We start from the raw sequence: 57,671 nt of genomic DNA on the forward strand, positions 1-57,671 counted from the left end.
TGTGCGCGACTGAGCCTAGCCCCAGTCGCGCACAGGGTGCGCTCCCACAGGGGGAAGCCTCGGAAATCTGAAAAACCGAGGCAACAAAAAAGGGCCGCTTTCGCGGCCCTTCTTCTTAAGACTCATCGCAGCTAGCAATTAGCGCTGACGAGCCTTGAAACGCGGGTTGCTCTTGCAGATCACGAACACTTTGCCGCGACGACGCACAACCTTGCAGTCACGGTGCCGCGCCTTGGCGGACTTCAAAGAGGAAAGCACCTTCACGGCCAGCTCCTGAAACTATTAAAAGAAAAATACAAGACGGCAAGTGTAAACAGTTTCCAGGAGTCGCACAAGTCTTTGGATCGACTGCCAATTGACTGTTCATGACGAATCGGCGGTCGCGGCGGTCAATCTGCCTCGGTCATGGCGCTCAGGAAGCGCCGGACCACCGGCGAGGGCTCGTCGATCCGGCTGGCGAGGGCCAGCAGCATATAGGCATCGGGGTCCTCCAGCCGCAGGTATTTCACGCCGGGCAGGCTGACCGAGCGCATCGAGGCGGGCACCAGGGCCAGTCCCATGCCGGCGGCCACCAGCACCAGCAGACCATTGATCTGCTGCGCTTGCTGGCTGATCAGCGGGTGGAAGTTGGCCTTGGCGGCGATCTGCGCCAAGCGGTCGTACAGCGTGGCGGCCAGTTCGCGAGGCTGGACCACGAAGGCCTCCATGGCCACTTCTCGCAGCCAGATGCTTTCGCGGTCCGCCAGCGGGTGATTGGCGGGCAGGGCGAGCAGCAGAGGTTCGCGGTCGATCACGTCCAGCCGCAGAAGCTTGGCCATGCCGGGGTGCTCGGGTTCGTCGCGCACGAAGCCCACGTCCACCTCGCCAGCCAGCAGGGCGGCGTACTGCTGCTCGGTGTACATCTCGCTGAGGATCAGCCGTACCTGGGGGGCAAAGCTGCGGTAGCGCAGCAACGTCTGGGGCAGGGCGGGGTGGAAGGTCACCGACACCGTATAGGCCAGCCGCAGCTTGCCGCTGAAGCCGGTGGCGGCGTCCGCCATCTGGGCGCGGGCCTCTTCGGCCTTGGCCAGGATCTGCCTGGCCTGTTCCAGGAACAGCTTGCCGGATTCAGTCAACGCGACGTTGCGCTTGTTCCGCTCCAGCAGGCGCACTCCCAAGTCGTTCTCAAGCGCTTGTATCTGCTGAGAAAGAGGCGGCTGGGAGATGTAGAGCCGCTGGGCTGCGCGAGTGAAGCTCAGCTCCTCGGCGACCGTTACAAAGTAACGAAGCTGTCTGAAGTCGAACATGGGAGGGCTTTAATAGGGTTTTCGTATAAGTCGATGCCTAAATATATATTTGTTTCTATAACCCGTCGATCATATTATTTCTTCCGTCCCGCCACCGTCCCCTCCCCCCAGGTGGCGGCGACCCTCGCCCCGCTGCGACGCTATCCCCGCGATGTCTGGTCTTCCTCCCCCCTGACCCACATCGACGCGTCGCCCAGCGGGGCGCTTTCTTTTCAGACGCAGCGCCCGGCCGAAAGGCCGGGCGTTGTCGTTTGTGGCCGGGAAACTGCCCCCCTGTGGGAGCGCACCCTGTGCGCGACTGAGGTCGCCCCAGTCGCGCACAGGGTGCGCTCCCACAGGGGACTGAGGCTTCGTCAAAGCGTGGCGGCCAACCTCGTACCCTGGTCAATGGCGCGCTTGGCATCCAGCTCGGCAGCCACATCGGCGCCGCCGATGACATGGGTGGTGACACCAGCGGCCATCAGGGCATCCGCCAGCGACCGATTCGGCTCCTGCCCGGCGCAGACGATCACGTTGTCCACCGGCAGCACCTGTGGCTGCCCATTCACCGTGATGTGCAGGCCCGCGTCGTCGAAACGCTCGTAGCTCACGCCGCCCAGCATGGTGACGCGCTTGGCCTTGAGCGTGGCGCGATGCACCCAGCCGGTGGTCTTGTTGAGGCGGGCGCCGGGGCATCCTTCGGAGCGCTGCAGCAGCCATAGCTGGCGGGCCGGCGCTTCGGGATGGGCCGGGGCGAGGCCGCCGCGGTTATCGAGCTGCATGTCCACGCCCCATTCGCGGGTCCAGCGCGCGACGTCGAGCGTGGCCGATGGCGCGTGTTCCACCAGAAATTCGGCCACGTCGAAGCCAATGCCGCCGGCGCCGATGATGGCGACACGTTGACCCACGGGCTTGTTGCGCGCGAGCACGTCGAGGTAGCTCAGCACGCGTGGGTCATCGCTGCCGGGAAACTGCACATGACGCGGCGTGATGCCGGTGGCGACCACCACTTCATCGTGGCCATCGGCGGCGAGCGTCGATGCATCGGCGACCTGTCCAAGTTTCACCGTGACACCAGCGTCATCCAGACGATGGCGGAAGTAACGCAGGGTCTCGTGGAATTCTTCTTTGCCGGGAATCCGTTTCGCATAGTTGAACTGGCCGCCGATCTCGCCCGCCTGGTCGATCAAGGTCACCGCGTGGCCGCGTTCGGCAAGCGTGCTGGCGCAGGCGAGGCCGGCCGGGCCTGCGCCGATCACGGCAATCTTCTTGCGCACGGTCGTCGGCTCGATACGCAACTCGGTTTCGTGGCAGGCGCGCGGATTGAGCAGGCAACTCGCACGCTGGTTCTTGAACACGTGATCGAGACACGCCTGGTTGCAGGCAATGCAAGTGTTGATGCGATCGCTGCGTCCCGCCTTCGCCTTGAGCGCCCACTCGGGGTCGGCGAGCAAGGGGCGCGCCATCGACACCATGTCTGCATCGCCGTCGGCGAGGACCCGTTCGGCCACTTCAGGCATGTTGATGCGGTTGGTGGTGATCAGCGGGATCGATACTTCGCCCTTGAGCTTCCTGGTGACCCAAGCAAAGCCCGCGCGCGGGACACTGGTGACGATGGTGGGAACGCGCGCCTCGTGCCAGCCGATACCGGTATTGATGATGCTGGCGCCGGCAGCTTCGATCGCCTTGGCGAGCGTGACGATCTCGCTCCAGTCCTGGCCGTTCTGCACCAGGTCCAGCATCGACAGGCGATAGATGATGATGAAGTCGCGACCCACTGCCTCGCGCGTGCGGCGCACGATTTCCACGGGAAAACGCATGCGTCTGGCGGCATCGCCACCCCAGCCATCGCCGCGCTGGTTGGCATGCGAGGCCAGGAACTGGTTGATCAAATAGCCTTCCGAACCCATCACCTCGATGCCGTCGTAACCGGCATCCTGGGCGAGTTTCGCGCAAGCCACGAAATCACCGATAGTGCGCTCAACGCCGCGGCTGGAAAGCGCGCGCGGAGTGAACGGCGTGATCGGGGATTTGATCTTTGATGGCGCGACCGAAAGCGGGTGATAGCCATAGCGCCCCGCATGCAGGATCTGCATGCACAGCTTGCCGCCTTCGCCGTGCACCGCCCGCGTCAGCTTGCGGTGGCGCGCGACATGCCACGGCATGCTCAGCCTGCCGCCGAACGGCTTCAGCCATCCCTGGATGCTGGGCGCAATGCCACCCGTCACCATCAGGCCGACGCCGCCCCGCGCACGCTCGGCGAAGTAGGCGGCGAGCTTGTCGTAGTCGCTGGATTTGTCCTCCAGCCCGGTATGCATCGAGCCCATCAGGATGCGATTGGGCAGGGTGGTGTGCCCGAGGTCGAGCGGGGAGAACAGGTGTGGGAAGTTCATGCGGACCGTCGACGAGGTTCAAACGATCGTATGAATGTGCCTGTGGTAGGCGTTTGAAAGCAAGGGCCGGCGATGTCCTCGTGACCCAGGCGGGGGCACGACATCGCGATCGCCTGCTCGCTGGGAGCCGACGGGGAGGGCGTACAACAAGGGTTCGGCCCCGATGCGGGGCGGGACTTAGCTCAGCAGTTCCTGCACAAACTCGATGTAGCGCTGCATTGCTTCCTCTTCGGAAACGCCGCGCAGATGGGCCCAGGCCTCGTATTTGGCGGTACCCACGAAGTCGAAGAAGCCCGGCGGGTCGCCATGGACATCGCCTTCGGAGCCTTGCTTGTACAAGGCATAGAGCTTGAGCAGGGTGTCGTTGTCCGGCCGCTGGCCAAGCCGCTGGATATCTTCGGCGGCCTGATCGAATTCGCGGCGCAGATCGGTCATGGTGTGAAGTTGCATAGGGTCTGACGGAAAGAGATGGCGAGTGGACATCCCGCGTTCCGTGCGAGGACCAACGCGATAGCATATGCGTTTTCTTTCGTCGCCGTCAGGAGCCCCCATGACTTCATCGCAGTCCGTCCCCGTACTTACCATCGACGGACCCTCGGGGTCGGGCAAGGGCACCATCAGTCGCATGGTCGCTGAGAAACTGGGCTGGCGCCTGCTGGACTCCGGCGCCCTGTACCGCGCGGTGGGCTATGCGGCGGGCATGGAGGGGCTGGACCTGTCCGACGCCGAGGCGGTGACCCGCTGCGCCCAGACCACCAAGATCCGCTTTGTGGCGACGACCGATGGCAGTGATACCCGGATCATGGTCAACGGGCACGATGCCACGGATGAATTGCGGACTGAAACGGCCGGCGGGGCGGCCTCGGCCATCGCCTCGATTCCTTCGGTACGTCAAGCACTTGTAGAGATGCAGCTGGGCTTTCGCAAGGCCCCGGGCCTGGTTGCCGACGGTCGCGACATGGGTACCGTGATCTTCCCCTCGGCGCCCTTCAAGGTGTTTCTGACCGCCAGTGCCGCCGAGCGGGCGAAAAGGCGCTATAAGCAGTTGAAGGAAAAGGGGCTGAGCGTTACACTTGGCACTCTTCAGCGCGAGATCGAGGCGCGCGACGAACGTGATGCGTCACGAACCGTCGCGCCGCTTAAGCCGGCCGCCGATGCGGTTTTCATCGATACCACCGGCATGGGCATCGACGTCGTCGTCGCGAAAGTATTGGCTGTCGTGCAGTCCTGACCAGGGCTGCCGGCGGCTTTTGGCGCCCCTGCCGCGGCAGGGGTCTTGGTCAACGGTGCCAACGGAGCGATCCGGCGACACCCATAACCGGTGGGCCGACTGTCTGTGCGCTATTCATTCCACGGCGCGCATAGGACTTAAGGCCTTTTCTCATTTCTGGAATCAACATGACTGAAAGTTTTGCCGAACTGTTTGAACAGAGCCAACAGGCTATCTCCAAGCTGAAGCCGGGCGCGATCGTCACGGGTATCGTTGTGGAAATCCGCAACGACGTCGTCGTGATCAACGCTGGCCTGAAGAGCGAAGGCATCGTCCCGATCGAGCAGTTCAAGGACGAGAGCGGAGAGCTGGAAGTGCAGGTAGGCGACGAGGTGAAGGTTGCCCTCGACGCCCTGGAAGACGGTTTCGGCGAGACCAAGCTCTCCCGTGAGAAGGCCAAGCGTTCCATGGTATGGGACGACCTTGAGCAGGCCTTCGACAAGGAAGAGACCATCACCGGCAAGATCTCCGGCAAGGTCAAGGGTGGTTTCACCGTCGACATCAAGGACGTCCGCGCATTCCTGCCGGGCTCGCTGGTCGACGTGCGTCCGGTCCGCGATCCGGTTTACCTGGAAGGCAAGGACCTCGAGTTCAAGATCATCAAGCTCGACCGCAAGCGCAACAACGTTGTGGTCAGCCGCCGCGCCGTCGTCGAGACCGAGTTCTCCGAAGAGCGCGAGAAGCTGCTTGAGCGCCTCACCGAGGGTGCAGTGGTCAAGGGTACGGTCAAGAACCTCACCGACTACGGCGCGTTCGTGGACCTGGGCGGTATCGACGGCCTGCTGCACATCACCGACATGGCGTGGAAGCGCGTGCGTCATCCGTCCGAAGTCGTCAACGTCGGCGACGAGCTGGACGTCCGCGTGCTGAAGTACGACCGCGAGCGCAACCGCGTGTCGCTGGGCCTGAAGCAGCTGGGCGACGACCCGTGGGTCGCCATCGCTCGCCGCTACCCGGTCGGCAGCCGCCTGTTCGGCAAGGTCTCCAACGTCACCGATTACGGTTGCTTCGTTGAGATCGAGCCGGGCGTGGAAGGCCTCGTGCACGTTTCCGAAATGGATTGGACCAACAAGAACGTCAACCCGGCCAAGGTCGTGCAGGTCGGTGACGAGACCGAGGTCATGGTCCTGGACGTGGATGAAGAGCGTCGCCGCATCTCGCTGGGTATCAAGCAGACCCGCTCGAACCCGTGGGAAGCCTTCGCAGCGATGCACAAGAAGAACGACAAGGTGTCCGGTCAGATCAAGTCGATCACCGACTTCGGCATCTTCATCGGTCTGGACGGCGGCATCGACGGCCTGGTTCACCTGTCCGACATCTCCTGGCAGGCGTCTGGCGAAGACCTCGTCCGCAACTTCAAGAAGGGCGACGAGATCGAAGCCGTGGTGCTGGCCGTTGATCCGGAGCGCGAGCGCATCTCCCTCGGCATCAAGCAGATGGAGCAGGATCCGTTCGGTCAGTTCATGGCTACCAATCCGCGCGGCACCATCGTCAACGGTACCGTCAAGGAAGTGGATGCCAAGGGCGCCGTGATCGACCTGGGCGAGGGCGTCGAGGGTTACCTTCGCGCCAACGACATCGCCAAGGAGCGCATCGACGATGCCACGCAGCATCTGAAGGTTGGCGACAAGGTCGAAGCCAAGTTCACCGGCATGGACCGTAAGGGCCGCCAGCTGCAGCTGTCGATCCGCGCCAAGGACGAAGAAGACGTTGCCGATGCCATGGCTGAGTACTCGTCCGCTTCCGGCGGCACGACCAAGCTTGGCGCGCTGCTCAAAGAGCAGCTCAACAAGGCTGACTAAGCAATAAGCAAAGCAGGAATGCGGGGCGGCGGTACGTCGCCCCGCGGTTACACGTCACGGACATTGGGGACCCATGACCAAATCCGAATTGATTGAGGCGCTGGCACGGCGTCAGACCCACCTTGCGTTCGCCGACGTGGAGTTGGCGGTCAAGAGCGTGATCGAACAGATGAGCCATGCCCTGTCCAATGGCGAGCGCATCGAAGTCCGAGGCTTCGGCAGCTTTGCGCTGCACTACCGCCCGCCGCGTATGGGACGCAATCCCAAGACCGGCGACGCCGTAGCCCTGCCGGGCAAGCATGTCCCGCATTTCAAGCCGGGCAAGGAATTGCGCGAGCGCGTCAACTTGAATCTGGATTGATCACCCGTTCGACGGGAATCACCACGATCTTTGGAAGGCAGGACGGCGATGAGCCGTTCCTGCCTTCTTTTTTTCAGCGGACGGAGCAGGAAAAAACGAACGGCGGCGCAATTCTGAAGGTCGGCCGAACAGCCGCCTGTGCCGCTCCACGGCAATCGGGTAAAGTCCCCATATGCGCCTGATCGTTACGCTGATTCTTCTCCTCTTCATTGCGGCCGGCATCGTCGTCGGCGCGCTCAATGCCGATCTGGTCGCCTATGACCTCGGCTTTGCCCGCCTGCAGCTGCCCAAAGGCGCCGCCCTGTTGCTGGCACTGGTGATCGGCTGGCTGCTGGGTGGACTCACCGCCTGGCTTGGCGTCAGTTCTCGCCATCGCCGCCTGCGCCGCAAGACGGCCGCGGCGGATGGCAAGGCGAAAACCTCTCCGGCTGGTGCATGAGCGCGCTTCTCTACGTCCTCGTCCTGCTCGTACCCGCAGCATTTGCCAGTGGCTGGTGGACCGCCCGCCGGGCCGGTGTGCGGCGCTCCGGCGCGCAGGTGAGCGAGCTTTCTTCCGATTACTTCCGCGGCCTCAACTACCTGCTCAACGAGGAGCAGGACAAGGCCATCGAGGTGTTCCTCAAGCTGGCCGAATACAACCGCGACACGGTGGAAACCCATCTTGCCCTGGGCAATCTGTTCCGCCGTCGTGGTGAAGTGGATCGTGCGATCCGCCTGCACCAGCATCTGGTCTCGCGGCCGGGTCTGTCCGATGCCATGAAGACCGTCGCCTTGCTGGAGCTGGGCGAGGACTATATGCGCGCCGGCCTGCTCGATCGCGCCGAAACCCTGTTCTCCGATCTGGTCGCGATGGATGCGCATGCGCCGTCCGCGCTGCGCCACCTGATTGCGATCTACCAGCACGAGCGCGACTGGCATAAGGCCATCGAGCATGCGCGTCGCCTGGAAGCGATGACGGGCGAAGACGAGGCGAACATGATCGCCCAGTTCTATTGCGAGCTGGCCGAGCAGTCGCGGCAGCATGGCGCCCGTCAGGAAGCGCGCGAATATCTGCGCCAGGCGTTTGCCTGCCAGGCCGATTGCGTGCGTGCCTTTATGCTGACCGGACGTCTATACGCCGAAGAAGGTCAGCACGCGGAAGCGGCCAAGGCCTATGAGCATGCCGTCGAGGCGGACATCGCCTTCGTGCCGGAAATCCTGCCGCCGCTGCTCAACAGCTATGCACGCTCGCAGCAGATGGAGCATGCCGAGCACTTCATGCGCGACATTTTGGAGCGTTATCACGGCATCTCGCCGGTGCTGGCGCTGACGCGCCTGTATCAGCAGCGCGATGGCGAACGCACCGCGGTTGAATTCCTCACCTCGCAGTTGCGCCAGCGCCCCTCGGTGCGCGGACTGATGGCGTTGATCGACGCCACCATGGACAAGATGGAAGGCGAGGCGCGCGAGAACTTCCTGATCCTGCGCGACCTCACCAAGAAGCTGCTCGAGGGCCAGGCGATGTACCGCTGCAGCCGTTGCGGCTTCGGCGCCAAGGCGCACCACTGGCAGTGCCCCAGCTGCAAGAACTGGAGCACGATCCGCCCGATCCACGGCGTGGCCAACGAATGAGGCGCGGATGACTCCCGCTACGCTGGCGTTAGGGATGGTGCTGGCCGCGTTGGTGATTGCGATGGTGGTCGTCCGCGGCGCCATCGCCTACGCGCATCGCCGCGGCATGATGGACATGCCCGGGCAACGTCGTTCCCATACGATCCCCACGCCTCGCGGCGGCGGCATCGGCATCGTCGTGGCGGTGCTGCTGACCATGCCGCTGAGCCTCATCATGCTGCCAGAGGCGCTGCCGGCGGTCGTGGTGGCAGCGTTCGCCGTGGCCACGCTGCTGGTCGCTGCGGTGGGTTGGTGGGACGACCACCGCTCGCTGCCGATCCTGCCGCGCTTTGCCATCCAGCTGTTGGCGGCTGGCTTGTTGGCGATGGCGCTCGCGATCACCGGGATGTCCTGGTGGTGGGTGCCGGTGCTGGTTCTCGCCGGCGGCTGGAGCATCAACCTGCACAACTTCATGGACGGCATCGACGGCCTGCTGGCCCAGCAGGTGATCTTCGTCGGGGTGGGATTGGCCGTGTTGGCCTCTGCAGCCGCCCAACTGGCCTTGGCGACGGCCTGCGCCTGCCTGGCCGGGGCGGCCCTGGGTTTTTGGGTCTTCAACCGGCCCCGGGCCCGCATTTTCATGGGAGATGTGGGCAGCGGCACCATGGGATTGCTGATTTTCGCCCTGACCGCAACGCTCTGGCGGGTCGATTGGCACTTACTGTGGCCTGCTTTGATCCTCAGTTCATCTTTTGTAGCGGACGCTAGCCTTACTCTGTTGGCTCGTATGGTCAGTGGCCGCCGTTGGTACACTGCACATCGTGAACACCTGTACCAGTGGATGGTACGCAGTGGTTTCACGCATGCCACGGGGGGGGCGTGCTATCTGGCCTGGAACGTGTTGGTGGCAGCGCCCTTGGCGCTCCTCGCATGGGCCAGTCCAGCGTGGTCGGTGCCGGTCTCCATCGGTACCTACCTGATAGCGACCGCCGTCTGGATATTCATGAAGCGCCGTAGTCTGCGGCGTGTTTTGGACAAGGGTCGACATGTCGCTACGTAATTGGGTCGGTGTCATTCATCCGCGTACGGCCGTGGTCCTCCACGACCTGCTGATGGCTGCGCTGGCATGGTGGATCGCCAAGGCCCTGCGCTACGCCATGATCGACAACGCGGCGATCAGCTTCCACGCGCTGGAGTTTCCGCTGGTCCTGCTGGTGCAGGGCGCGGTCCTGAGCTGGACCGGCCTGTACAAGGGCGTGTGGCGCTTTGCCAGCCTGCCGGACCTGTGGAACATCCTGCGTGCGGCGATCATCGGCGCGCTCGCCATCGCGGCCGTGCTCATCCTCTACAACCGCCTTGCCGACGTGCCGCGCTCGGTGCTGCTGGTATACCCCGTGGTGCTGTCGGTTCTGCTTGGTACACCGCGCCTGGCGTATCGCTTCTGGAAGGACAGCCGGGTCGACCTGTTCCAGGCCAAGCCGGCCCAGCGCGTGCTTATCGTGGGTGCCGATCGCGCCGGCGAGGCGCTCTCGCGCGATCTGCATCGCGACAACGGTTTCACCGTGGTGGGTTTCGTCGACGACAAGGAAAGCCTGCGCGGCGCCAGCATCAATGGTCGCCCGGTGCTCGGTCGCATCGACCAGATTCCCGAGCTGGCACGCGAAGTGGCTGCACAGATGCTGCTCATCGCCATGCCTGGCGCCACCACCCAGGAAATGCGCCGGGTGGTGGAGCTGTGCGATCTCAGTGGCCTGCCATATCGCACCGTGCCCAAGCTGGAAGACGTGGTTTCCGGTCGCGCGCACTTCAACGAGATCAAGGAAGTCGCCATCGAGGATCTGCTCGGCCGCGACACCGTGGAGCTCGATTGGACGGCCATCCGCGTCACGCTTACCGGTCGCCGCGTGCTGGTGACGGGCGGCGGCGGTTCGATCGGTTCGGAGCTCTGCCGCCAGGTCGCGCGCCTGGGAGCCCAGGCCTTGTGCGTGGTCGACAACTGCGAATTCAATCTCTACCGGATTTCGCAGGAGTTGCGCGCCGAGTATCCGGAACTGATCTTTGAAGGCGTCCTCGCCGATTGCGGCGATGTCGCCGCGATGCGCAAGCTGTTCGGCGAATACAAGCCGCAGGTCGTATTCCACGCCGCGGCCTACAAGCATGTGCCGATGTTGCAGGGCCAGCTGCGCGCCGCGTTCCGCAACAACGTGCTGGCCACGCGCAACGTGGCCGACCTTGCGGACCGCCACCAGGTGGAAGCCTTCGTGCTGATTTCCACCGACAAGGCGGTCAACCCGACCAGCGTGATGGGCGCCTGCAAGCGTCTGGCGGAAATCTGGTGCCAGAATCTCAACGAGCATTCCAATACGCACTTCATCACCGTACGTTTCGGCAACGTGCTCGATTCGGCCGGTTCGGTGGTTCCGCTGTTCCGCGAGCAGATCCGCAACGGCGGTCCGCTCACCATCACGCATCCGGAAATCTCCCGCTACTTCATGACCATCCCCGAGGCCTGCCAGCTGATCCTGCAGGCAGCCAGCATCGGCAAGGGCGGCGAGATCTTTGCGCTGGACATGGGGGAGCCGATCAAGATCCGCGATCTGGCCGAGCAGATGATCCGCCTGGCCGGCCGCAAGCCGGGCACGGAAATTCCCATCGTCTACACCGGTCTGCGTTCCGGTGAAAAGCTGTTCGAGGAGCTGTTCCACCCGCTCGAGAATTACATCGAGACGACGCACGTGAAGATCTTTCTTGCGCAATACCGTCCGGTGAAATGGGATTTGCTCAACACGCAGATGGCCAAGGCAGCGGACGCTGTGGTGGCTTACGACGAGGATACGCTGCGTCAATGCGTCTCCAATCTGCTGCCGTCGTTCCGCTGGAGCGATTCGGTGCAGATGGATAACGTGGTGACGCTGCGTCGTAATGAATCAGGAGAGAAGTGAGTGAGTAAGCCGTTGCGCAAGGTCGTGTTTCCTGTCGCCGGTCTCGGCACCCGTTTTCTTCCCGCGACCAAGGTGGTTGCCAAGGAAATGCTGCCGGTGCTGGATCGTCCGTTGATCCAGTACGCCGTCGATGAAGCGGTGGACGCTGGCGCGGACACGCTGATTTTCGTCACCAACCGCTACAAGCACGCCATCGCGGACTATTTCGACAAGGCCTACGAGCTGGAAGCGAAGCTGCAGGAAAAGGGCAAGGACGAATTGCTCGCACTGGTGCAGGGCACCTTGCCCAGGCACGTGCGCGCCATCTTCGTGACCCAGCCCGAAGCGCTCGGCCTGGGCCATGCGGTGCTGTGCGCCAAGCCGGTGGTGGGTGATGAGCCGTTTGGCGTGGTGCTGCCGGACGACCTGATCTGGAACAAGGGCAAGGGCGCACTGCGCCAGATGGCCGAGCTCGCCCAGTCGGCCAACGCCGGCGTGATCGCCGTGGAAGAAGTGCCGCACAGCGACACCGACAAGTACGGCATCGTCGATGCCACGCCGGTGGACGAGCGCAGCGCCAAGATTCGCCACATGGTGGAAAAGCCCAAGCCGGCCGACGCGCCGTCGAACCTGGCCGTGGTCGGCCGCTACGTGCTGCCGGGTCGCATTTTCCAGTTGCTCGAGCAGACCACGCCCGGCGCCGGTGGCGAAATCCAGCTGACCGACGCCATCGATGCCTTGCTCAAGGAGCAGGGCGATGTGCTGGCGTACCGCTTCGAAGGCACGCGCTTCGATTGCGGCAACAAGGCCGGCCTGGTCCGCGCCACCATGCACATGGCCTTGCAGGATCCCAAGCTTGCGCCGGTCGTGCGCGAGATCATGGCCACGCTCTGATCTTTGCCGGAGGTACCGGCCCCGGCCGGTACCTCATCTGGCCTTGCGCAACGCGGGCCGGGAACAGTCTCAAAGGGCGGGCAGCGCCGATGCGTCGCTGACGCAACCATGCCAGAATCCTTGCCGCGCTTTGCCATCTTTGGCGCGCAAGCTGTTCGTGGGGTAAGCCGGTGATGTTGAGTCCGCTTCGCAAGAGGCGGGCGTTTTGGCGCACCTGAGCTGCACCGAGACCGGCTTGCCCGAGGAATGTTCTGATCGATTGCGCGCGTCAAATCGATCACAGTGTCCCCAGTCGTGTTCATCGGATGAAGAACGGGAAGGCATCATGGATCTGCTGCGATTTCTGCTGTTGTTGCCCTTGCGCCTGTTGCGCGGGCTACTGACGGGCCTGGGCCTGATACTGCGTCCGCTGTTCGGACAGGTCAGCTGGTCGGCGCCCACCTGGGTGCCCGCGACCGGCGGCTGGATTCGCCGTCGCCCGGTGCATGCCGCCGGCGCACTGCTCGCGGCCCTCGTACTCACCGCCGCGGGGTGGTTCGGCTGGCAGTGGTACAAGAATCGTCCCCAGCCGGTTGAGCCAACGCGCATCACGCTGAGCGCATCGGCGCCTTCCATCACGGACTATACGAAGCAACCGATCGTCATCAGTCCGCTGATGGTGACGTTCTCCGGGTCAGCTGCGCCCATCGAGCAGGTGGGCAAGCCGGTGACCGCCGGTATTGCCATGCAACCGGCAGTAAAGGGGCAGTGGACGTGGGTCGACGATCGCACCTTGCGCTTTGTACCCGCCGAGGATTGGCCGATCGGCAAGCACTACGAAGTGCGCTTCGATGTCGCCAAGGCGTTCGCCCGCCAGGTGCTGATGGCTGACGACCACTTCGAGTTCGACACGCCGGCATTCGAGGCCAAGGTGGAGCGGGGCGAGTTCTATCAGGATCCGCAGGACGCCACCGCTAAGAAGACCATCCAGCCGGTGACGTTCAATTACCCGGTCGACACCGCCGATTTCGAGAAGCGCATCGAAGTGGGCCTGATGCAGCGCGGGTCCCGCGACGCGCCGCTGAAGTACACGGTCACCTACGACCAGTACAAGCTGCATGCCTGGATCCACTCGCAGCCGCTGTCCTTGCCGCGCGACGAAAGCGCCGTGGCCTACACCATCGCCAAGGGAGTGCGCAGCGCGCGTGGCGGCGACGCCACCGCTGCCGAGCTGAAGACGCAGGTGCGCGTGCCTGGCCTTTACAGCCTTACCATCGATGGCATCGAGCCGACGCTGGTCGACAACGAAAAGTACGAACCCGAACAGGTGTTGCTGGTCAATGTCGGCGGCGCCGTTCGCGACACCGACCTGGCCGGTCTGATCAAGGCGTGGGTGCTGCCGCCGCGCAAGGCCGCAGAGCAGCAGGATGACGATGCGCCGCCGTATCCGTGGAGTGAAGGGGAAGTGGGCGAGGCGCAGCTGCGCCAGAGCCAGCCGCTGAAGCTTGAGATGGTGCCCACCGAGAATGACTACGACGCCGTGCAGAGCTTCAAGTTCCACGCGTCGCCCGGGCAGCGTGTGTATGTGCGGGTGGACAAAGGGCTGAAGACCTTTGGTGGCTACATCCTGGGCAAGCCCTATGGCAGCGTCGTCACGGTACCCAACTATCCCAAGCTGCTGCGCTTCATGGCGGACGGTTCGCTGTTGTCCATGTCGGGCAGCAAGCGTGTCTCGGTCGTGTCGCGCAATCTTCCCGGCATGCGCGTGGAGATTGGTCGCGTGCTGCCGGATCAGCTGCAACATCTGGTGAGCCTCAACCAGGGTTCGTACGCGCATCCGGAACTGAGCTACGCCTTCAGCGAAGACCATATCGTCGAGCGCTTTGAACAGAAGCGCAGCTTCCCCAAGGACGATCCGGCCAAGGCCCATTACGAGGGCGTCGACCTTGGCCAATACCTGAAGGAAGGCAAGCACGGCGTCTTCCTGTTGCACCTGTCCAGCTACGACGCCGTGGCGGAAAAAAAGCAGGAAGACGCTCGCAAGGCTGCGCAGAACGAACCGCAGGCAGCGCCCACCAACGATGCGTCAGGCGACGAATCGGGAGATGGCGAAGCTGACCAGGGCGAGATGTCGAACGATGACGATGGCAGCGTGCCTGCGGCTGACACGCGCATGATCGTGGTCACTGACCTGGGCATGCTGGTAAAGCGTTCGCTGGATGGCAGCCAGGATGTGTTCGTGCAATCGATCCGCTCCGGCCAGCCGGTCGGCGGTGCCTCGGTATCCGTGCTGGCGGTGAACGGGCAGACGCTGTTCAGCGATACCACCTCGGCGGATGGCGTCGTGCATTTCCCAAGCTTCAAGGGGCTGGAGCGCGAAAAGCAGCCGACGCTGTATGTGGTGAAAAAGGGCGACGACTTGTCGTTCCTGCCCATTGGCGGCAGCAGCAGCTATGACCGCAAACTCGACTTCTCGCGTTTCGACGTGGGCGGCGAGCGCAATGCGCAGAACGAAGGCCAGCTGTCGGCCTACCTGTTCTCCGATCGCGGCATCTATCGACCGGGCGATACCTTCCATGTGGGACTGATCGTGCGCGCTGCCAGCTGGACGCGCAGCGTGGCGGGCGTGCCGCTGCAGGCGGAGATCGTCGATCCGCGCGGCATGACGGTGAAGCAGTTGCCAATGTCGATGGACGCCACCGGTTTTGGCGAACTCGACTACGCGCCCGCCGAAACCGCGCCGACCGGCACCTGGACGGTGAACCTCTACATCGTCAAGGACGGCAAGGCGGCTGCGCAGATCGGCAGCACCACCGTGCAGGTGAAGGAATTCCTGCCCGATCGCATGAAGGTCGAAGCCAAGCTCGCCGGGCAAGTGACCGAGGGCTGGGTCAAGCCGGACCAGATCAAGGGCGTGGTCGATGTGATGAACCTGTTCGGCACGCCGGCAGCGAACCGTCGCGTGGAAGCGTCGGTGACGCTGCGTCCGGCATGGCCCGCGTTCCGCAGCTGGCCCGACTATCACTTCTACGATGTGCGCCGCGCCAAAGAGGGCTACGAGGACAAGCTGCAGGACGGCAAGACCGACGACAAGGGCCATGCCGAGTTCGATCTGGACCTGAAGAAATACGCCGACGCCACGTATCAGCTGTACTTCCTTGTCAAGGCGTACGAGCCCGAGGGCGGTCGCAGCGTGGCCGCGGCAGCGCAGACGCTGGTGTCGAGCAACGACTGGGTAGTGGGTTACAAATCCGTCGACAACCTCGATTACATCAACCGCGATGCGTCGCGCAGCGTGCATCTGGTGGCGATCGACCACACGGCCAAGTCGATGGCGCTCAAAGAGCTCAAGGCGCGCCTGATCGAACGTCGCTATATTTCGGTGCTGACCAAGCAGGACTCGGGCGTCTTCAAATACCAGTCCAAGCTCAAGGAAGTACCGCTCAACGAGCAGCCGCTGTCGATTCCGGCCAATGGCATGGATTACGCGCTGCCGACCGACAAGCCGGGCAACTACGCGCTGGTGATCGTGCGCAGCAGCGATGGCGTGGAAGTCAATCGCGTCGAGTACTCCGTGGCGGGTGCGGCCAACGTGTCGCGTTCGCTGGATCGCAACGCGGAGCTGCAGCTCAATCTGAGCAAGCAGGATTACGCGCCCGGCGAATCGATGGATATCGCCATACGAGCGCCCTATGCGGGGAGTGGCCTGATCACCATCGAGCGCGACAAGGTCTATGCGCACGCATGGTTCCACGCCGATACCAGCAGCTCTGTGCAGCACATTACGGTGCCGGCGGACTTCGAAGGCAACGGTTACATCAACGTGCAGTACATCCGCGATCCCTCGTCGGATGAGATCTTCATGAGTCCGCTCAGCTATGGCGTGGTGCCGTTCTCGGTCAACCTGGACGCGCGTCGCAATGCCATCAAGGTGGATGCGCCGGCGCTGGTGAAGCCGGGCGAGACCGTTACGTTCAAGCTGAGCGCCCCGCAGCCGACCCGCGCCGTGGTGTTCGCGGTGGACGAGGGCATTCTGCAGGTGGCGCGCTACAAGCTGGGCGATCCACTGAAGTTCTTCTTCCGCAAGCGCATGCTCGAAGTGGGTACCTCGCAGATCCTCGACCTGATCCTGCCCGACTTCGAGAAGCTGATGGCGATGGCCGCACCCGGCGGCGACGCCGACGGCGCGATCGGTCGCCAGCTCAATCCGTTCAAGCGCAAGCGCGACAAGCCGGTGGCGTATTGGTCCGGCATCGTCGAGGTGAATGGCGAGAAGGATCTGACCTATCAGGTGCCCGACTACTTCAACGGCAAGCTGCGCGTGATGGCGGTGGCGGTGTCGTCCGATCGCATCGGCACCTACGAGGGAGGCACCACGGTACGCGGCGACTTCGTGCTCTCGCCCAATGTGCCCACGACGCTGGCGCCGGGTGACGAAGTCGAAGTCAGCGTGGGTGTTGCCAATAACCTCACCGGACTTGGCGGCAAGCAAGTGCCCGTGGCGGTGACCTTGAAGACAGGGCCGCAGCTGCAGGTGGTCGGCGCGCCGAACCAGAGCTTGAATCTGGGCGAGATGCGCGAGGGCGTGGTCACGTTCCGCGTCAAGGCGACCGACAAGCTCGGCTCCGGCAACCTGAGTTTCACCGCGGGCTATGGCGACAAGTCGGCCCACCAGAGCGTAGACGTTTCCGTGCGCCCGGCGTCGGCTTATCGCACCCAGGTGGATGTGGGCCGCGTGGATGCGGGTACCAAGCAGGATCAGCCGGATCTACGCCGCCTGTTCACCGAATATGCGTCGCGTGATGCGGCCATTTCCAATATCCCGGTGGTGTTGTCCAGCGGCCTGACCACGTATCTGGTCAATTTCCAGCACTACTGCAGCGAGCAGATCGTCAGTTCCGCCATGCCCAGGCTGGTGCTGTCGAAGTGGCCGCAGGTGAAGGTGTTTGCGGATGCCTTGCAGCCGGCGATGAGCGGCAAGAAGCTCAGCAACGAGGAAGCCTTGACCCAGTTCCTGGACGTGCTGCACTCGCGCCAGAACGGGCAGGGCGGCTTCGGCCTGTGGTCGGCGACGCCGGACTCCAATCCGTTCGTGTCGACCTATGCCATGCACTTCATGCTGGAAGCACGCGATCGTGGGGTGGAGATTCCCCGCGACATGTTCGATGCCGGCAACAAGTACTTGCATCAGCTGGCCAGCGACGACACGCTCGATGGGCTGGATCTGCTGCGCCAGCGCGCGTATGCCGTGTACTTGCTGACCCGCCAGGGCAACGTCACCACCAACGACCTGGCTGCCGTGCAGAAGCGTCTGCAGGATGCGTATCCGGATCAATGGAAAAGCGATCTCGCCGCTGCCTGGCTGGCGTCCTCCTACCAGTTGCTCAAGCAGGACAAGCAGGCTGCGCAGCTGATCGCCGGCCCGCAGAAACTGCTCGAGCGCAGTGCGGCCGACAAGGACTATCGCTACGGCTATTACTACGACTCGTTGATCCGCGACGCGAGCACCTTGTACCTGCTCAGCAAACACTTCCCCGAGCGCACCCGGGCACTGTCGCCCCGTGTGATGGAGAACATCACCGAGCCGCTGGAACGCGGCTGGAACAACACGCTGTCCTCGTCGATGGTGCTGCTGGCGCTCGATAGCTACGCCTCGCAGAACACCACGCAGCTGGACAAACTGCGCATCGATCAGGTGCACGCCGACGGCGCGGTCAAGGCCATCGCCGCGCTGCAGGGCAATCTGCTGCAAGCGGGCAGTTGGGATGCGGACGCCAAGCGCCTGCGCTTCACCAACGACAGCACGCTGCCGGCGTGGCGTGTGGTGAGCCAGGGCGGCTTCGATCGCGATCAGCCGTCCAAGGCGATCAAGGACGGGCTGGAAATCACCCGCGATTACACCGCCGTCAACGGCAAGGCGATCGACAAGGTCACCATCGGTCAGGAGATCGATGTGCACGTGAAAATCCGCGCCACCGACGATCGTGGCATCGACAACGTGGCCATCGTCGACTTGCTGCCCGGCGGTTTCGAGCCGGTGATCCAGCCGCCGCCGGCGGTGACGGATCAGCAGCAGGACGGCAGCGAGCAAAACGACGCCGGTGGCGATAGCGAGGTCAAGGCCAGCGCCTGGCGTTCGCCGATCGGCGTAGGCAACACCAGCTGGGCGCTGCAGTACGCCGACGTGCGCGAGGATCGAGTGGTGCTCTACGGCACGGCCACGCCGGAGGTGGGCGAGTTCGTCTACCGCATCAAGGCCACCAATGCCGGCAAGTTCATCGTGCCGCCGGCTTATGGCGAGGCGCTGTACGACCGTCGCGTGCAGGCGCGCACGGCTGGCGGCGTCACCCTGGAGGTTGTCCGTCAGCCTTGAGGAAAGCGGAGCGCCCATGCCAGCGCATGGGTGCTCCCACGGACACGCCGCATGACCACGCCGCCGCTCATCGCCCGTAGTCGCCGCGCTCTGCTTCGCTGGATCGTGCGCTGGCAGAATGCCTTGGTCGGCGTCGCGCTGCTGGCGGCATTGCTGGTGGGAGTGCGCGCGTGGCCGCACCGTCCCCTGAGTGCCTGGCTGCCGTCGTCGACCGCGGTGTACGACGCGCGAGGCCGATTGCTGCGCCTCACGCTGGCCAGCGATCAGCGTTATCGCCTGTGGGTCCCGCTCAAGGACGTATCCCCCGCATTGGTTGACGGCGTGCTGCTGCACGAGGACCGCTGGTATCGCTGGCACCCCGGCTTCAATCCCTATGGCTTGATGCGTGGTGCCTGGGTGACCTATGTGAGCCACGGCAATCGGCAGGGCGGATCCACTGTCACCATGCAGCTGGCACGCTTGCTCTGGCGGCTCAATACGCGCTCACCCGCAGGCAAACTGCAGCAGGTCGCGCGTGCGCTACAGCTGGAACTGTTTTATTCCAAGGATCAGATTCTCGAGGCCTATCTCAACGCTGCACCTTATGGGCGCAATGTCGAAGGCGTGGGTGCGGCGAGCCTGGCCTACTTCGACAAGCCCGCCGATGCGCTGAGCCTTCCCGAGGCGTTGACGCTGGCAGTGATTCCGCAGGATCCAAGCCGACGTTTGCAGGCCGGTGCCGATGCGCCGGACCTTATCAGTCAACGGCTCAGTACCTCGCGCAATCGCCTCTACGCCAAGTGGAAAGCGCTGCATCCCAGGGATGCGAGTCTGCAGCCGCTGTTCGCGTTGCCGCTGCGCCTTCGTCCGCTCTCCAAGCTGCCGTTCGAAGCGCCGCATGCCGTGGATCAGGTACTGGCCGAGCGCAGGGTGCTGTCCAGCGATACGGACAGTCGCGTCACCACCACCCTCGATCTCGATCTCCAGCACGTGCTGGAGCGGCAGGTGGATCACTACGTCGAGCGCAACAGCGGTCGCGGCATTCGCAATGTGGCAGCCATCCTGGTGGACACGCGCGACATGGGCGTGAAGGCAATGGTCGGTTCAGCCGACTACGCCAATGCGGATATCCAGGGGCAAGTGAACGGCACGCTGGCCAAGCGTTCGCCGGGTTCAACGCTGAAGCCCTTCATCTATGCGCTGGGATTCGACCAGGGCGTGCTCCATCCACAGACGGTTTTGCGGGATGTGCCGACCGCGTTCGGCCCGTACGCGCCGGAGAATTTCGACGGGCACTTCCTCGGGCCGGTGACCGCCACCGAGGCCCTGGTGCGCAGTCGCAATATTCCGGCTGTGTGGGTGGCGTCGCAGCTCCAGCAGCCGAGCTTCTACCAGTTCCTGCGCGATGCCGGCATCAGTCGCATGGCGAGCGAAAAGCATTACGGACTCGCCCTGGTGCTCGGCGGCGGCGAAGTGACCATGCAGGAGCTGGCCGGCCTCTACGTGATGCTCGCCAATCGTGGCGAACTGCGCCCGCTGCGCTTGCTTGCGACCAACCCGCCCAGCAATGGCACGCGCCTGCTCAGCGAAGAGGCCAGCTTCATGGCGATGGACATGCTGCGGCAGAATCCGCGGCCGGACGAGACCACCGGTGCGCAGCCGGATCGTCTGCCGGTGTATTGGAAGACCGGCACGTCATGGGGCTTTCGCGATGCATGGACGGCTGGCAGTTTCGGGCCGTACGTGCTGGTGGTCTGGGTCGGCAACTTTGATGGCAGCAGCAATCCCGCCTTTGTCGGCGTCGACGCGGCGGCGCCGTTGTTCTTCCAGATGGAAGACGCCTTGCGCGCCGCGCAGCCGCAGATGAGCGAACCCCTGCGACATATGCCGGCGCAACTTCGGCGCGTGGAGATCTGCCTGGCGAGCGGCGATCTGCCCAACCAGTGGTGTCCGCAACGCGGCATGACGTGGTTCATCCCCGGCAAATCGCCAATCCGGGTAAGCCAGGTGCACCGCCCGGTGGTGATCGACGATGACACCGGCAAGCCGGCCTGTCCGCCGTATGCAGGCAAGCGGACGCACGTGGAGGTCTACGAATTCTGGCCGTCCGAACTGCAGCGCGTGTTCGTGCTGGCCGGTATCCCGCGCCGCACGCCACCGCGTAACGACAGCTGCGTACAGAGCGGCGTGGACGGCGAGCCTCCGTCGATCACCTCGCCTCTGCGCGGCAGCATCTACGCGCTGCGCCTGAAGTCGAACGGCCAGGATCGCATCGCCTTCAGCGCCAATGCGGACGCTTCGGTGCGCGAGATGTACTGGTTCGTCAACGATGCCTACGTGGGACGCAGCGCGCCGGGCGAGTCGATGTTCTGGCAGCCGGCCAGCGCAGGCAACTACGAGGTGCGCGTGGTCGATGACCGAGGGCGCAGCGACCTCAGGCCCTTGGGCGTGAACGTGGTCGACTGAGGCGTCGTGATCATCGGCATGGCCCAATGGCATGCCGGGGCTGCGCTATGCTTGATGGCCCGATCCGAGACAGCCACACGTCCATCGCATGACTTCGTCACCGGCCGCTTCTTACTACCTCGCCACGGCGACGCCATACGCGCCGTACGCTCCGTTGCAAGGCAAGACCGATGCGCGCGTGGCGATCATCGGCGGCGGTTTTGCCGGCCTGCACACGGCCCTCGGCCTGGCCGAACGCGGCGTCCGCGATGTGGTGTTGCTGGAGCGTGAGCGCGTCGGCTTCGGTGCCTCCGGGCGCAACGGTGGTTTCGTCTTTGGCGGCTACTCGCTGGGCGAGCAGGCGCTGCTCGACCAGCGCGGACAAGAGGCGGCACAGGCCCTGTTCCGACTCACGACCGAGGCGGTGACGCGTATTCGCCAGCGCGTCGCACAGCACGATATTCCCTGCGACCTGGTAGACGAAGGCATCATCTGGGCCAACTGGTTCCGCGATCCCGCCGTGCTGCGCCAACGACAGGAACTGCTCGCACGCCACTACGGCGTGAGCTGGGAATGGCTGCCGCAGCACGAGTTGCGCGGGCGCGTGCATACCACGCGTTACTACGACGGCCTGTACGAACGCGATGCGCTGCATCTGCATCCACTCAACTTTGCCATCGGACTTGCTGGCGCAGCGGCGGCGCAGGGCGTACGTGTTCACGAGAATACCGATGTATGGCAACTGCGGCGGGAGGGCACGCGCTGGCGGATCGAAACCGCGCAGGGTTCGGTCCACGCCGATCAGGTCGTGCTTGCGTGCGGCGGTTATCTGGCCGGGCTGCGCCGTCAGGTCGATCGCGCCATCCTGCCCATCGCCACTTATGTGATGGTGACGGAACCGCTGGGCGACCGGATGGCTGATTGCCTGGAGACGCGGGCGGCTGTCTACGATTCGCGCTTTGCCTTTGACTACTACCGTCCGCTACCGGATAGCCGCCTGCTGTGGGGCGGCCGCATTTCGGTGCGCGATCGCTCGCCGCGTGCGGTGCAGGCATTGCTGATGCGCGACTTGCTGCGTGTGTTTCCGCAACTGAAAGGCGTGGGCGTCGATTACGCGTGGTCCGGCCTGATGAGCTACGCGCGCCACCAGATGCCGCAGATCGGCAGCAGCGGCGACGGTTTATGGTGGGCGCAGGCGTTCGGTGGGCACGGCCTGGCACCGACGTGTGCGGCAGGCGACCTGCTGGCTTCGGCGCTGGCCGAGGGCGATGACCGCTGGAAGCAGTTTGCTCCCTATGGCTTGGCGCCCACGTATCGACCGTTCGGCTACATTGGCGCGCAGAGCAGTTATTGGTGGCAGCAGAGCAAGGACTGGTTCAAGACGAGGTTGGAAGGATGAGCGGCATAAACACAGTCAACGAAATCAGTTGGGCCGATTTCGAAAAAGTGTTGATCGTCGCCGGCACCGTGACGCGCGTCGAGCCCTTTCCCGAAGCGCGCAAGCCGGCGTGGAAAGTGTGGGCGGATTTTGGCCCCTATGGTGAGAAGAAGACCAGCGCGCAGGTCGTGAATCTCTATCGCGCCGAAGATCTGCTCGGACGCCAGATTGTCGGCGTGATCAACTTCCCTGAGAAGCAGATCGGGCCTTTTCGCTCGCAGTTTCTGCTCACCGGATTCCACACCGATGAAGGCGTGGTGCTCACGGCGATCGACCGACCCGTTCCCAACGGCACCCGGCTTGCCTGATTACGCGGGCTGCAACGCGGGTTGCAGCGGCGAGCGACGCCGTATCATCAAGGCCAGTCCCGCCGCGATCAGGCCGGTCACGCCTGCCACCACGAAGGGCTGCAGGTAGTCGCCGTTCTGCGTGCGCAGCGCACCTGCAAAGAACGCGGCGCTTGCGGCACCGATCTGATGACCGGCGGCCACCCAGCCAAACACCACGGGCGCATCGCGATCGCCAAACGCTTCAGAAGCAAGGCGCAACGTTGGCGGCACCGTGGCGATCCAGTCCAGGCCGTAGAACATGCCGAACAGCGACAGACTGGTCAGCGAGAAATCGGAATAGGGCAGCCAGATAAGCGATAGCCCGCGCAGGCCGTAATAGACGAACAGCAGCTTGCGAGGATCGCAGCGATCGGTCAGCCACCCCGACAGCGTGGTGCCGACCAGGTCGAACGCACCCATCATCGCCAGCAGACTCGCGGCGCGCACTTCGGGAATGCCATGGTCGCCGCACATCGCGATGAAGTGCGTGCCGATCAGGCCGTTGGTGGTGAAGCCACAGATGAAGAACGTGGCGAACAGGAACCAGAACGTGCGCTGCCTGGATGCCGTCGCCAAGGTTCCCAGCGCGATGGCGAGCAGGTTGCGACGCGGTGCGGTGTCCACCTCATCTTCAGTCGCGCCATAGGGGCGCAGGCCGATATCCGACGGGCGCTCCGGCAGCAGCCACCAGGCGAGCGGGATCAGCAGGGCGCAGCCCGCAGCGACAGTCCACACCACCGGCCGCCAGCCACCATGTTCGGCAATCGCTGCAAGCGCCGGCAGGAAGGCGAGGGTGCCGGTAGCCGTGCTGGCGGTGAGCAAGCCCATCATCAAACCGCGATGGGTGACGAACCAGCGATTCACCACGGTGGCGCCCAACACGATGGCCACGCAACCCGATCCAATGCCGGAGAACAGTCCCCAGCTCAGCATCAGGTGCCAGGGCTGCGTCATCCAGGCGCTGGCGGAGATTGACAGCGTCATCAGGACCAGGGCCGCGATCAAGGTCCGGCGCACGCCTACGGCCTGCATAAGCGCTGCTGCGAAGGGACCAACCATGCCGTACAGGAAGATGCCCAGGGCGGCCGAGAGGGAAATTGTGTCCCGGCTCCAGCCAAAGGCCTTGCCCAGGGGAAGGATCAGCACGCCCGGCGCAGCGCGGACGCCGGCGGCGGCGAGCAGGGCGAGAAAGATCACACCGGCAACGACGAAGGCGTACTTCTGGCCGAAGGGACGGGTGCGCTGTATAGTCATGTTACCGACCGGTACGTGGAATGGGCGAATCGTACGTACCGATCGGTAACATTGTCAACCCTGATCAGCCATGCCGACCAAACGCAGCCAGACCCCGCCGACCGAACCCACCTCCGACGCCAAACCCAAGGCGGCCGAACGCATTCGCCGTACCGCGCGCGAACTGTTCTATCGCGAAGGCATACGCGCGATTGGCGTAGAAGAGATCGTGACGCGTGCTGGCGTGACCAAGCCCAGCCTCTATCGCAGCTACGCCTCCAAGGACGAACTTGCCGCCGAATACCTGCGCGACTACGAGGTGGCGTTCTGGAAAGTGTTCGAGGCTGGCGCGCAGATCCATCCCGATGATGCGCGCGCACAACTGATGGCGTACTTCGAAGGGCTGGCTCAACGCGCCACCCAGGCAGGCTATCGCGGCTGCGGTTTGACCAACGCGGTGGTGGAGTATCCCGGCGACGATCATCCCGCGCGCAAGGTCGCCGAGGAACACAAGCAGAAGTTGCGCGAGCGACTGATCGAACTGTCGACGGCGATGGGAGCGAAAGATCCGGCACTGCTCGCCAATGGCCTGCTCCTGCTGCTCGAGGGTACGTATTCCTCGGGCCAGCTATTCGGACCGCATGGCCCCGCTGAATCGCTGGTCAAAGTCGCCAATCAGTTGATCGACGCATCGCTGCCTTGATCTTTAGCTGGCGCGGCGCTGCTGATCCAGCCAGATGCCGAGGCCTTGCGCGTTGAGCTCCACGTCCATGCCCAGGATCTCCAGCAGTTGAGCGCGGTCACCCGACCAGCCATGCGCTTGCGCGCGGGTCAGATAGAGCTCGGTCAACGCGGTTTTCATTGCCTCATGGCGCTGTGCGGCATCTGTTGATGCATCGCCGGCGGATCGGGCGATGGACACCATCGCATCGATCTGCGCGTGCAAATCATCGGCGAGTTTTTCGACGCCTTCGACGCGGTCGTAGTGGGTGAGATACATCGCCAGCGGTTGCAGCGCGATCAGTCGATTGATCGAGGCATGCAAGGCCTTCGGGTCGAACTGCACCGGCGATGTGGTCGGCAGGATGAAAGGGCCTCTCGCCGTATCGAATTCGCGATACGACAAACCAAACGTGTCGCCCGTGAAGCACACCCGCGCGCGTTCGTCGTAAACGCTCAGATGATGACGTGCGTGTCCAGGCGTATCCAGGCAAAGCAGGGGACGACCCGATAGCGAAACCACGTGCCCATCCGGCGCTTCAACCACGCGCTCGGCGGGAATGGGGCGCAGCCGGCCATAGGTGGTCTCCATCACCTCTTGGCCATAAACCGCCGATGCACCCGCCCACAGTTGACTGGGATCGATCATGTGCCGCGCACCGCGTGGATGCACAACAAGACGCGCATTAGGCAGCTGCGCGATCAACTCGCCGGCGCCGCCGGCATGATCGAGATGAACGTGGGTGAGAATCAGCCAGTCGACGTTGGCCGGCGCAAGCCCTGCCGCGTCCAGCGCGTTGAGCATGTTGGGCACGGCATAGTTGGTGCCGCAGTCGATGAAGGCCGCGCGGGCGTTTTCCACCAGCAGATAGGCCGCATCGAAGTGCGGGCGCACGAAACCGGTGTCGATCGTATGAATGCCGTGTGCCATCGCCAACCTCGCGCTGTGGGATCAGGCGAGGTTAGCAAGGTCGCTGCGGTGGTTCACTCCCACCTTGGTCGACGGAGGATGGACGGCGCCATCCTCCGCCAATGCTTACGCTGCCGTATCGACCAGCACCAGCTCGGCATCTTCCAGCGCCGTCACGGTAAGTTTCGATTCGTCGCGAATCGCAGCGCCGTCACGCGCATCCAGCGCCACGCCGTTCACTTCGATCTTGCCCTTGGCGGGGACGAGATAGGCGTAGCGGGTGGTGTCCAAGTCGTACACCGCGGTCTCGCCGGCTTTCAGCGTCGCACCCAGCACGCGCGCATTCGTGCGCAGGGGCAGGGCATCGGCGTCATCGTTGAAGCCGCTGGCAAGCGTCACGAAGCGGCCGGAACGATCGCCCGGCGGGAACGGCTTGGTGCCCCACGACGGCGGCTTGCCGTGCTCATCGGGAATGATCCAGATCTGGAAGATCTGCGTATTGCCCGATTCCAGGTTGTATTCCGCATGCGTGATGCCCGAACCGGCACTCATCACCTGCACATCGCCAGCCACGGTGCGGCCTTTGTTGCCAAGATTGTCCTGATGCGTGATGGCGCCTTCGCGCACATAGGTGATGATTTCCATGTCCGCATGCGGATGCGGCGGAAAGCCCGTCTGCGGCGCGATGGTGTCGTCGTTCCACACGCGCAGCGCACCCCAGCCCATGCGCGCCGGGGCGTGATAGTTGGCGAACGAGAAGTGATGCTTGGCGTCGAGCCAGCCGTGGTTGGCTCCGCCCAGGCTATTAAAAGGTCGGCGGTCGATCATGCTGCACTCCTGATAGTGGGTAGCGCCTAAAAGCGCCTGCACACAAGATAAGCCCGCGCCGCGTAGTTACCAGTCACTGCAAAGGGAACGGACTGTTGCCGGAATACGCTTATGGGGTGGCGGCGGGTTGCGCCGCGAGGTTTCGAGACGCCGACCGCAGGGCTCGGCAGAATGATGAAAAAAGTCTTGCCAGACTCTTCACAAATGCCTTCGTTCTGCTATTATTTCCGACTCAGACGCGGGAATAGCTCAGTTGGTAGAGCACGACCTTGCCAAGGTCGGGGTCGCGAGTTCGAGTCTCGTTTCCCGCTCCAGTTTTCGGCAAAACCTCGGCATTCCGGGGTTTTGTTTTTTCAAACGGATGGTGACTGTTTCAGGTTACGATCCGTGCGCAATGGCCTGGTGGCAGAGTGGTCATGCAGCGGCCTGCAAAGCCGTGTACGCCGGTTCGATTCCGACCCAGGCCTCCATTGCGCACCAGTATCAACCCGCCGCCAGGCGGGTTTTTTCTTGGCCGCATCCCTGCGAGCGCCCGTCGCACGCGTGCTAGGATGCGCATCCTTCCGTATCGGCCCGGATGGCGAAACTGGTAGACGCAAGGGACTTAAAATCCCTCACCCGCAAGGGTATCCCGGTTCGATCCCGGGTCCGGGCACCATTCGCACGATCACCGCTGCGATTCGCACTATCGAGGGATGTCATGAGCGGCATCAGACTTCTCGGCCCTTTTGAGGATCGCGTTGCGGCGCAATTGCCCGAAGGCTTTGTCGTGGGCCAGTGCAAGAGTGCCGGCAGGATCGAGCAGGGTGCTGTCATCCATGGGGTGGCTCGTCGCGTCGGCGAACAGCAGTGGACTGATGAGGATGGCCACGAGATGACCGTGATGGTCGAGGATTTCGACCTTGACGCGGTGGCCTTACGGAACTGGTCAACCGGTGTCGAATGAGCTCGTCGGCGTGCTGGCGATGAGACATGTAAGGCAATGCCCTTCACGTCGGTAGGCCCTTATTGCGGATCTGTTTTTTAAGTAGTTCAGCTGCTTGCATTAACCCAGGTGGCGGCCTATGGTCATTAGGACAAACCCAAGGAGGGAGACTGGTGATCAAGGTAGTTTTAATTGACGATCACGAGCTGGTGCGCACGGGATTCAGGATGATCCTGCAGCAGCAGCCGGATATTCAGATCTGCGGCGAAGCGGGAACTGCCGAAGAAGGGTTGAGACTGATCCGCGCAAAGGCGCCGGATATCGCCCTGGTGGATGTCCATATGCCCGGCATGAGCGGCATCGAGCTGACCGAGCGCGTATCGCGCTCCAAGCTGGCCACCCACATCATCATCGTCACCGTGGTTGATGACGCACGCTTTCCTAAGCGCTTGCTCGATGCCGGCGCGCTGGGTTATCTCACCAAGGGTTGCACGTCCGACGAGCTGCTCGACGCGGTGCGTCAGGTCGCGTCCGGTCGACGCTATCTGGCCCCGGCGGTGGCGCAGCAGCTGGCGCTGGCGACGTTGGACGGGGAAGGTTCTCCGTTCGATGCCTTGTCCAGCCGTGAGCTCGAGGTGGCCATGATGCTGGTCCGTGGCAAAGCCCTGACCATGATCGGCGAGCAGCTCAATCTCAGTCCCAAGACCGTATCCACCTATAAGCAGCGCCTGATGGAAAAGCTGCAGGTGGATCATGTGATCAGCCTGGCGCATCTGATGACGATCCACGGCCTGCTCGATACCCACAACAACCAGGTGGGCAACAACCAGCCTGGCGGCTGATCTTCTCGCAGGGCAGGCATAAAAAAAGCCGGACATTCGTCCGGCTTCTTTTTTATCGACTAGACGCGTCCTCAACCGTGCGAGGAGGCGTCCTTCTTGACGTCGTCTGCCGTTTCTTCGCTAACCGCATGCGGCGCTGCGGGCTCGACGGCCTGCGGCTGCGACAGTGCGGCATGCGCCAGCAGATCGCCCTGTGCAGGCGACGCCACTGGCGTCGCTTCGGGCTCAACCATGTGCTCGGCCTTGACCGCTACCTCGTTGTGCTCGGCCACCGCGGGAGCGGCAGGCTCGGCAACGGCAGCGTGACTGATCGGCGCCGACACCGGCTCGATCTTCGGCGACACATCGAGATGTGCGCGGAAGTCGATGGTGGTGGTGGCTTCGATCGGCGTGGCCTCGACGGCAACCGGGGTGACCACCGGTTCCACGGCGTGCGTGGTGCTTGCAGGGACGTCGGTGATCGGGCTGTGCGTCGCGGCTTCGAACACCGGAGCGGCCGTCGCCATCACGGGTTCTTCGTGCGTCGGGGTGGCGTTCGTCGCTTCGCGGAAGGCGGGCGCTTCGACCTGCACATGCTCGGCGACGTATTCCACCACCGCTTCGGCAGCCGGAATCGGCGGCAGCGTCGGCAGATTGAACGAGGTGGGCGCCACGGCGCTGATCACCTGCTCGGGCGCGTGCACCGGTGCCGGCGCTGCGGCTACGGGAGCGGCTTCTTCGGACTTGATGGGCGCCACGTCGGACGTAGCGGCCGGCGATTCCTCGCGGGTCGCATGCACCACGGCCGCGGCCGTGCTGACCACCGCCGCGGTCACCTGTGCAACCGGGGCCGGGGCCGAGGTCGCAGTGGGAGCGGCAGAGCTTGCTGCCTCGGACCGGTCTTCATCGTCCAGGTCATCGAAATCCTGGCCATCGGCCGATTCCGCGGCCTGAGCGCCGGTCTGCGTGGCGTCTTCATGACGGCGACGACGACGGCCACCGCGACGACCGCGACGACGGCGCGACTGGCCGCCCTCGGCCTCCGCGGCGCCCGCGACGGCCGGAGCCGTATCCGCGGCCACAGCTTCGCCCGTGGTTTCGCCCGGTGCCACCAGATTCTGGTTCTTGATCAGCTCGGCGTCCGCAGCGTTGGCGGGGCGTTCTGCCAGCGCATGGCTGGCTGCCGGTGCGGCGGCGGCTGCCGTCGCCGCGGGCTGAGCCTGCTGGCCCTGACCCTGCGGCTGACGCGGCTGGCGCGGCTGCTGTTCCTGACGCGGCTGTTGCTGCTTGCGCTCGCCCTGTGCCGCTTGCTGGCCCTCGCCCTTGGGCTGCTGCTGACGCTCCTGCTTGGGCTGCTGGGCCTGCGGCGGACGCTCCTGCTTAGGCTGCTGCTGACGGCCGCCCTTGGCCTGCTGCTGGCCCTTCTGGCCCTGCTGGGGCTGCTCGCGGCGCTGCTGCTGGCGGTTGCCCTGCGGCTGGCCGCCCTGGGCCGGACGAGCGCGCTCGTCGCGGCGGTTGTTGTTGCGGTTGGAGCTTGCCGGTTCGGCCTTGACGGCCGGCGCGGGCGCGGCCGGTGCAGCCGTGCCGCGGAACCAGCCGAGCAGGCGCGAGATCACGCCGCCGGCGGGGGCGGGTGCGGCAGCCGGCTGGCGTGCCGCCGGTGCCTGCGCGACAGGTTCGGCAGCACTTTCTTCGCGCACGGGAGCCGGCGACGACGGCACGATGCCGCTGACGGCGGGCTGCTCGCTGCTGCCCAGGGCCTGGCCCATCTTCGGCACGGCGGACGCTTCGACGGCGGTGAGACGCTCGTAGCTGGGCTTGCTGTGCTCGCCCATGTCCGCTTCGCGGATGCGCTGGATTTCGATGTGCGGCGTCTCGAGCTTGTCGTCCGCCACGATGACCACGTGCACCTTGTTGCGCAGCTCGATCTCAACCACGCTGGCGCGCTTTTCGTTGAGCATGAAGTTGGCCACGGTCGGCGGAGCCTGCACCAGCACCTGGCCGGTGTTGTCCTTCATGGCGTGCTCTTCGATCAGACGCAGCGTGGACAGGGCCAGCGACTCGACGCCGCGGATATGGCCATGGCCTTCGCAACGCGGGCACACGATCTGGGTGGCTTCGCCAAGCGACGGACGCAGGCGCTGGCGCGACATCTCCAGCAGGCCGAAGCGCGAGATGCGGCCGATCTGCACGCGGGCGCGGTCCAGCTTCAGGGCGTCCTTGAGACGCTCTTCCACTTCGCGCTGGTGCTTGGGGCTGTCCATGTCGATGAAGTCGATCACGATCAGGCCGCCGGCATCGCGGATGCGCAGCTGGCGGGCGATTTCCACCGCCGCTTCCAGGTTGGTGTTGAACGCGGTTTCTTCGATGTCGCTGCCCTTGGTGGCCTTCGACGAGTTGATGTCGATGGCGGTGAGGGCTTCGGTCTGGTCGACCACGATCGAGCCGCCGGAGGGCAGGCGGACCTGGCGGTCGAACACGCTCTCGATCTGGGTTTCGATCTGGTAGCGCGAGAACAGCGGAGTCTCGTCGCGGTACATCTTGAGCTTGCGCAGGGCGTTGGGCATCACCTGCTGCATGAACTCGCGCGCATCGTTGTACAGCGATTCCTCGTCGATGAGGATTTCGCCGATGTCGTTGCGCAGGTAGTCGCGCAGGGCGCGGATGAACAGCTTCGATTCCTGATAGATCAGGAACGGGGCCTTCTGCGCCTGGGCGGCGCCGGAAATGGCCTTCCACAGCTGGAGCAGGTAATCGAGATCCCACTGCAGCTCTTCGGCGTCGCGGCCGAGGCCGGCGGTGCGCACGATCAGGCCGACGTCGTCAGGGACGTTGAGATGCTCGAGTGCTTCCTTCAGCGCCTGGCGATCTTCGCCTTCGATGCGACGCGACACGCCACCCGCTTTGGGGTTGTTCGGCATCAGCACCATGTAACGGCCGGCGAGGCTGATGAAGGTGGTCAGGGCAGCGCCCTTGTTGCCACGCTCCTCTTTCTCCACCTGCACGACCACTTCGTGACCTTCCTTGATGAGGTCGCGGATGTTCGCCTTGTTGGGGTCCAGGCCCGGCGTGAAGTACTCGCGGGCGACTTCCTTCAGCGGCAGAAAGCCGTGGCGTTCGGCGCCGTAGTCGACGAAGCAGGCTTCCAGGGACGGCTCGACGCGAGTGATGCGGCCCTTGTAAATATTGGCCTTTTTCTGTTCGCGGGACGGGATTTCGATATCGAGATCGTAAAGGGTCTGGCCATCGACGATGGCCACACGCAACTCTTCACGCTGAGTTGCGTTGATCAACATACGTTTCATTGTAATTTTTCCTCGGCTTGCCGCGCGTCGCGTGCCTCGGTGGCGCCAGTCACTTCGGCGGCCTGCCGGGGATCGCGCCGCTGCGGTTAAGCGGCAAATGACGGCATCGTTCTCGGTGCCGGGATGATTCTTAGGTCGCGCCAGCCGCCCCGGGTTCCCTAGGAAACCGGACAAACGACAACCCGAACCGTTACGATGTAAGGGAGCAGCAACCGGCTGCCAAAGAGGCGACCGGCGCTATCCTCGCCGACGTCACGGGGTGGGTGTCCCGCCCCTATCCGAACTTCGGCGGGGCAAGACCAAACGCCGCCCGAGTATCCTATTTCGGCAGGTTTTATTCAATGCAGACGGTAACTTCCCCCGACGCACCTCACGGTGTGCGTCAAGTTGAGATCGGCCCCGAGCGGGACGGTCAGCGCATCGACAATGCGCTCATGACGCTGCTCAAGGGGGTACCAAAGAGCATGATTTACCGCATTCTGCGCACCGGACAGGTGCGTGTGAACGGTAAGCGCGCCAAGCCCGATACGCGTCTCGCGGCGGGCGATATGCTGCGAATTCCGCCCGTGCGGGTGGCCGAAAAGGTCGAGACCAAGGGCCCGGCGGCTGGCATGGTCTCAGCCATCACTGATTCGATCATCTTCGAAGACAAGCATTTTATTGCCATCGACAAGCCCAGCGGCATCGCCAGCCACGGCGGCAGCGGCGTCAGCCACGGCGCCATCGAGCTGTTGCGGGCAGCCCGTCCCACCGAGCATGTCGAGCTGGTCCATCGTCTCGATCGCGACACCAGTGGCGTGCTGGTGTTCGCCAAGACCCGCGCCGGGCTGACCGGCTTGCAGGCGGCCATTCGCGACGGCTCGGTGGTGAAGCAATACCTCTGCCTGATGGTCGGCCATCCGAACAAAGCGAAGTTCAGCGTGAATGCGCCGCTGCTCAAGTCGATACTGCAGGGCGGCGAGCGTATGGTGAGGGTGTCGGACAACGGCAAGCCGTCGCTCACCTTCTTCCAGGAAATGGAGCAGTACCCGGGCGGCCGCCTGATGCAGGCGACCCTGGGCACTGGTCGCACCCACCAGATTCGCGTCCATGCCGCCCATATCGGTCATCCGCTGGCCGGCGACCCGAAGTACGGCGACAAAGAGATCAACAAGGGCATGAAGGAGCTGGGCCTCAACCGGCTGTTCCTGCACGCCTCGCACATGAGTTTCGAGCTGGATGGCCGTTCTTATAGTTTTTCGGCACCGATGCCCGACGATCTGAAGGATTTCCTCGACGTTCTGGCGGTCAAGGGCAACAAGATCCGTCGTCTACTGGAAAAAGCGCGCGCTCACCTCGAGCGAACGCAAGAGATGACCGGTAAGCCCACTTTCCACAAGTAAGGCGCTGGCGGCGTGAGCGACGGCGATGGGCAGCAGGCGCGGCGAGCGCATGAAACTCCACGCCCACCACAGCTCGGCGGCCACGCACAGCTGCATCAGTGAGCCGTTCGGGGTGTGCAGCAGGCCGAACAAGGCCGCCGTGACCAGGAGGATGGCCGGGCGCGGCAGGCCGGTCCGTTCCAGCCGACCCAGGACCAGGGCGAGCATCGCCCACTGCTGCAGCAGCGCCCAGGCGAGGTAGGCCACGATGTGGCGAACATCCAGATGGAGCAGGTGGTGGCCGTCAGCCAGGGTCAGCGCCAGGGCGACGGGCAGCGGCAGCAGGGGATAGATCCAATCGGACCAGCTTCGTCCGAGCCAGCCCCATTCCACCGGCCGTCGGCGCCATTCGCTCTGGCCGCCATAGACCAGCGCCGCCAGAAAGGCGGTGATGCCCGGGATGGACGCTCCCGGTCCCCAGCGCAATCCGGCGATGAGCCAAAGTGGACCGAAGGCGATCGCGGCCACTTCGGTCCATGGCCGCACCACGCCCGGACGCTGCCGGATGGCCAGCCAGGCCAGCCACGCGAGATAAAGCGCAGCCACCCCGGCATCGAGCCAGGTCGGCATATGGTTCGATGTTGCGCGCGGCAGTGCCTGCCCGAACGGAAGAATGATCGCCGCCGGCCAGAACTGGCGCACCCGGTCCCGCCACAACAGCATGGCTTCCGCGGTAGCGCCTTCCGGCAATCGCACCATTGGTGTTCGGTAGCTGGCCAGTTGCTGGGGTGTGGGGGTCCAGTTGACCGAGGATTCGGAGCCGAGCAAGCGGATGTCGGCCATCTGGCGGTCGATCTTGGGCGGCAGCGAGACGGGCTCGGGCGAGGCCAGTGCGGCCCGATGCAGGGCGAGCGTCGCTCCCGCCGGGATCGTCACCCGCAGCCGCAGCAGATACGCCACTACGTCCGGAGCGCCGCAGGGCGCGCCATCGATAGCCCGCCACGCCTGGCTCGCCAGATCGATGGACAACGAGGCCGTCTTGGTCGAAATCATGGCGGCGCGATCGGCGGAGCACGGTGTACCCGACTCAGTCGGCTGATAGCTCACGTCCAGCACGCCCTCGCGGTTGCCCTGCACGTCGATGCGCAGCACGGGCCAGTGCGCGAGGTCGATCGGTCCGGCCAGCGGCAGGCCGACTTCAAACGGCGTGCCGTCGCGGCTGGTGATCACCAGTCCGTCGGGCGTGGCGGCGAGCTCGGCCGCGCCGAACACGCGGCTCGCCACCAGATCGGAGGGGTAACGCAGCCGCCACTCCCATAGAGGCCTGCCAGCGCGCAGCGTGGCGACATCGTGGCTGGCCTGGTGAATCAACTGGCCGCGCGTGATCCAGCCGGAAAGCGCCGCCATGCACCACAGCAGCACCGCTACCGCTGCGAGGAAACCCGCAACGGGAAGCAGGCGCAGCGTGGAGTGCGCTGAGTTCAACGCTCGAGCAGAACGTCGACGCGCGCCGCGCAAATGATGTCGTTCATCGACAAGCCGCCGACATCATGGGTCGACCACAGCAGTTGGCAGTGACCGTAGCCGGCTTCGAGGTCGGGGTGGTGGTCCTCTTGATTGGCCATGAAGCCAACCGCATTGATGAAGCCGAGCGTGTGGTGAAAGTCAGGGAACTTGAAATCCTTGACGATGGCCTTGCCGTCGTCGGTGACTTTCCAGCCGGGCAGCGCGGCGAGCAGTTCCTTGAGCTTGGCGGCGTCCAGCGCGTGTTCCTTGCCCTTGCGCGGCGTGCAGTGCTGGCTGGCGAGTTGGCTGAGGTTCATGGCGAATCGTCCGTCGTGAGAGAAAGGTGCGAAGCGTCGAAGCTACGCCAGGAAAAGTCAAAGCCGGGCAGGCGACGCAAAATAGGACTAAAATGGTGCTGTATTCCCGGCCAGGCCGGTGTTTCAGCTGGAGTAGACATGATCGACATTTCAGAACGCGCGCAACGGCACTTCCTGCGCCTGCTTTCGCAGCAGGGCATCGAAGGGCTGAGCATCCGCCTGCGCGTGACCGCCCCGGGTACGCCGGCGGCCAATTGCGAGCTGGAGTTTGCCGAGCCCGACGAGCTGACCGGGCAGGAATGGACCATCGTCTGCGATGGTTTCGACTTCAACGTGGAGGGCGACAGCGCTCCCTGGCTGGAAGGCGCGAGTATCGATTTCGAGCCTAACGCCACCGGCGGCCAGCTCAATATCCGCGCGCCGCGGATCAAGGGTGAAATCCCGGGTGAGGAAGCTGGCCTGATCGAGCGCGTGCGCTATGTGCTCGAGGCCGAAGTGAATCCGAAGATCGCCTCGCACGGCGGCCGCGTGAGCCTGCTGGAAGTGAACGCCAACGGCGTGGTGATCCTGCAGTTCGGCGGCGGCTGCCACGGTTGCGGCATGGTCGACGTCACGCTCAAGCACGGCGTGGAAAAGACCTTGCGAGAACGCGTGCCGGAAATCACCGAAGTGCGCGACGCCACCGATCATAGTGGCGGCAGCAATCCCTACTACAGCAAGAAAGAAGGGCAGTCCGCGCTAAGCTGATCAACAGCCGTCTGGACGTCCAAAAAAAAGGCCCGCGCGATGCGGGCCTTTTCACTATTGCGGTGTGGCTTACTTGTCGCCCTGGATATGACCTTGCAGCGTATCGAGCTTGGTCGGCAGGCTGGAGAAGTAGGCGGCAACGTCCTGGATGTCCTGGTCCGACAGCTGCGCCACGAAGCCCTTCATGATGGCGTTGTCGCGCTGACCGGTCTTGTACTCGTTGAGTGCCTGCTGCAGGTACATGTTGTACTGGCCGGCCAGGCGCGGGTACTGGGGATCGATCGAGTTGCCGTCGGTGCCGTGGCAGGCGAAGCAGGTGGCCGCCTTCTGCTTGCCGTTTTCGATATTGCCGGCAGCCAGCAGCTGGGTGGAAGCGAACGCCAGGACGGCGCCGAAGGAAAGCAGGGTGAGTGCACGATGCATGCGTTCGGGTCCTTGGCTTACTTGGCGAGGCTGGACAGGTAGGCGGCGATGTCCTGGATGTCCTGGTCGGACAGACTCTGCGCCTGGGCCATCATGGTCGGATGCTTGCGCTCGCCGGCCTTGTATTCGTGCAGTGCACTGATGATGTATTGCTGGTTCTGGCCGGCGATGCGCGGCACGGGATAGTTCGGATACGCGTTGGCGTAACCGGGTACGCCATGACAACCATTGCACGTATAGATCAACTTGCGTCCGGCAGCTTTATCACCCTCGGCATGCACGCTGGCAGTGGCGAAAAGAGCTGCGGCCACGGTCAGGCCAAGCAGTTGCAGTCGAGTCATCAGCATCGTCCCCACGATTCCGGCTGGTACATGGTGAAAGTCCCGGAAGTATAGTCGTAGCGTTCACGAACGGACAACATGTCGCAAGCCACTGATTCCAATCAGTGCAAGGTTTCACAGTAGCGGGGAGGTGCAGGCGCGCCCCCGCGCTGCGCAACGTCACACGCAAAGGACCGAGCATGAAAGGAAGGCTGGAAAATGCGGGAAAACGACGTGGCCTGAAGGCTGCGCTGACGATGGCGATGGCCTTGGGCGTCGCCTGGAGCGGGGCCCAGGCGCAGGCCGCACCCCCTGCGGCAGATTACCGCATCGTCGGCTATGTCTCCGATTCCCAGCCGTTGCCGCCGGTGAGTGCGCAGAAGCTCGACGTCATCAACTATGCGTTTGCGAAGGTGGACGTCAAAGGGGATGTGCAATTTCCCAGCCCCGTCGCAGGCCAGACGCTGGCGACCTTCACCGGTCTGCGCAAGATCAATCCCAACCTCAAGATCATCGTCTCCGTAGGCGGCTGGGGCGCGGACTTTTTCTCCGATGTGGCCTTGAGCGCCGACACGCGCCAGCGCATGGCCGAGAGCGTGGCCGCCTTCATCGAAAAATACGATGTGGATGGCGTGGATCTGGACTGGGAATACCCGACGCTGGCGGGCCCCGGCATCAGCCATCGCCCTGAGGACAAGCGCAATTTCAGCCTCTTGCTGGAAGCGTTGCGTGCCCGCCTGGACAAGCTGGGTGCGGCGCATCATGGCCGCCATTACTTGCTGACGATTGCTGCCGCCGACGGAGAGTTCGTGGCGGGCATCGAGCTGGAGCGCGTGTCGCGTTCGCTCGACTGGATCAACCTGATGACTTACGACTTCCACAACAGCCTGACGCCGACCACCGGGCATCACGCGGGGCTGCATCTGGCTGATATGGCTCCGGCGGACGATCGTGCGGGTGACAAGGCGGTGGCGCAGTTCCTTGCGGCGGGTGTGCCGGCGAAGAAGCTCAATCTTGGTGCGGCGTTCTATGGGCGCGCGTTCTCAGGTGTCGATCCGGCGCACGATGGTTTGCAGCAGAAGTACGCCAAGTACGCGGGCAGTCCTTCGTGGCAGGAGCTGGTGGCCAGTTATATCGACAAGAATGGCTATGTGCGCCATTGGGATGCGAAGGCGCAGGCGCCGTATTTGTGGAATGCCAAGACGCGGACGTTTGTTACTTATGAGGATCCGCAGTCGTTGCGGGCGAAGGTGGCGTTCGTCAAGGCGAAGGGGTTGGGTGGGGTGATGTATTGGGAGCAGAGTTTGGATCGGAATGAGGAGTTGTTGGGGGTGTTGGATGAGGCGTTGGGTCATCGCTGACTTTCGCTCTTCATCCTGGCGCAGATATCACTTGCTCCTGATCCCGGCGCAGGCCGGGATCCAGAGCCTCGGTTTCTGATTGTCGCGTTGACGCCAGGGTGCCGCCTACGCGGCGGGCGTTTCGATCGGCTGCCGCCGACCGAGTCACTTTTCTTTTGCTGGCCCAAAAGATCCCACGGGACTAGCTTCGCGTCGAAAGTAACCCAAAGAAAATGGCCTGATAACGCCCGCAGCATCGTGTTGGGATAAGCCCGAGCGCTCGAGGCGGGCCGTCAGGGGACAACCTCCGAGGGTACACAGGGGATACTTCAATGCGCTGCGCAACGCGCCCGAATCGCTGAGGACTTAAAGCGGGGGCTCGCTTCGCTTTGGCTTTAGAGCGTCCCAATTCGAACTGGGTGCCGCGCCCGGCGCTCGTCTGTGGGAGCGCACCCTGTGCGCGACAGCCACGCTGGGGTGTACCGCTCCGTAGGTTTGTCGCGCACAGGGTGCGCTCCCACACGGTCTGCCGTTTCGGCTCGCTTAGAGCAAGCTCTTCACGATATGAATGCCGGCGGTGTATTCGCCGATGATCGTGCCCAGGCACACCAGGAAGAAGTTGAGCAGGGTGCGGGCGACGCGGTTGCTCCACCAGCCGCGCCAGTGGCCGATGTCGTCGCGTAGTGTTTCGAAATCGGCCACGCGCGGGCGGCGCACCCAGGCTTCCACCATCGCGCTGATGCCGCCGGAGGGAATGCCGGGGCGGAAGGGTTTGATCGGGCCGGCAATGAATGCGGCGAGCACGCTCAGGGGATGGGCACCGGCAATGATGGCGCCGATGGCGGAGAAGCCGCCGGTGTAGAGCACCCAGTCGCGCAAGGCGGCTGCACCCAGTGATGGGCTGCGGTAGAAGGCGAATCCAATGGCAATGAACACCGCCAACACCAGGCCAAGGGCCACCCACTTCGGCCACACCGACTTGGGCGGTGCTGCGGAGAGCGCGGCGGCTTCCGTCGCGGGATCGCTTTGCTGGGTGCGCAACTGTTCGCACAAACCCTTGAGGTGTCCGGCACCGATCACTACTAGCACACGACGGCCTTCGCCGTAACCCGACTGGGCGGCTTGTTCGCGCAAGCGCGCTGCCATGTACGCGTCGCGTTCGGCGATCAAGGCGCGATAGAGCGGCGCGGAGTTGGTGGCGAACTCACTGAAGGCGCTTTCCAGCATGTCGCCTTGCTTGAGTTTTTCGATTTCGGCTTCCTGGATATTCTCGCGTTCGAACACGCTGGCAATCAGGCCGCCCATCAGGCCGAAGCGCTGCCAGAAACCGACGCTATGCCAGGCACGACGCAGCGTGGTGCCGACTTCGCGATCCACCAGCCACACGGGCACGCCGCGTTGATCGGCGCCGTCCATGCCTGCTTTCATTTCTGCGCCGGGCTGGATGCCGTACTGCTCTGCAAGGCGCTTCTGGAACGAGGACAGCACCAGGCTGGCCGCGACCATGCCGGCCTTGCCCTGGCGGATCACCTGGAACAGATCCATCTGCTTGAACGCTTCGGGATCGCGCATGCCTTGGGCGCGGCTCTCGCAAAGCTCCACGGCGACGGCGTCGAAGGTTTCATGCGCGAGCAGCGCTTCCACTGCATCGACGCTGGTGCGCGATACGTGCGCCGTGCCTAGCACCACGTATTCCACGCCGTCGCGCGTGACGCGCTCGATCGGTTGGTCGCGCAGCACGGGCGGCAGGGAATCGGTGATGTCGGTCTGGCTCATGCGTGGTGTCGGTGTGGCTCAGGCGAAGACTGCGTGGAATGGCAGAGGCGCGAGACTGGTCGCGTCACCGTGGTATTAGTCGCGAAAACGCTTGAGCAGATCGCCGTACGCATCGATGCGACGATCGCGCAGGAACGGCCAGATGCGGCGGACGTGTTCGCTGCGCGCCATGTCGACATCGGCGATCAACAGTTCGCGGCCATCCGTACCGGCCTGCGCCAGGAATTCACCCTGGGGACCTGCGACGAAACTGGTGCCCCAGAACTGGATGCCGTTGCCCACGCCCGCCTTGTCGGCTTCGAAGCCGGTGCGGTTGCACGACAACAGCGGCAGGCCGTTGGCAACAGCATGTCCTCGTTGCACCGTGACCCAGGCTTCGCGCTGGCGATCCTTCTCGGCCTGGTCGTCCTGCGGGTCCCAGCCGATGGCGGTGGGATAGAGCAGCAGGTCGGCGCCGGCCAGCGCCATCAGGCGCGCGGCTTCCGGATACCACTGGTCCCAGCACACCAGCACGCCCAGGCGACCCACCGAGGTGTCGATCGGCTCGAAGCCGATGTCGCCCGGCGTGAAGTAAAACTTTTCGTAGAACGCCGGGTCGTCGGGGATATGCATCTTGCGGTATTTGCCCGCGATGGCTGCGGAGCGGTCAAACACCACGGCGGTGTTGTGGTACAGACCGGTGGCGCGCTTTTCGAACAGCGAGGCGACCACCACCAGCTTCAGCTCTTCGGCCAGTTTGCCGATGCGAGCGGTACTGGGACCCGGAATGGTCTCGGCCAGGTCGAATTCGTCCACCGACTCGCGCTGGCAGAAATACGGGCCGTTGTGCAGTTCCTGCAGCAGCACCAGTTCCACGCCCCTGGCTGCGGCGTCGCGCAGGCCTGCCTCAATGGCGTCGAGATTGGCGTCGCGGCTGCCGCGGTCGGTTTCCTGCAGCAGGGCGACTTTGAGGGTCTTGCGGGTCATCGGTGGGCTTCCAGAAAAGGCTGCTGGGGAGCAGATCGCAGAGTCTAGCGGATACAGCCGCCCGGCCCCGTTTCGGAGCGGACGTCAATTCATCTATATGGTGTGCTTCGAGCCGGTTTCCAGCAGCTCTCAGACGATGCCGGTCGGCAGCTGCATGGTGATGCAGTGCAGGCTGCCGTTCTGCCAGATCAGCGGGCGGCAAGGCACTTGCACGATCTCGCGGCCCGGATGGGCTTCACCGATGATGCGCGCGGCCTCGTCGTCGGCGGCGTCGCCATAGGCGGGCACCAGCACGGCATCGTTGACGATCAGGTAGTTCGCATAAGAGGCGGCCAGGCGACGGCCCTCATCCACGATCGGCTTGGCCCAGGGCAGGGGATAGAGCGTGTACGGCTTGCCTGCGGGCGTGCGCAGCGCGGCGAGTTCTTCGCCCATGCGCTTGAGCTCGTCATAGTGCGGATCGCTGCTGTCGTCGCAGGCCTGGTACACGATGCGTTCGCCCGGCGCGAAGCGGGCCAGCGTATCGATATGCGCGTCGGTGTCGTCGCCTTCGAGGTAGCCGTAGTCCAGCCACAGCACGCGCCTGGCGTGCAGGCTGTCGCTGAGGATCTCGGTCATCTGCTCGCGGGACTGTTCCGGGTGGCGCTGGGTCAGGCAGCGCCAGGTGGTGAGCACGGTGCCTTCGCCATCGCTTTCGATACCGCCGCCTTCCAGCGCCCAGTCGATGCGTTTGTGCATGGCCTTGCCAAACACGCCTTCCTGCACGAGGCCGGCAATCAGCGCGTCGTCCTGCTCGGCGCCGAACTTGCCGCCCCAGCCGGTGAAGCGGAAATCGGTCAGCTGATACTGCCCGCCATCGGCCTTCAAGGTGATCGGACCGGAATCGCGCAACCAGGTGTCGTCGTAGGGCAGCTCGACGAAACGGATCTTGGACAGATCGACGCCTTCACCGGTCAGCAAGGCCTGCACGCGCAGGCGCAGCGGGTTGTCGCCCACCACGATGATCAACGGCTGGAAACGCGTGACCGCGGCGGCCAGCGCGACATAGGTGGTTTCCACATCCGCGAGGCGGTCGGCCCAGTCGGTGCCGGCGTGCGGCCACGCGATCAACACGGCCGATTGCGGCTCCCATTCCGCCGGAAGGCGAAGGCTTTGGTCGGTCATCGTCAACAGTTCTCTTGCAGCGGGGACGGCAGCAGCTGCCCGGGGCAGACTACGAGGGCCGCAGAGTGTAAACGATGAGGTGTGACAGGGCAGAAAAGAGAACGCGGCCCGTGTTGCCACGGACCGCGTCTAGCCCATGCCGGCGTCGATCAGTTGACCGAGGCTGGATTGGTGTTGTTGCCCGCCGGTGTGTTGAGCACGGCGTGGATCACGTGACTCTTCTCGAAATACACGATGAAATTCGCGTAATCCCAGCGGTTGATCACCGGATGCTTGTCGCTGTCGCCGCCACGGGGCGAGAGCTTGCGCTGCGGAGCACCGTACTTTTTCTCCACCTCGGCCATGCTCATGCCGCGGCCGGGCAGGTCCATGCCCTTTTCCTGCTGCACGCGGTTGACGAGCAGGCTGTCCGCTTTGGCGGCAACCGGGGCACTCATGCCGGCGGTGGCCAGCAGGGCGATGGACAGGCTGATGCTGAACTTGCTGATTCCGTACTTGTTCACGGTTCCCCTCTCCGCACAAGGCGTTGCCGCGTCGTTGTAGCAGAAGTATCGGGCCTTAGCCATGCGAATCTGCGGCGATTGCGACGGCGTGGGCATTCGTTGTGAGGAACCGGGCGCAGGGCCCGCTATCATGGGCGGCTACGGCCGGCACCCGGCCGGCTCCGGGGGCCCGCCTGTGCGGCCTCTACCACGGCATTGAACAGGCTCTAAGCTCTCCTCATGATTTCGTTCCGTCACTTCGCCCTCCGCCGTGGCAGCCGACTGCTGCTTTCCGATATCGACCTGGTCATCCAGACTGGCTGGCGGCTGGGTGTGGTCGGGCGCAACGGCTGCGGAAAATCCAGCCTGTTTGCCGCCTTGCAGGGCCAGGTAGAAGCCGATGCCGGCGACCTGGACCTGCCTGCGAAGATCCGCATGGCCTCGGTGGCCCAGGAAACCCCGTCGCTGCCCGACCCCGCCATCGAGTACGTGATGGGCGGCGACGTGGAGCTGGCCAAGGCCTTGCGCGACGAGATCGACGCCGAAGCGCGCGGCGACACCGAAGCGATGGCGCTCGCTCATCACCGCATCGAAGAACTGAACGGCTACGACGCCCGGGCGCGTGCTGGCCGCCTGCTGCATGGCCTGGGCTTTGCCGCTGAAACCCACGAGACGCCGGTGAAGGAATTCTCCGGCGGTTGGCGCGTGCGCCTTAACCTTGCGCGTGCGCTGATGGCGCCGTCGGACCTGCTGCTGCTCGATGAGCCCACCAACCATCTCGATCTCGACGCGGTACTGTGGCTGGAAGAATGGCTGCGCCGCTACCAGGGCACCTTGCTGATCATTTCGCACGACCGCGAATTCCTCGACGGCGTGATCACCCACACGCTGCACCTCAACGATGGCAGCGGCAAGCTCTATACCGGCAACTACAGCGCGTTCGAACGCCTGCGTGCCGAGCAGCTGCGCCAGCAACAGATCGCGCACGAACGCGAGCAGGCCGAGCGTGCTCACCTGCAGTCGTTCGTGGATCGCTTCAAGGCCAAGGCGAGCAAGGCCAAGCAGGCGCAGTCGCGCGTGAAGCGACTGGAGAAACTGGCCGGCACCGAGGCCGTGCGCGCCGAGCGTCCGTTCCATTTCCAGTTTGCCGTGCCTGCGCGACTGCCTGATTCGATGGTGCAGATCGAGGACGTCGATGCCGGCTATCCGGGTGAAAACGGCGCAGCCACCACCACGATTTTGCGCAACGTGCGTTTCCGCCTGGAAGCGGGCGAGCGCATCGGCCTGCTGGGCCCCAACGGCGCCGGCAAATCCACCCTGGTCAAGACCCTGGTCGGCGAACTCACGCCGCTGGCCGGCGAGCGCAAGGGGCACAAGGATCTGAAGATCGGCTACTTCGCCCAGCACACGGTGGAAAGCCTGCACGAAGGTTCGTCGCCGTTCGATCATCTGCAGGAGAAGGCGCCTGGCGTCGCCGCGCAGGTCTTGCGTGACTTCCTTGGTTCGTGGAATTTCGCCGGCGATCGCGCCTTTGAATCGGTCGACGGTTTCTCCGGCGGCGAGCGCGCGCGTCTTGCGCTGGCGCTGATCGCCTGGGACAAGCCAAACCTGTTGCTGCTCGACGAACCGACCAACCATCTTGATCTGGACATGCGCGAAGCACTGGCCGATGCGCTGGCGGAATTCGACGGTGCGCTGGTGCTGGTCTCGCATGATCGCCATCTGCTTGGCATGGTCAGCGACAGTTTCTGGCGCGTGGCCGATGGCACGGTGGAACCGTTCGACGGCGACCTAGACGACTATGCGAAGTGGCTGCGCAGCCGTGGTTCGGCCGCCAAGAAGGCCAAGAACAAGGAAAACGCCAAGCCCGTCGAACGCGTGGAAACGCCGGACGAGCGCCGCGCCCGCACCGCCGCCGAGCGCGACAGCGACAAGGCCACGCGCCAGCGCGTGAAAAAGATCGAGACGCGCATCGCCACGTTGGAAGGCGAGCTGACGGCACTCGAAGCGAAGTTGGCCGATCCGCAAACCTATAACGGCTCCACCACCGAGATGATGCGGCTGGGGCAGCGACAGAGTGAACTTCGCAGCGAGAAGGAAACGCTCGAAGTCGAGTGGCTGGCACTCTACGAACAGTTGGAGGCATGAGCCTGGCCATGCGCGATTCGGCCCATCACGCGATCGATGTCTGGCTGCCGAATCTCGCGCGATTGGCGCCCGATCATCCGTTGCGCGGTCTCGTGCGCAAGGCCGATCGTCTGGCTGACGGCGCGCGCGGCTACATGGCTGGATTGAACGCGCGCTTCGAGCTGCCCGACCCGCTGCCGGCCGCGGCGCTCACGCGCCAGCTGATTGCCGGTGACGCCGGCGGCGATCGCTGGCTGTGTGCCGATCCTGCCTGGGTGCAACCTGATCTCAATGGTGCGCGACTGCTGGCCTGCGGGCAGATGCAGTTGTCGATGGACGAAGCGCTTGCTCTCGCCGAGCCGCTGATGCCCTTGTTCGACGAAGCCGACATGGCGCTCATTGTCTCGTCGCCCGATCGCTGGCATGTGCGCTTGTCCGCCGATACTGCGCTGCCGGACTTTGCAGCTCCCGAGCAGGCGTTGGGCGAGGACCTCTACTACCACCTGCCGCAAGGCGTGGAAGGGCGTCGCTGGCGCATCCTGCTCACCGAGGTGCAGGTGATCCTGCATCAGCATCCGCTCAACGCCGAGCGACGCCAGCGCGGCATGCCGCCGATCAATCATGTATGGCTATGGGGCGGCGGCGCGCTGCCGCAAGCCGTGCATACCTCGCTTGGCAACGTGATTGGCGATGATCTGCTGTTGCGCTCGCTGGCGACGCAGGCAGGCATTGCCGTGGCGGCTCGCACGGAGGCATCGATAGCCGCGGCGTTGCCGGGCACCTTGATGGATCTGCAGGACCTGCCGGAAGACGAACTGGCTGCGCGTTGGACACCGGGCCTGCTCGCCCTGGCCAAGCGCCAACCCTTGCAACTGAGTTTTGCCAGCGGCGAGCGCTGGCTGCATCGTCCCTGGCATCGTCTGCGTGTCTGGCGAAGGAGCAGCCGGTGAAGCGCAACAGCCTTCGTCGACGCGAGCCTCAAGGCAGCCCGGCGGGTTGGGGCGTGGATGTCCATCCGGTCTTGCAGCAGGTGTTCGCCGCACGCGGCGTGCTCTCGCCGCTGGATGCCGAATATCGTCTTGCGCGTCTGCTTTCGCCACAACAGCTCGGTGGCCTGGATCAGGCGGTGGCCTTGCTGTCGGAGGCGATACGCGACGATTGGACGATTCTGATCGCCGGCGACTATGACTGCGATGGCGCGACCGGCACGGCCGTCGCTGTGCGAGGCCTGCGCATGCTGGGCGCGCGCCGCGTGGACTATGCGGTGCCCAATCGATTCGTGCATGGCTACGGCCTGAGTCCGGCGCTGGTCGAATCGCTTCAGCCCACGCCGCAACTCATCGTCACCGTCGACAACGGCGTGGCCAGCGTGGCGGGTGTAGCTGCGGCGCAGGCGCGCGGCATCCGCGTGATCGTCACCGATCATCATTTGCCTGGTGAGCAACTGCCCAGCGCCGATGCGATGGTCAATCCCAACCTCAATGGCGATGCGTTCCCGAGCAAGGCGCTGGCGGGCGTGGGCGTGATGTTCTATCTGCTGCTCGCGCTGCGCGCATCGCTGCGGGAGCACGGCGTGTTTCCTGCGGGCAGCGAGCCGGATCTTTCCGTGCTGCTCGATCTGGTGGCGGTGGGAACCGTGGCCGATCTGGTGCCATTGGATTTCAACAACCGCGTGCTGGTGGAGGCGGGTATGCGGCGTGTGCGCAGCGGCCGTGCCCATGCGGGCGTGGCGGCGCTGGTGGAGGCGAGCCAGCGCAGCGCGGCGACGCTTTGTGCCAGCGATCTGGGCTATGCGATCGGCCCGCGGCTCAATGCGGCGGGCCGGCTCGAGGATATGCGCATCGGCGTGGAGTGCCTGCTCACCGATGATCCGGTGCAGGCGCGTCGTTACGCCGAGCTGCTGAGTTCCATCAATCAGGAACGCCGCGAGTTGCAGGCCACCATGGTGGCCGAGGCCGAAGTGATGGTGTCGCGCACGGCAGACATCGACGCCGTAGGTGTGGCTTTGTTCGAACCGAGCTGGCACGCCGGGGTGGTAGGACTAGTGGCGTCCAAACTCAAGGAGCGGCTGCATCGTCCGGTGATTGCGTTTGCACCGGCCAGCGAAGAGATGCAGGACGAGTTGCGCGGTTCGGCGCGTTCCATCGCCGGTTTCCATATCCGCGATGCGCTGGCGATGATCGACGCGCGCCACCCAGGCCTCATCGCGCGCTTCGGCGGTCATGCGATGGCCGCCGGACTGAGCCTGCGCACCGAGGACTATCCACGCTTCGCCGAGGCCTTCGACACGATTGCACGCGAGTGGCTGGACGACGATCAGCTGCAGGCCGTGCAGCACACCGACGGCGAATTGCCCGTTGGCGCGGCGACCCTGGAACTGGCGCGTCAGCTGCGCGCTGCGGGCCCCTGGGGTCAGGCATTTCCCGAGCCGGTATTCGACAACGTATTCGAATGCGCGAGCTGGCGCGTGATGGGCGAGCGGCATCTGCGGCTGAGCCTGCGCGATCCGCGCGATGGCTCGGTGCACGATGCGGTGATGTTCAATGCCTACGAGGGCACGCCACCGCCGGCGGTGTTGCGAGCTGCCTACGAGTTGGTCATCAATGACTGGCAGGGTCGCGAGAGCGCACGCTTGCTGTTGCGCTACCTCGAGCCCGTCTGAGCAAGCGTGCGATGCCTCAACGCAGATCGAGGTAACGCAAGAGTGCGTGGTTCGGGCTGGACGAAAGTGCATGGACCGGCGAGCTCGGTGCCGCCTTCCATGCATAGCGTATGCGTATCGCCAGCACGGCGGTGCGCATGGCCTTGATGTTGCGGCCCAGAAACCGGCACCACGGGTGCTCGAGCGCGGCCAGGTTATCTGCGGTGGGGACGGCCGATACGTGCATGGTAGGCACGCAGGCCCGGCGGGCTTTTCGGCTGGGGCGCTGCTTTTTCCGATTCGCACGACTGTGGACGTCTATACGTGCTGTGCCCGCAGGGCGTCACCGCGCCACTGGCTGGGCGTCTTGCCGGTGAGGCGCTTGAACACGGTGGTGAAGTGCGCCTGCGTGTGGAAGCCCACCTCCAGCGCCACATCCAGCATCGAGCGCGGCATCTCGGCGATCAGCTGCTTGGCGTGCTCCATGCGGCACAACAACAGGTAGTGATGCGGACGGAAACCGGTGGCTGCGCGGAACTGGGCGGCGAAGTGCATCGGTGACAAGCCCGCCGCAGCGGCCATGTCGTTTAGCGTGATGGATTCGGACAGGTGCGCCTTCACATAGTCGTCTACGCGCTGCAGGCGCCATTGCGGCAGCACGGTTTTCTTCACGGCGCAGGCCAGCGGTGCAGCGGCCGCGCGCAGATGGCGCAGGCGATCGACGATGAGCTCCAGCACCTGCGTGGCCAGCGCGTGCTCGCGGCTTTCGCCGTGCATTTCCAGCAGGGTGCGGGCCAGCTGTAGTAGCAAGGCATCTTGCGCCGGTCCCATCGAGAAGCAGGCGCGGCTGGCTTCATCGGCGGACCAGAACAGCTGCACGGGCAGTTCCACATACAGCGCACGGCAGTTGCCCGGGCATTGCACGCTGACCGATTCGCCGGGGCGGCTCACGTAGTAGGAGCCCGCATCGCAGGCGCGCTCCTGAAGGTCGTGGGCGTCGCTATGCAGTGACAGGTGGGCGTCGTCGAGCAACAGCAGCACCGCATAGGCGTCCTGTGGCGTCCTGGCCTCCCAATGGGTGGCGCCCGAACCCTGGTGGCTCCAGATGGAGGCCTTTGCCTGCGTCATGCGTGGGTCGGCCTGCAGGGACAGCTGCTGCCAATGGGTGTTCGCAGCGGCACAGCGATCGAGCAGGGCGCGGGTGGCAGAGTGCGCCTTGGCGGCGAAGGCTTTATTCAAAGTGCGGGATTTGGCGACGGTAGACATGACTTCTCCGTTCCGGCGAATGACATGCCGGTTCGAATGAGGGGATCGAGGATGGGAAGGCGCCGGTGCGGCGGGTTCCGATAGAAGGGTGCGGGAGCGGTGCGGCGGAAAGCCTTGCTTGTGCGTTGCAGCAGAGTCTGTGCTTGTGCCGCCTCGAAAGAAAATACCGTTTCGCTATGCGGGCATAACGGCCGGTTATGGCTCGGCGTCCACCCATTGGGCGCCCTTGAAGGCGGAGGCGCCGACCTGGCTGCGAATAAAGCCCAGCAGCTGCGCCTCGATCGCTGAGGCCGCGCGCGTCAGCGGCTTGTCCCGCGAGGTGATCAGGCAGGCGGTGAGATAGATCGGCGGCTCGATCGGCGTGGTGGCGATGTCCGGGTGCCCGGGCATATCGGTGAAGTCGCCCTTGGGCAGGATGGCGTGCCCCAGTCCGGTCTCCACGGCGGACAACACCACCTCGAACAGATCCGACTCGGCGACCGGTTCGGCGTGCAGCCCGGCGGCGGCCAGTTCGCGGTCGAGCGCCTTGCGCAGCACATTGGTCGGTGTGGGCAGCATCAGCGGCAGCTGCGCGATCTTCGCCAGCGTGGTGGACTTCTCAGCCTTGCCCTGCTGTTTTCGGCTGGCCAGGTAAAGCCGCTGGCGGAACAGCACCTCGCGCGTGAAGCCGGTCTCCGGCCCGTTCTCGAACACGATGGCCAGGTCGATGGTCTTGGCGGCCACTTTGTCGCGCAGCGTTTCGCTGTCACCGGTGATGAAGCGCAGGGTGATCTTGGGCAAGGTGGCGCGGCAGATCTCCATCATCTTGCCGGTCAGCGCCGGCGCCATGGTCGAGGCCATGCCGAAACACACCACGCCCTGGATTTCGCCTTGCGCGGAGCGCACCACGGCGGGCAGGTCGTCCACCTGCCGGATCAGTTTCAGCGCTTCCTGGTAAAGCACTTCGCCGGCAGCCGTGGGCGTGACGCCGCGTGCGCTGCGGTGGAGCAGGGTGACGCCGAACTCGTCTTCCAGCTCGGCAATCTGCTTGCTCAAGGCCGGCTGGGCGATATGGATGAGCGCCGCCGCGCGGGAAAAACTGCCCGCTTCCACGATCTTGGCGAAATAGCGCAAATGGCGAAACTGCACGAGGGCGCTCCTGGGGACGGCCGCAATGGCTCTTGCTCAGAGGTCGGCGCAAACGCAAGAAGTATCGGGGCATGCGCGCATGCGCGCCACCATATGGAGGCCCGCCATCGTGCTTTTACGCAATGGGGCGCCTCAGCTACAGGGAAACAGCTCGTCGAACGGCGGCTCCGAGATGCCGTAGACGGCTATCTCGATACCCTCGCCATAGTCGCTGTAATCGGCAATATGGACCGAAACGGCCTGCAGCATGCCGTCGCCGCCGACCACATACAGCCCCATCGGCACCTGATCGTCTTCGCGGCATCCATATCTTCACGTCGTCGCGCGGCCAGCGCCACCAGCGGGGTCGAGCCGACGCCGACGGCGACATCGATCACCCGATCGAGCGCAAGCTGCGATAACGAAGAAACCTGGCCGGCTGCACTGAGCACCATCAACGCCGTCACCGTACCGAGGATCCAGCTATAGGCCCGTGGCGATCCGATCATGTTGTAGATGCCCACGCCCGCCACGATGGCCAGGGCAAGCACGGTCAGCGTTGCATGACCGGACAGCGGCGGGGCCAGTACAAAGGCAAGCCCTGCGTGCACGTTCCTTTTCAGAAGGCACGGCGGTCGCCGCGTGGGCGCTGCGGCGCGGCTCAGACGACGAGTTTCAACAACTGCGTGAGAATGACCTTGGCGGGAATCACCGTCAGAAAGATGGGAGCGAACGGGATGAGTGTGGCGAGGGCGAGCGCCAACGCCGCGCGCGCATCAAACAGCACGGGACGCATGGCGTAGACGTTGGCCGTCACGCTGTAGAGATCGGTGGCGGCGGAAAAATCCGGTTTCTCCAGCGATTCCGTATCGACCACGTTGCCCGACCTCAGCCATTTGTCTTCAAATTGCGTACCCAGGCGGCTGGCCAGTGCGCCGTACTCGAAGATGCCGCGTCGCCATGCCATCAGCAGCATGCGTCCGAAAACCAGCGGCGGCGTGAGAAAGATGACCACGACCACCGCCGCCGAGGCGAGCGGCGTTGCCGGGTGGTCCAATGGATTGAGCCCCAGATGAAACACCTCATTGGCAAAGGTGCCCGCGATGATGATGCCGATGGCCAGCGCAAGCGGCGCGAACATGCGCGGCGAGAAGGCGACAAACAGCAGTCCACCCGCCTTGTCGGGGTGGGAGGCCACCAGGTGCAGCCCCATGTGGGACACCTGACGAAGAAAGCGCATCCATACGAACACGCGCCATATCCAGCTCAGCAGCAAACCCAGCAACAGCGGCAGGCTGATCAACATATGCCACCAGCCGGCGGGCGACAGATGCGGCGAATCGGGTGCGTAATGCCAGATCGGCAGCACGTTCTGGCGTACGGTGATCGCAATGGTGATGACAAACGTATAGACGATGATCGTCATGGCTGCCGAGGGCCACACGCCCAGGCTCAGGCGCCGGGTCGAAGCAACGGCTTCATCGAAGCGCGTCTGATCGGAGGCGTCGATGATATGGGAGGTGACGAAGTGCTGTGCCGTCAGGTCCAGTCGCGGAAGGATGATGTATTCGCAAAGGATCAGGATCGGAACGGCCAAGACAAAGCGCGCATGCACGGCGATATCGGTGAAAAAGGCGTGCAGCAACTCGTCGTGACCCGTCACCAAGGCCTGTCCAGCGCAGAGCAGGGCCAGCGGAATCCATGCCAACCCCACCGCGATAAGCACGCGGCGCAATGCCTGGGTGCGATGCGCCGGCTTGATCAGCCGCAGTCGCCGCAAGACGGCGACATGTTTGGGTTCTTCGAAAATGCTCGAACGAGGATCGCTCACGCCGGCAGCTCCCGCAACACGCTGATGCTAGAAGTGCCAGGCCACGCTTAGCGCAGGGCCGCTCAATTCCACTTGCTTGAGGAATTTGTCGCTGCTGCCTTGCTTGTATTCGACGTCGCGGTAATTGAGCGCGATATCGCCCCAGTGAAAAGCGTAGGCCACGCCGATCATCGCCTGATAGGTGTTGTCCGAACTGCCCGCGCCAACATCGACGTAATAGGGGAAGAACCAGTTGCTGCCGGCGAACGGCGACCAGCGGCCGCGAATGCCGATGATGCCGTCGGTGACGTGCGTCTGGTTGTTGAGATGACCGCTGTTCTGGATATCCGGCCGGCCACCGTTGCCGGTCAGGTTGAAGTTCCAGTCCAGATTGCCCTTGATCCATAAGTAGCGCATGCCGAACACCAGATCGATGTAGCCCTGCTGTCCATGGGCCATCGTATACAGGCCGGCCAGGGTCACCATGCCGCCCTTGATGCCCCAGCGCGTATCGAGATTCGCATCGGCGCCTATGCGGTCGCCGCCGATGCGGGTGAAGCGTCCCTTTTCGTCGCTGAATTTCACCCAGTCGAAGTCGCCATAGAAGCCCCAATCCCCCTTGCGTACCGTGCCATCGACCATGAAGGCGCCGCTGAGGTAATCGAAGATGTCGTTGTTGGTCTTCTGTTCGACCGTGCCGCCATTGTTGGGCAACTGATAGCGCGTTTTGGCACTGATGCCGGGCAACCAGCCATAGGGCTGGATGCTGCCATGCCAGTCGCCATCCCAGTAATCGGGGGTGTCCGCCTTTGCCGATGTCACCGCAAAGCCCATGATGCAAGCCGACGCCAGCAGGGCGCGGGAACAGGTGAGGCGCGAATTGCGGAGGCGGCGCATGGTGGTCATCCTTAAGGTCGGCGATCGACGCTATGGTCGTGCTCTGTTTGGCAGACTCCCAGCGAACTACTACTTACCCGCAGGCGGTAAATCTACGGATACCGCGCCCCTTGAGCAGGGCCGGTGGTCCTTTTAAGTAGTTTTACTGGAGACGTTTGCGCATAAATGCAGTGGTCAATGCGTCGTGCGACGTATCAAGCTGGTGCAAGCGCGTGAGCGGCACCGGAGCGGCACCATGAACACGACTGGGAAGCACGGATTCTGGCGGATCTACTTGCTATGTCTCGTATGCCTGCCGCTGATGATTGCGGGTCCCGTGGCCGCACAAAGTACGCAAGGCGCGACTAGCGCCCAGGGCAGTACGCAGAAGAGTTTCTCCACTCAGCAACTCGATCAGATGCTCGCCCCGGTTGCCTTGTATCCGGATGCGTTGCTCTCGCAGATACTGATGGCCTGTACCTATCCCAGCAATGTGGCCGATGCCGCTGCATGGTCGGCGGCACATCCCAAGATCCAGGGCGACGACGCGGTGAAACAGGTAGCCAACACGCCCTGGGATCCCAGCGTGCAATCGTTGGTGGCATTCCCCCAGGTGCTGGCGCAAATGAAGCAGCAACCCGAATGGGTGCAGAATATGGGCGACGCCTTTCTTGCCCAGCCCGATGATGTCATGGCCTCCGTGCAGCGCCTGCGCGCGCAGGCGCAGAAGGCCGGCAATCTCAAGACGACCGAGCAGCAGAAGGTGGTGGTGCAGCAGGCGCCACCCACGGCCGCGGCGCCGAGCACCACGGTGATCCAGATCGAGCCGGCCAATCCGGAAGTGGTGTACGTACCGTCGTATAACCCGACCGTGGTCTACGGTACCTGGGCCTATCCCAGCTACCCGCCGCCGTATTGGCCGCCGCCGCCGGGTTATTACTATCCGGTGGCTACCGGATTGGCGGCGGGCATTGCCTTTGGCGTGGGTGTTGCCGCCGTGAACTCGCTGTGGGGCGGTTTCAACTGGGGGCATGGCGACGTCGACATCAACGTCAACCGCTACAACAACGTCAATAACGTCAACAACCGCATCAGCGGCAACGGCAACAACAGGCAGACGTGGAACCACAACCCGTCCAATCGGCGCGGCACGCCTTATCGCGATCAGGGCAGCCGTGATCGCTATGGGCAGGGCGTGGGTGGCGCCAATCAGCGCGAGGCTTTCCGCGGCAACGACGCGAATCGCCAGCGCGCACTGCAGAGCTTTGACCGCTCCACCGGCAACGGCTCTTCGATGGCCGCGCGGCGTGGTGCAGGCGAAAGCGGCGCGGCACTCAATCGGCCGTCCACCGGCAACCGGCCTGGTGGTGGCCAGGGCGCAGCCGGCGGCGCGGATCGAGGCAACCTCGGCGGCGCGGATCGAGGCAGCCCCGGCGGTCAGGGGCGCGGCGATCTGGGCGGACAGACGCGCGAACGCGGCAATGCCGGTGGGCAGCAGGGCAACTTCGGTGGCGATCGTGCATCGCAGGGACCGCGCAACAACGCGTTCAGCGGCGGGCAATCGCCGGGTTCGGCGCATACGCAAATGAATCGCGGGCAATCCAGTCAGCGCTCGATGTCGCAGTCCCGAGGTGCCGGCGCTGGTGCTGGCAGGCAGATGTCCCGACCTGCGCCAGCCCGGGCAGGTGGCGGTGGCCGTCGTCGTTGAGGAGCATGACCATGAATCGCACTCCCATGATCCGTCGCCTGGCCTTGAGCACCATGTTCTGGGCTGGCTGTGTCCTTTGCGGCGCCGCGCTGGCACAACAGGCGAGTTACCCAACGGCGGATGACGCCGCCGGAGCCTTCGTGCAGGCCGTGCGCAATCACGACCAGGCGGCACTCGCCAAGGTGCTGGGCAATAACTGGAAGGATTACATCCCGACCGAAGGCATCGATCAGGATGATGTGGACCTGTTCCTCAAACGCTACGACGAAAGCCATCGCATCGAAACGGCCGACGGCAAGAGTCATCTGGACGTGGGCGCGGAGAAGTGGGTGCTGCCCATGCCGTTGGTCAAAGGGAAGGACGGTTGGCATTTTGACCTGGCCGCTGCGCAGCAAGAGATACGCACGCGCCACATCGGGCAGAACGAACTCGCCGTCGAGCAAGCCATGCTTGCCTACTACGACGCGCAGCGCGATTACGCGACCCAGGACAGGGACGGGGACAAAGTGCTGCAGTACGCGCAGCACCTGCTCAGCTCGCCGGGCAAGCACGACGGACTGTACTGGCCCGTCAACGACAACGAGCCGCCGAGTCCGTTGGGTCCGAAATTCGCCAACGTGGTGCCAGGGCAGGGCTATTACGGCTACCACTACCGGATACTGACGGCGCAGGGCGGTTCTGCCCCCGGAGGCGCCTATAACTATTTGGTCGGCGGTCGCATGACCAACGGTTTCGCGCTGGTTGCCTGGCCCGCGCAGTACGGCGAGACCGGCGTGATGAGTTTCATGGTGAGCCACGACGGCCAGGTATTCGAAAAGGATCTGGGCAAGAACGGCGGCACCATCGCGCAGTCCATGAAGAGTTTCGACCCTGACAGCAGCTGGAAGGAAGTCGACGTTCCCACTGCCAATTGACGCCGCCCGCACGGTGAGTGCTCGTCGGTGTGGATGGCCGGCGAGCTCATTACGTGCTTTTACCGGGCGCAATGCCGAGTATTTTCGCTGTCCGCAAAACGCCGGCTCCGGCAGAGTCCTTCCATCGCCCATGGCGGATGATGCAACGATGGAGAAGTCATGAGGCCGCGCCCTGCGCCAGTAGCTTGCCTGCTCGGCGCGTGCCTGCTGCTGGGCGCCGCGCTCCATGCGCAGGACGCACCCGCAGTTGCAGGGGCTGCCGATAAGAACCAACCGCTGTCGCCGACGGCTCCCGTGGCGCAGGCCAAGGACTCCCAGGGTTCATGGTGGAGCCGTTTCCGCGACCCGCAGGACAGCTCCGTCGACATGTCGCGCTGGCTGTTGCAGCACAAGGGCGCGCTGCTGGTTCCCATCATCATCACCGAGCCTGCGGTGGGCAACGGTGGCGGACTGGCCGCGGTGTTTTTCCACACGCCCAAACAATCGGAGGCGTCCAGGGAAAGCGGCTTGCGCATTCCGCCCGACATCTACGGTGCGGCTGCTTTCAAAACCGAAAACGGCACCTGGGGTTACGGCCTGGGCGGCACCTTTCATTTCAAAGACGACACCTGGCGTTACGCCGGCCTGGTCGCCAAGATCAATGTCAACCTGGACTACTACACGCAGGGCTTGCTGCTGGGTCCGCATAAGATCGGCTACAACCTCGACGGCATCTTTTCCTACCAGCAGGTCTCGCGCCGGCTCGGCACGAGCGATCTGTTTGTCTCGGCGCGCTGGCTCTACATCGACCTGGATAATCGGCTCAATATTCCCAGCGACGATCAGTACTTCAAGCCCAAAGAATTCGCCAGCAAGTCGTCGGGACTCGGGTTGGGCCTGGGTTACGACTCACGTGACAACACGCTGACACCCTCAAGCGGATGGTTCGCGCGACTGGAGGCCACCCAATACGCGCCCGCTTTTGGTAGCGACACCACCTTCCAAAGCTATCGCGGCCGCGCCTATGGGTATTTCAAACTGGGCGAGGATTGGGTGCTGGGCACGCGCGCGGACTTCCGCTCCGTGCGTGGCGATGTGCCGTTCTATCAACAGCCGTCGATCGATCTGCGCGGCATTGCCTATGGCCGCTATCAGGATCAGAACGTTGGCATGCTCGAGGCTGAGCTGCGCTGGAACCTCACGCCTCGATGGGCGTTGCTTGGGTTTGGCGGAGCGGGCAAGGCGTGGGGACGCACGCTGGACTTCGGTGATGCAAGCACGCACACCGCAGAAGGCGTTGGCTTGCGCTATCTGATCGCACGTGCCTTGGGGCTCTACGTCGGCCTGGACTGGGCGTGGAGCGAAGGCGACCACGCGTATTACATCCAGGTGGGAAGCGCCTGGCGATAACGTCGTCCGCCTGTGGCGAGCGGACGACGCGATGGTGCGAGCCCGTTCAACCGGTGGTGTAACCCTTGCCTTTCATGCATGCGCTGTACGCCTGGCCAAGGTTGGCGGAGTTCTGGTTCTGCGTGGCCGCCGAGGCTGCGTTTTGATCACGCCTCTGCTGGCGTGCGCGTACGCCGCCGGCCACGACACCGGCGGTGGCACCCACGCCGGCACCATGTCCGGCGTCGCCGTTGGCAACACCGCCAATCACTGCGCCGGCAGCGGCGCCACGCGCCGCGCCTTGAACACGCTGGCCACCGCCGACGGCCGGCCCGGTCTGCGGCGGGGGAACCGCCTGCTGGGGTGCGTTGGTCTGGGCCCAGGACATGCAGGCGCTCTTGTCCGCCTCCTGCTGGTTGGCGTTCTGTCCGTTGGCCGGGTAAGTCGGCGGCAGCTGCTGAGCGGATGCGACGCCGGCGACGAAGGTGAGCGAGAGGCCGATGATTCGAAGGCTGTGGTTTGTCATGGTCCTACTCCTTGCAGCGTCTTGAAGGGGCTGAGCGCCATCGGCTCGGCCTGAGCGTGGGAATGAAGGGTGTGCGCTAAAAAAAGGATTGGTCCGCGGCCATGTCCATATCCCCTGGCGCCACCGGAATGAGCCCGAGACGCTCGGCCTCACGGATGAGCGCCACGCCGCTGTGTACGCCCAGCAGGTCGAGCAGCGACTGGCGGTGGCTCTCCACCGTGCGCACCGAAATGCCCAGGTCGGCGGCGATCTCGCTGGTTCGCTTGCCCTTGGCCATCGACTCGATGACTTCGCGCTGCCGACGGGTCAGCCGTCGCAGCGATTCGGGTGCTTCGAGCAGTGTTGCCATCAACTGCGGGCTGACGAACTGGTTGCCTGCGCAGACTTCGGCCATCGCATTGAACAGCTCGCTGCTTGGTGACTGCTTCAGCACATAGCCGTTCGCACCCGCCTGCATGGCTTCGCGCACGATCAGAGGTTCACTGTGCGTGGACAAAACCACCACCGGTATATCGCTGCCCATGCGCCGCAAGCGCTGCAATGCCTGCAGGGCACTGAAGGGTGGCATGGCGATATCCGTGATGACCAGGTCGATCTGTCCGGTCAGTACCGCTTCCATCAGGGCTTCGCCGTCATGCACCAGCAGGACCGAACTGGTGCGCTTGGCGAGCAGGCCGGCCAAGCCCTCGGCGACGCAGCGATGTTCGTCGGCAAGCAGTACCCGCAGCTTGCGCGTGCTCCTGGAGGCGATTCGCACGGTCGCCTTCATGGCGTCGCCGGCCAGACGTCGCCAACCCGCCGTGCGGGCGTCACGACGAGCCTGCCGACGCCCCAGGGCGCGGCAAGGGTGCCCGAACAAGGAGGAGGGCACGCTGATTTCATGATCGATCGGATCCCCGTTGGGCCTCAGCTCGCTCCAGCTCAGCTTGGGCCGTCGATGCCCGCTTGGTAAGCGAACTTTCACTCAAAGGGGGTCGGTAAATTTACTGAAAATCGCGTGAAATCGCCGATTTCTTACGACGGGACGGACACGGGACACGCACATGGGTCCGTTGCGAGTTCGCTGATTTTATGGACCTAAGGCCATGCCCTGGAGGGATTTCACGGGAGAACATTCGTAGAACTACGCAAATCATCACGGGGCG

The 57,671-nt window shown here is 64.1% G+C and carries 48 protein-coding genes and 3 tRNA genes; 27 read left to right on the top strand and 24 right to left on the bottom strand.

Annotation, left to right across the window (positions count from 1 at the left end; genetic code table 11):
• Positions 1–138: 138 nt before the first annotated feature.
• The 4 genes from ykgO to AC1DE1_RS15585 form a co-directional block, all read right to left on the bottom strand.
• Positions 139–264, bottom strand: coding sequence for a type B 50S ribosomal protein L36 (gene ykgO / locus AC1DE1_RS15570; RefSeq protein ID WP_010342887.1), 126 nt, complete (start codon positions 262–264; stop codon positions 139–141).
• A 125-nt stretch (positions 265–389) separates the two neighbouring features.
• Positions 390–1,286 (bottom strand): LysR substrate-binding domain-containing protein, encoded by an 897-nt coding sequence (locus AC1DE1_RS15575; RefSeq protein ID WP_477175929.1) that lies wholly within the window; start codon positions 1,284–1,286, stop codon positions 390–392.
• 353 nt (positions 1,287–1,639) lie between these two features.
• Complete coding sequence (locus tag AC1DE1_RS15580) at positions 1,640–3,658, bottom strand: FAD-dependent oxidoreductase (RefSeq protein WP_477175928.1); 2,019 nt, start codon at positions 3,656–3,658, stop codon at positions 1,640–1,642.
• Between the two features lie 177 nt (positions 3,659–3,835).
• Complete coding sequence (locus AC1DE1_RS15585; RefSeq protein ID WP_046973383.1) at positions 3,836–4,093, bottom strand: acyl-CoA-binding protein; 258 nt, start codon at positions 4,091–4,093, stop codon at positions 3,836–3,838.
• 115 nt (positions 4,094–4,208) lie between these two features.
• Here AC1DE1_RS15585 and cmk point away from each other — a divergent pair, with 115 nt between their 5' ends.
• The 12 genes from cmk to AC1DE1_RS15645 all read left to right on the top strand — a co-directional run bounded on the left by cmk (position 4,209) and on the right by AC1DE1_RS15645 (position 23,018).
• On the top strand, positions 4,209–4,889 hold the full coding sequence (gene cmk / locus AC1DE1_RS15590) for a (d)CMP kinase (RefSeq protein ID WP_441604145.1): 681 nt from the start codon (positions 4,209–4,211) through the stop codon (positions 4,887–4,889).
• A 167-nt stretch (positions 4,890–5,056) separates the two neighbouring features.
• Entirely contained in the window at positions 5,057–6,730 is a 1,674-nt protein-coding gene (gene rpsA, locus AC1DE1_RS15595; protein WP_204636274.1) for a 30S ribosomal protein S1, read from the top strand.
• A 73-nt stretch (positions 6,731–6,803) separates the two neighbouring features.
• Positions 6,804–7,091 carry an integration host factor subunit beta gene (locus AC1DE1_RS15600; protein ID WP_046973381.1) on the top strand — a complete coding sequence of 96 codons (288 nt, stop codon included), beginning with the start codon at positions 6,804–6,806 and terminating at the stop codon, positions 7,089–7,091.
• A gap of 172 nt (positions 7,092–7,263) precedes the next feature.
• Complete coding sequence (locus tag AC1DE1_RS15605) at positions 7,264–7,530, top strand: lipopolysaccharide assembly protein LapA domain-containing protein (protein WP_441604146.1); 267 nt, start codon at positions 7,264–7,266, stop codon at positions 7,528–7,530.
• Positions 7,527–8,702: a lipopolysaccharide assembly protein LapB gene (gene lapB, locus AC1DE1_RS15610; RefSeq protein WP_121880817.1), complete on the top strand. Its 1,176-nt coding sequence runs from the start codon at positions 7,527–7,529 to the stop codon at positions 8,700–8,702. Before AC1DE1_RS15605 ends, lapB begins: the two co-directional genes overlap by 4 nt.
• Positions 8,703–8,709: 7 nt before the next feature.
• Complete coding sequence (locus tag AC1DE1_RS15615) at positions 8,710–9,741, top strand: MraY family glycosyltransferase (protein ID WP_477175927.1); 1,032 nt, start codon at positions 8,710–8,712, stop codon at positions 9,739–9,741.
• Positions 9,728–11,623: a polysaccharide biosynthesis protein gene (locus AC1DE1_RS15620; protein WP_441604148.1), complete on the top strand. Its 1,896-nt coding sequence runs from the start codon at positions 9,728–9,730 to the stop codon at positions 11,621–11,623. Before AC1DE1_RS15615 ends, AC1DE1_RS15620 begins: the two co-directional genes overlap by 14 nt.
• On the top strand, positions 11,624–12,496 hold the full coding sequence (gene galU / locus AC1DE1_RS15625; protein WP_441604149.1) for a UTP--glucose-1-phosphate uridylyltransferase GalU: 873 nt from the start codon (positions 11,624–11,626) through the stop codon (positions 12,494–12,496).
• A gap of 325 nt (positions 12,497–12,821) precedes the next feature.
• Positions 12,822–18,848, top strand: coding sequence for an alpha-2-macroglobulin family protein (locus tag AC1DE1_RS15630; RefSeq protein ID WP_477175926.1), 6,027 nt, complete (start codon positions 12,822–12,824; stop codon positions 18,846–18,848).
• 51 nt (positions 18,849–18,899) lie between these two features.
• A complete protein-coding gene (gene pbpC, locus AC1DE1_RS15635; protein ID WP_477175925.1) occupies positions 18,900–21,293 on the top strand; it encodes a penicillin-binding protein 1C in 2,394 nt (797 codons plus the stop codon).
• Positions 21,294–21,381: 88 nt separating this feature from the next.
• A complete protein-coding gene (locus AC1DE1_RS15640; protein ID WP_441604152.1) occupies positions 21,382–22,671 on the top strand; it encodes an NAD(P)/FAD-dependent oxidoreductase in 1,290 nt (429 codons plus the stop codon).
• Positions 22,668–23,018 carry a tRNA-binding protein gene (locus AC1DE1_RS15645; RefSeq protein WP_441604165.1) on the top strand — a complete coding sequence of 117 codons (351 nt, stop codon included), beginning with the start codon at positions 22,668–22,670 and terminating at the stop codon, positions 23,016–23,018. The genes AC1DE1_RS15640 and AC1DE1_RS15645 overlap by 4 nt, the downstream gene beginning before the upstream one ends.
• Here AC1DE1_RS15645 and AC1DE1_RS15650 read toward each other — a convergent pair whose 3' ends face one another.
• Positions 23,019–24,293: an MFS transporter gene (locus tag AC1DE1_RS15650; RefSeq protein ID WP_477175924.1), complete on the bottom strand. Its 1,275-nt coding sequence runs from the start codon at positions 24,291–24,293 to the stop codon at positions 23,019–23,021. It lies immediately after the preceding gene.
• A 70-nt stretch (positions 24,294–24,363) separates the two neighbouring features.
• On the opposite strand from AC1DE1_RS15650, the gene AC1DE1_RS15655 reads away from it, so the two are divergent.
• A complete protein-coding gene (locus AC1DE1_RS15655; protein ID WP_477175923.1) occupies positions 24,364–24,975 on the top strand; it encodes a TetR/AcrR family transcriptional regulator in 612 nt (203 codons plus the stop codon).
• Positions 24,976–24,978: 3 nt separating this feature from the next.
• On the opposite strand, the gene AC1DE1_RS15660 is transcribed toward AC1DE1_RS15655, so the two are convergent.
• Both AC1DE1_RS15660 and AC1DE1_RS15665 read right to left on the bottom strand, forming a co-directional pair.
• Positions 24,979–25,923 carry an MBL fold metallo-hydrolase gene (locus AC1DE1_RS15660; RefSeq protein WP_477175922.1) on the bottom strand — a complete coding sequence of 315 codons (945 nt, stop codon included), beginning with the start codon at positions 25,921–25,923 and terminating at the stop codon, positions 24,979–24,981.
• A gap of 105 nt (positions 25,924–26,028) precedes the next feature.
• A complete protein-coding gene (locus AC1DE1_RS15665) occupies positions 26,029–26,730 on the bottom strand; it encodes a pirin family protein (protein ID WP_441611300.1) in 702 nt (233 codons plus the stop codon).
• A 238-nt stretch (positions 26,731–26,968) separates the two neighbouring features.
• On the opposite strand from AC1DE1_RS15665, the gene AC1DE1_RS15670 reads away from it, so the two are divergent.
• From AC1DE1_RS15670 to AC1DE1_RS15690, 5 genes are all read left to right on the top strand, one after another.
• A tRNA-Gly gene (locus tag AC1DE1_RS15670) sits at positions 26,969–27,044 on the top strand.
• Between the two features lie 82 nt (positions 27,045–27,126).
• Positions 27,127–27,200: transfer RNA gene (locus tag AC1DE1_RS15675), tRNA-Cys, on the top strand.
• A 101-nt stretch (positions 27,201–27,301) separates the two neighbouring features.
• Positions 27,302–27,388: transfer RNA gene (locus AC1DE1_RS15680), tRNA-Leu, on the top strand.
• A 42-nt stretch (positions 27,389–27,430) separates the two neighbouring features.
• Positions 27,431–27,676, top strand: a complete 246-nt coding sequence (locus AC1DE1_RS15685; RefSeq protein ID WP_441605659.1) for a hypothetical protein — start codon at positions 27,431–27,433, stop codon at positions 27,674–27,676.
• 152 nt (positions 27,677–27,828) lie between these two features.
• On the top strand, positions 27,829–28,497 hold the full coding sequence (locus AC1DE1_RS15690; RefSeq protein ID WP_441605658.1) for a response regulator: 669 nt from the start codon (positions 27,829–27,831) through the stop codon (positions 28,495–28,497).
• 71 nt (positions 28,498–28,568) lie between these two features.
• Here the strand turns inward: AC1DE1_RS15690 and AC1DE1_RS15695 are convergent, their stop codons facing one another.
• The gene (locus AC1DE1_RS15695; RefSeq protein WP_477175921.1) at positions 28,569–31,781 is read right to left on the bottom strand and encodes an Rne/Rng family ribonuclease; all 3,213 of its coding nucleotides are present in this window, start codon (positions 31,779–31,781) and stop codon (positions 28,569–28,571) included.
• Between the two features lie 341 nt (positions 31,782–32,122).
• Here AC1DE1_RS15695 and AC1DE1_RS15700 point away from each other — a divergent pair, with 341 nt between their 5' ends.
• The gene (locus AC1DE1_RS15700) at positions 32,123–33,163 is read left to right on the top strand and encodes an RluA family pseudouridine synthase (protein ID WP_477176039.1); all 1,041 of its coding nucleotides are present in this window, start codon (positions 32,123–32,125) and stop codon (positions 33,161–33,163) included.
• Here the strand turns inward: AC1DE1_RS15700 and AC1DE1_RS15705 are convergent.
• Both AC1DE1_RS15705 and AC1DE1_RS15710 read right to left on the bottom strand, forming a co-directional pair.
• On the bottom strand, positions 33,092–34,627 hold the full coding sequence (locus AC1DE1_RS15705; protein ID WP_477175920.1) for a CPBP family glutamic-type intramembrane protease: 1,536 nt from the start codon (positions 34,625–34,627) through the stop codon (positions 33,092–33,094). The genes AC1DE1_RS15700 and AC1DE1_RS15705 overlap by 72 nt on opposite strands.
• Entirely contained in the window at positions 34,624–34,965 is a 342-nt protein-coding gene (locus AC1DE1_RS15710; protein WP_477164469.1) for a 4a-hydroxytetrahydrobiopterin dehydratase, read from the bottom strand. The genes AC1DE1_RS15705 and AC1DE1_RS15710 overlap by 4 nt, the downstream gene beginning before the upstream one ends.
• A gap of 138 nt (positions 34,966–35,103) precedes the next feature.
• Between AC1DE1_RS15710 and AC1DE1_RS15715 the strand changes: the two genes are divergently transcribed.
• Positions 35,104–35,712 (top strand): NfuA family Fe-S biogenesis protein, encoded by a 609-nt coding sequence (locus tag AC1DE1_RS15715; RefSeq protein ID WP_441605653.1) that lies wholly within the window; start codon positions 35,104–35,106, stop codon positions 35,710–35,712.
• 69 nt (positions 35,713–35,781) lie between these two features.
• Here the strand turns inward: AC1DE1_RS15715 and AC1DE1_RS15720 are convergent, their stop codons facing one another.
• The gene (locus tag AC1DE1_RS15720; RefSeq protein ID WP_046971168.1) at positions 35,782–36,135 is read right to left on the bottom strand and encodes a c-type cytochrome; all 354 of its coding nucleotides are present in this window, start codon (positions 36,133–36,135) and stop codon (positions 35,782–35,784) included.
• A 17-nt stretch (positions 36,136–36,152) separates the two neighbouring features.
• Complete coding sequence (locus AC1DE1_RS15725) at positions 36,153–36,476, bottom strand: c-type cytochrome (protein WP_046971176.1); 324 nt, start codon at positions 36,474–36,476, stop codon at positions 36,153–36,155.
• Between the two features lie 179 nt (positions 36,477–36,655).
• Here AC1DE1_RS15725 and AC1DE1_RS15730 point away from each other — a divergent pair, with 179 nt between their 5' ends.
• Positions 36,656–37,816 carry a glycoside hydrolase family 18 protein gene (locus AC1DE1_RS15730; RefSeq protein ID WP_477175919.1) on the top strand — a complete coding sequence of 387 codons (1,161 nt, stop codon included), beginning with the start codon at positions 36,656–36,658 and terminating at the stop codon, positions 37,814–37,816.
• 522 nt (positions 37,817–38,338) lie between these two features.
• Here AC1DE1_RS15730 and AC1DE1_RS15735 read toward each other — a convergent pair.
• The 4 genes from AC1DE1_RS15735 to AC1DE1_RS15750 form a co-directional block, all read right to left on the bottom strand.
• Positions 38,339–39,571 carry a TraB/GumN family protein gene (locus AC1DE1_RS15735; protein WP_441602442.1) on the bottom strand — a complete coding sequence of 411 codons (1,233 nt, stop codon included), beginning with the start codon at positions 39,569–39,571 and terminating at the stop codon, positions 38,339–38,341.
• A 75-nt stretch (positions 39,572–39,646) separates the two neighbouring features.
• The gene (locus AC1DE1_RS15740) at positions 39,647–40,537 is read right to left on the bottom strand and encodes a carbon-nitrogen hydrolase (RefSeq protein WP_441602441.1); all 891 of its coding nucleotides are present in this window, start codon (positions 40,535–40,537) and stop codon (positions 39,647–39,649) included.
• A 129-nt stretch (positions 40,538–40,666) separates the two neighbouring features.
• A complete protein-coding gene (locus tag AC1DE1_RS15745) occupies positions 40,667–41,701 on the bottom strand; it encodes an agmatine deiminase family protein (protein WP_477177511.1) in 1,035 nt (344 codons plus the stop codon).
• 149 nt (positions 41,702–41,850) lie between these two features.
• Positions 41,851–42,189 carry a hypothetical protein gene (locus AC1DE1_RS15750; protein ID WP_441602451.1) on the bottom strand — a complete coding sequence of 113 codons (339 nt, stop codon included), beginning with the start codon at positions 42,187–42,189 and terminating at the stop codon, positions 41,851–41,853.
• Positions 42,190–42,423: 234 nt separating this feature from the next.
• Between AC1DE1_RS15750 and AC1DE1_RS15755 the strand changes: the two genes are divergently transcribed.
• From AC1DE1_RS15755 to recJ, 3 genes are read left to right on the top strand one after another with little or no spacing between them, the layout of a single operon-like run.
• Positions 42,424–44,331: an ABC-F family ATP-binding cassette domain-containing protein gene (locus tag AC1DE1_RS15755; RefSeq protein ID WP_477177510.1), complete on the top strand. Its 1,908-nt coding sequence runs from the start codon at positions 42,424–42,426 to the stop codon at positions 44,329–44,331.
• The gene (locus AC1DE1_RS15760) at positions 44,328–45,260 is read left to right on the top strand and encodes a phosphoglycerate mutase (protein WP_477179130.1); all 933 of its coding nucleotides are present in this window, start codon (positions 44,328–44,330) and stop codon (positions 45,258–45,260) included. Before AC1DE1_RS15755 ends, AC1DE1_RS15760 begins: the two co-directional genes overlap by 4 nt.
• Positions 45,257–46,972, top strand: coding sequence for a single-stranded-DNA-specific exonuclease RecJ (gene recJ, locus AC1DE1_RS15765; RefSeq protein WP_477177508.1), 1,716 nt, complete (start codon positions 45,257–45,259; stop codon positions 46,970–46,972). Before AC1DE1_RS15760 ends, recJ begins: the two co-directional genes overlap by 4 nt.
• A 16-nt stretch (positions 46,973–46,988) precedes the next feature.
• On the opposite strand, the gene AC1DE1_RS15770 is transcribed toward recJ, so the two are convergent.
• The 6 genes from AC1DE1_RS15770 to AC1DE1_RS15795 all read right to left on the bottom strand — a co-directional run bounded on the left by AC1DE1_RS15770 (position 46,989) and on the right by AC1DE1_RS15795 (position 52,031).
• Positions 46,989–47,198: a hypothetical protein gene (locus tag AC1DE1_RS15770; protein WP_477177507.1), complete on the bottom strand. Its 210-nt coding sequence runs from the start codon at positions 47,196–47,198 to the stop codon at positions 46,989–46,991.
• A gap of 71 nt (positions 47,199–47,269) precedes the next feature.
• Entirely contained in the window at positions 47,270–48,217 is a 948-nt protein-coding gene (locus AC1DE1_RS15775) for a helix-turn-helix transcriptional regulator (protein ID WP_477177506.1), read from the bottom strand.
• A gap of 195 nt (positions 48,218–48,412) precedes the next feature.
• Positions 48,413–49,345: a LysR family transcriptional regulator gene (locus tag AC1DE1_RS15780; RefSeq protein ID WP_441602434.1), complete on the bottom strand. Its 933-nt coding sequence runs from the start codon at positions 49,343–49,345 to the stop codon at positions 48,413–48,415.
• Between the two features lie 185 nt (positions 49,346–49,530).
• Positions 49,531–49,935: a hypothetical protein gene (locus tag AC1DE1_RS15785; protein ID WP_477177505.1), complete on the bottom strand. Its 405-nt coding sequence runs from the start codon at positions 49,933–49,935 to the stop codon at positions 49,531–49,533.
• Positions 49,936–49,985: 50 nt separating this feature from the next.
• Positions 49,986–51,155: a hypothetical protein gene (locus AC1DE1_RS15790; RefSeq protein WP_477177504.1), complete on the bottom strand. Its 1,170-nt coding sequence runs from the start codon at positions 51,153–51,155 to the stop codon at positions 49,986–49,988.
• A gap of 27 nt (positions 51,156–51,182) precedes the next feature.
• Complete coding sequence (locus AC1DE1_RS15795) at positions 51,183–52,031, bottom strand: hypothetical protein (RefSeq protein ID WP_477177503.1); 849 nt, start codon at positions 52,029–52,031, stop codon at positions 51,183–51,185.
• 235 nt (positions 52,032–52,266) lie between these two features.
• Here AC1DE1_RS15795 and AC1DE1_RS15800 point away from each other — a divergent pair, with 235 nt between their 5' ends.
• The 3 genes from AC1DE1_RS15800 (at position 52,267) to AC1DE1_RS15810 (ending at position 56,021) form a co-directional block, all read left to right on the top strand.
• Entirely contained in the window at positions 52,267–53,718 is a 1,452-nt protein-coding gene (locus AC1DE1_RS15800; RefSeq protein ID WP_477177502.1) for a DUF3300 domain-containing protein, read from the top strand.
• 11 nt (positions 53,719–53,729) lie between these two features.
• Positions 53,730–54,632 carry a DUF2950 domain-containing protein gene (locus AC1DE1_RS15805; RefSeq protein ID WP_477177501.1) on the top strand — a complete coding sequence of 301 codons (903 nt, stop codon included), beginning with the start codon at positions 53,730–53,732 and terminating at the stop codon, positions 54,630–54,632.
• Positions 54,633–54,791: 159 nt separating this feature from the next.
• Positions 54,792–56,021: a BamA/TamA family outer membrane protein gene (locus AC1DE1_RS15810; protein WP_477177500.1), complete on the top strand. Its 1,230-nt coding sequence runs from the start codon at positions 54,792–54,794 to the stop codon at positions 56,019–56,021.
• 46 nt (positions 56,022–56,067) lie between these two features.
• Here AC1DE1_RS15810 and AC1DE1_RS15815 read toward each other — a convergent pair whose 3' ends face one another.
• Entirely contained in the window at positions 56,068–56,526 is a 459-nt protein-coding gene (locus AC1DE1_RS15815; protein ID WP_441602427.1) for a hypothetical protein, read from the bottom strand.
• A gap of 76 nt (positions 56,527–56,602) precedes the next feature.
• Positions 56,603–57,295 carry a response regulator gene (locus AC1DE1_RS15820; protein WP_477177499.1) on the bottom strand — a complete coding sequence of 231 codons (693 nt, stop codon included), beginning with the start codon at positions 57,293–57,295 and terminating at the stop codon, positions 56,603–56,605.
• Positions 57,296–57,671 lie beyond the last annotated feature (376 nt).

The sequence above is a fragment of the Dyella sp. 05T440 genome (assembly GCF_056395965.1).

Bases quoted from the DNA above. Each gene is read 5' to 3' on its own strand.
- AC1DE1_RS15575 (WP_477175929.1), bottom strand. From the start codon at position 1,286: ATGTTCGACTTCAGACAGCTTCGTTACTTTGTAACGGTCGCCGAGGAG.
- AC1DE1_RS15580 (WP_477175928.1), bottom strand. From the start codon at position 3,658: ATGAACTTCCCACACCTGTTCTCCCCGCTCGACCTCGGGCACACCACC.
- AC1DE1_RS15585 (WP_046973383.1), bottom strand. From the start codon at position 4,093: ATGACCGATCTGCGCCGCGAATTCGATCAGGCCGCCGAAGATATCCAG.
- cmk (WP_441604145.1), top strand. From the start codon at position 4,209: ATGACTTCATCGCAGTCCGTCCCCGTACTTACCATCGACGGACCCTCG.
- rpsA (WP_204636274.1), top strand. From the start codon at position 5,057: ATGACTGAAAGTTTTGCCGAACTGTTTGAACAGAGCCAACAGGCTATC.
- AC1DE1_RS15600 (WP_046973381.1), top strand. From the start codon at position 6,804: ATGACCAAATCCGAATTGATTGAGGCGCTGGCACGGCGTCAGACCCAC.
- AC1DE1_RS15605 (WP_441604146.1), top strand. From the start codon at position 7,264: ATGCGCCTGATCGTTACGCTGATTCTTCTCCTCTTCATTGCGGCCGGC.
- lapB (WP_121880817.1), top strand. From the start codon at position 7,527: ATGAGCGCGCTTCTCTACGTCCTCGTCCTGCTCGTACCCGCAGCATTT.
- AC1DE1_RS15615 (WP_477175927.1), top strand. From the start codon at position 8,710: ATGACTCCCGCTACGCTGGCGTTAGGGATGGTGCTGGCCGCGTTGGTG.
- AC1DE1_RS15620 (WP_441604148.1), top strand. From the start codon at position 9,728: ATGTCGCTACGTAATTGGGTCGGTGTCATTCATCCGCGTACGGCCGTG.
- AC1DE1_RS15630 (WP_477175926.1), top strand. From the start codon at position 12,822: ATGGATCTGCTGCGATTTCTGCTGTTGTTGCCCTTGCGCCTGTTGCGC.
- pbpC (WP_477175925.1), top strand. From the start codon at position 18,900: ATGACCACGCCGCCGCTCATCGCCCGTAGTCGCCGCGCTCTGCTTCGC.
- AC1DE1_RS15640 (WP_441604152.1), top strand. From the start codon at position 21,382: ATGACTTCGTCACCGGCCGCTTCTTACTACCTCGCCACGGCGACGCCA.
- AC1DE1_RS15645 (WP_441604165.1), top strand. From the start codon at position 22,668: ATGAGCGGCATAAACACAGTCAACGAAATCAGTTGGGCCGATTTCGAA.
- AC1DE1_RS15650 (WP_477175924.1), bottom strand. From the start codon at position 24,293: ATGACTATACAGCGCACCCGTCCCTTCGGCCAGAAGTACGCCTTCGTC.
- AC1DE1_RS15655 (WP_477175923.1), top strand. From the start codon at position 24,364: ATGCCGACCAAACGCAGCCAGACCCCGCCGACCGAACCCACCTCCGAC.
- AC1DE1_RS15660 (WP_477175922.1), bottom strand. From the start codon at position 25,923: ATGGCACACGGCATTCATACGATCGACACCGGTTTCGTGCGCCCGCAC.
- AC1DE1_RS15665 (WP_441611300.1), bottom strand. From the start codon at position 26,730: ATGATCGACCGCCGACCTTTTAATAGCCTGGGCGGAGCCAACCACGGC.
- AC1DE1_RS15685 (WP_441605659.1), top strand. From the start codon at position 27,431: ATGAGCGGCATCAGACTTCTCGGCCCTTTTGAGGATCGCGTTGCGGCG.
- AC1DE1_RS15695 (WP_477175921.1), bottom strand. From the start codon at position 31,781: ATGAAACGTATGTTGATCAACGCAACTCAGCGTGAAGAGTTGCGTGTG.
- AC1DE1_RS15700 (WP_477176039.1), top strand. From the start codon at position 32,123: ATGCAGACGGTAACTTCCCCCGACGCACCTCACGGTGTGCGTCAAGTT.
- AC1DE1_RS15710 (WP_477164469.1), bottom strand. From the start codon at position 34,965: ATGAACCTCAGCCAACTCGCCAGCCAGCACTGCACGCCGCGCAAGGGC.
- AC1DE1_RS15715 (WP_441605653.1), top strand. From the start codon at position 35,104: ATGATCGACATTTCAGAACGCGCGCAACGGCACTTCCTGCGCCTGCTT.
- AC1DE1_RS15720 (WP_046971168.1), bottom strand. From the start codon at position 36,135: ATGCATCGTGCACTCACCCTGCTTTCCTTCGGCGCCGTCCTGGCGTTC.
- AC1DE1_RS15725 (WP_046971176.1), bottom strand. From the start codon at position 36,476: ATGACTCGACTGCAACTGCTTGGCCTGACCGTGGCCGCAGCTCTTTTC.
- AC1DE1_RS15730 (WP_477175919.1), top strand. From the start codon at position 36,656: ATGAAAGGAAGGCTGGAAAATGCGGGAAAACGACGTGGCCTGAAGGCT.
- AC1DE1_RS15735 (WP_441602442.1), bottom strand. From the start codon at position 39,571: ATGAGCCAGACCGACATCACCGATTCCCTGCCGCCCGTGCTGCGCGAC.
- AC1DE1_RS15740 (WP_441602441.1), bottom strand. From the start codon at position 40,537: ATGACCCGCAAGACCCTCAAAGTCGCCCTGCTGCAGGAAACCGACCGC.
- AC1DE1_RS15745 (WP_477177511.1), bottom strand. From the start codon at position 41,701: ATGACCGACCAAAGCCTTCGCCTTCCGGCGGAATGGGAGCCGCAATCG.
- AC1DE1_RS15755 (WP_477177510.1), top strand. From the start codon at position 42,424: ATGATTTCGTTCCGTCACTTCGCCCTCCGCCGTGGCAGCCGACTGCTG.
- AC1DE1_RS15760 (WP_477179130.1), top strand. From the start codon at position 44,328: ATGAGCCTGGCCATGCGCGATTCGGCCCATCACGCGATCGATGTCTGG.
- AC1DE1_RS15770 (WP_477177507.1), bottom strand. From the start codon at position 47,198: ATGCACGTATCGGCCGTCCCCACCGCAGATAACCTGGCCGCGCTCGAG.
- AC1DE1_RS15775 (WP_477177506.1), bottom strand. From the start codon at position 48,217: ATGTCTACCGTCGCCAAATCCCGCACTTTGAATAAAGCCTTCGCCGCC.
- AC1DE1_RS15795 (WP_477177503.1), bottom strand. From the start codon at position 52,031: ATGCGCCGCCTCCGCAATTCGCGCCTCACCTGTTCCCGCGCCCTGCTG.
- AC1DE1_RS15800 (WP_477177502.1), top strand. From the start codon at position 52,267: ATGAACACGACTGGGAAGCACGGATTCTGGCGGATCTACTTGCTATGT.
- AC1DE1_RS15805 (WP_477177501.1), top strand. From the start codon at position 53,730: ATGAATCGCACTCCCATGATCCGTCGCCTGGCCTTGAGCACCATGTTC.
- AC1DE1_RS15810 (WP_477177500.1), top strand. From the start codon at position 54,792: ATGAGGCCGCGCCCTGCGCCAGTAGCTTGCCTGCTCGGCGCGTGCCTG.
- AC1DE1_RS15815 (WP_441602427.1), bottom strand. From the start codon at position 56,526: ATGACAAACCACAGCCTTCGAATCATCGGCCTCTCGCTCACCTTCGTC.
- AC1DE1_RS15820 (WP_477177499.1), bottom strand. From the start codon at position 57,295: ATGAAGGCGACCGTGCGAATCGCCTCCAGGAGCACGCGCAAGCTGCGG.